General features: G+C 62.2%; 44 protein-coding genes and 1 pseudogene (1 of these 45 running past the window's edge). 25 read left to right on the plus strand and 20 right to left on the minus strand.

Annotation, left to right across the window (positions count from 1 at the left end; all coding sequences use genetic code 11):
* Window positions 1-86: 86 nt before the first annotated feature.
* From betA to betI, 3 genes are all read right to left on the minus strand, one after another.
* Window positions 87-1,784 carry a choline dehydrogenase gene (gene betA, locus ABE528_RS23995; RefSeq protein ID WP_152955577.1) on the minus strand — a complete coding sequence of 566 codons (1,698 nt, stop codon included), beginning with the start codon at window positions 1,782-1,784 and terminating at the stop codon, window positions 87-89.
* 78 nt (window positions 1,785-1,862) lie between these two features.
* On the minus strand, window positions 1,863-3,335 hold the full coding sequence (betB, locus tag ABE528_RS24000; RefSeq protein WP_346654229.1) for a betaine-aldehyde dehydrogenase: 1,473 nt from the start codon (window positions 3,333-3,335) through the stop codon (window positions 1,863-1,865).
* A gap of 37 nt (window positions 3,336-3,372) precedes the next feature.
* Window positions 3,373-4,029 carry a transcriptional regulator BetI gene (gene betI, locus ABE528_RS24005; protein ID WP_060509844.1) on the minus strand — a complete coding sequence of 219 codons (657 nt, stop codon included), beginning with the start codon at window positions 4,027-4,029 and terminating at the stop codon, window positions 3,373-3,375.
* Between the two features lie 535 nt (window positions 4,030-4,564).
* On the opposite strand from betI, the pseudogene ABE528_RS24010 reads away from it, so the two are divergent.
* The 4 genes and pseudogenes from ABE528_RS24010 to ABE528_RS24025 all read left to right on the plus strand — a co-directional run.
* A pseudogene (locus tag ABE528_RS24010) lies at window positions 4,565-6,081 on the plus strand (BCCT family transporter); the annotation flags it as partial.
* Window positions 6,082-6,319: 238 nt separating this feature from the next.
* Complete coding sequence (locus ABE528_RS24015) at window positions 6,320-6,511, plus strand: hypothetical protein (RefSeq protein WP_178120042.1); 192 nt, start codon at window positions 6,320-6,322, stop codon at window positions 6,509-6,511.
* Between the two features lie 123 nt (window positions 6,512-6,634).
* Window positions 6,635-9,103, plus strand: coding sequence for a DUF6543 domain-containing protein (locus tag ABE528_RS24020; RefSeq protein WP_346654230.1), 2,469 nt, complete (start codon window positions 6,635-6,637; stop codon window positions 9,101-9,103).
* A complete protein-coding gene (locus ABE528_RS24025) occupies window positions 9,104-11,287 on the plus strand; it encodes a hypothetical protein (protein WP_346654231.1) in 2,184 nt (727 codons plus the stop codon).
* A 70-nt stretch (window positions 11,288-11,357) separates the two neighbouring features.
* On the opposite strand, the gene ABE528_RS24030 is transcribed toward ABE528_RS24025, so the two are convergent.
* From ABE528_RS24030 to gpmI, 5 genes are all read right to left on the minus strand, one after another.
* Complete coding sequence (locus tag ABE528_RS24030; RefSeq protein ID WP_346654232.1) at window positions 11,358-12,761, minus strand: trypsin-like peptidase domain-containing protein; 1,404 nt, start codon at window positions 12,759-12,761, stop codon at window positions 11,358-11,360.
* Window positions 12,762-12,839: 78 nt separating this feature from the next.
* Window positions 12,840-13,607 carry a divergent polysaccharide deacetylase family protein gene (locus tag ABE528_RS24035; RefSeq protein WP_152955582.1) on the minus strand — a complete coding sequence of 256 codons (768 nt, stop codon included), beginning with the start codon at window positions 13,605-13,607 and terminating at the stop codon, window positions 12,840-12,842.
* A gap of 8 nt (window positions 13,608-13,615) precedes the next feature.
* Window positions 13,616-14,950 carry a S41 family peptidase gene (locus tag ABE528_RS24040; RefSeq protein WP_152955583.1) on the minus strand — a complete coding sequence of 445 codons (1,335 nt, stop codon included), beginning with the start codon at window positions 14,948-14,950 and terminating at the stop codon, window positions 13,616-13,618.
* Between the two features lie 79 nt (window positions 14,951-15,029).
* Window positions 15,030-16,325 (minus strand): murein hydrolase activator EnvC, encoded by a 1,296-nt coding sequence (locus ABE528_RS24045; RefSeq protein WP_152955584.1) that lies wholly within the window; start codon window positions 16,323-16,325, stop codon window positions 15,030-15,032.
* Between the two features lie 141 nt (window positions 16,326-16,466).
* A complete protein-coding gene (gene gpmI / locus ABE528_RS24050; RefSeq protein WP_152955585.1) occupies window positions 16,467-18,002 on the minus strand; it encodes a 2,3-bisphosphoglycerate-independent phosphoglycerate mutase in 1,536 nt (511 codons plus the stop codon).
* A gap of 205 nt (window positions 18,003-18,207) precedes the next feature.
* Between gpmI and ABE528_RS24055 the strand changes: the two genes are divergently transcribed.
* Genes ABE528_RS24055 through secB form a run of 3 tightly spaced genes read left to right on the plus strand, consistent with a single transcriptional unit; the run spans window position 18,208 to window position 19,403 of the window.
* Entirely contained in the window at window positions 18,208-18,621 is a 414-nt protein-coding gene (locus tag ABE528_RS24055; protein WP_152955586.1) for a rhodanese-like domain-containing protein, read from the plus strand.
* Between the two features lies 1 nt (window position 18,622).
* Window positions 18,623-18,877: a glutaredoxin 3 gene (gene grxC / locus ABE528_RS24060; RefSeq protein WP_003249204.1), complete on the plus strand. Its 255-nt coding sequence runs from the start codon at window positions 18,623-18,625 to the stop codon at window positions 18,875-18,877.
* 40 nt (window positions 18,878-18,917) lie between these two features.
* Window positions 18,918-19,403, plus strand: a complete 486-nt coding sequence (gene secB, locus ABE528_RS24065; protein ID WP_103446040.1) for a protein-export chaperone SecB — start codon at window positions 18,918-18,920, stop codon at window positions 19,401-19,403.
* A 62-nt stretch (window positions 19,404-19,465) separates the two neighbouring features.
* On the opposite strand, the gene trmL is transcribed toward secB, so the two are convergent.
* The gene (gene trmL, locus ABE528_RS24070) at window positions 19,466-19,927 is read right to left on the minus strand and encodes a tRNA (uridine(34)/cytosine(34)/5-carboxymethylaminomethyluridine(34)-2'-O)-methyltransferase TrmL (protein WP_054884254.1); all 462 of its coding nucleotides are present in this window, start codon (window positions 19,925-19,927) and stop codon (window positions 19,466-19,468) included.
* Here trmL and ABE528_RS24075 point away from each other — a divergent pair.
* On the plus strand, window positions 19,926-20,363 hold the full coding sequence (locus ABE528_RS24075; protein WP_346654233.1) for a hypothetical protein: 438 nt from the start codon (window positions 19,926-19,928) through the stop codon (window positions 20,361-20,363). The genes trmL and ABE528_RS24075 overlap by 2 nt on opposite strands.
* Before the next feature lie 358 nt (window positions 20,364-20,721).
* Here ABE528_RS24075 and ntrC read toward each other — a convergent pair whose 3' ends face one another.
* The 5 genes from ntrC to glnA form a co-directional block, all read right to left on the minus strand.
* The gene (gene ntrC / locus ABE528_RS24080) at window positions 20,722-22,158 is read right to left on the minus strand and encodes a nitrogen regulation protein NR(I) (RefSeq protein WP_060484298.1); all 1,437 of its coding nucleotides are present in this window, start codon (window positions 22,156-22,158) and stop codon (window positions 20,722-20,724) included.
* Window positions 22,155-23,240, minus strand: coding sequence for a nitrogen regulation protein NR(II) (glnL, locus tag ABE528_RS24085; RefSeq protein ID WP_152955587.1), 1,086 nt, complete (start codon window positions 23,238-23,240; stop codon window positions 22,155-22,157). The genes ntrC and glnL overlap by 4 nt, the downstream gene beginning before the upstream one ends.
* A gap of 265 nt (window positions 23,241-23,505) precedes the next feature.
* Window positions 23,506-24,042 carry a gamma subclass chorismate mutase AroQ gene (gene aroQ / locus ABE528_RS24090; protein WP_346654234.1) on the minus strand — a complete coding sequence of 179 codons (537 nt, stop codon included), beginning with the start codon at window positions 24,040-24,042 and terminating at the stop codon, window positions 23,506-23,508.
* 193 nt (window positions 24,043-24,235) lie between these two features.
* On the minus strand, window positions 24,236-24,679 hold the full coding sequence (locus ABE528_RS24095) for a cupin domain-containing protein (protein WP_346654235.1): 444 nt from the start codon (window positions 24,677-24,679) through the stop codon (window positions 24,236-24,238).
* A 148-nt stretch (window positions 24,680-24,827) separates the two neighbouring features.
* Window positions 24,828-26,234 carry a type I glutamate--ammonia ligase gene (glnA, locus tag ABE528_RS24100; RefSeq protein WP_103446036.1) on the minus strand — a complete coding sequence of 469 codons (1,407 nt, stop codon included), beginning with the start codon at window positions 26,232-26,234 and terminating at the stop codon, window positions 24,828-24,830.
* Window positions 26,235-26,706: 472 nt separating this feature from the next.
* Between glnA and thiI the strand changes: the two genes are divergently transcribed.
* From thiI to ABE528_RS24120, 4 genes are all read left to right on the plus strand, one after another.
* Window positions 26,707-28,161 (plus strand): tRNA uracil 4-sulfurtransferase ThiI, encoded by a 1,455-nt coding sequence (gene thiI, locus ABE528_RS24105; RefSeq protein WP_152955590.1) that lies wholly within the window; start codon window positions 26,707-26,709, stop codon window positions 28,159-28,161.
* A 127-nt stretch (window positions 28,162-28,288) separates the two neighbouring features.
* Window positions 28,289-30,112 (plus strand): translational GTPase TypA, encoded by a 1,824-nt coding sequence (typA, locus tag ABE528_RS24110; RefSeq protein WP_346654236.1) that lies wholly within the window; start codon window positions 28,289-28,291, stop codon window positions 30,110-30,112.
* Window positions 30,113-30,242: 130 nt separating this feature from the next.
* Window positions 30,243-31,667, plus strand: a complete 1,425-nt coding sequence (locus ABE528_RS24115) for a PhoPQ-activated protein PqaA family protein (protein ID WP_346654237.1) — start codon at window positions 30,243-30,245, stop codon at window positions 31,665-31,667.
* Between the two features lie 148 nt (window positions 31,668-31,815).
* Window positions 31,816-33,240 carry a PhoPQ-activated protein PqaA family protein gene (locus tag ABE528_RS24120; protein ID WP_346654238.1) on the plus strand — a complete coding sequence of 475 codons (1,425 nt, stop codon included), beginning with the start codon at window positions 31,816-31,818 and terminating at the stop codon, window positions 33,238-33,240.
* 9 nt (window positions 33,241-33,249) lie between these two features.
* On the opposite strand, the gene ABE528_RS24125 is transcribed toward ABE528_RS24120, so the two are convergent.
* Together ABE528_RS24125 and ABE528_RS24130 are read right to left on the minus strand one after the other, a co-directional pair.
* Complete coding sequence (locus ABE528_RS24125) at window positions 33,250-33,510, minus strand: DUF3077 domain-containing protein (RefSeq protein ID WP_346654239.1); 261 nt, start codon at window positions 33,508-33,510, stop codon at window positions 33,250-33,252.
* Window positions 33,511-33,550: 40 nt separating this feature from the next.
* Window positions 33,551-33,832, minus strand: a complete 282-nt coding sequence (locus tag ABE528_RS24130; protein WP_152955594.1) for a hypothetical protein — start codon at window positions 33,830-33,832, stop codon at window positions 33,551-33,553.
* Window positions 33,833-34,352: 520 nt separating this feature from the next.
* On the opposite strand from ABE528_RS24130, the gene ABE528_RS24135 reads away from it, so the two are divergent.
* Window positions 34,353-34,952 carry a hypothetical protein gene (locus tag ABE528_RS24135; RefSeq protein WP_346654240.1) on the plus strand — a complete coding sequence of 200 codons (600 nt, stop codon included), beginning with the start codon at window positions 34,353-34,355 and terminating at the stop codon, window positions 34,950-34,952.
* A 173-nt stretch (window positions 34,953-35,125) separates the two neighbouring features.
* Here the strand turns inward: ABE528_RS24135 and ABE528_RS24140 are convergent, their stop codons facing one another.
* On the minus strand, window positions 35,126-35,530 hold the full coding sequence (locus tag ABE528_RS24140; RefSeq protein ID WP_003249225.1) for a YkgJ family cysteine cluster protein: 405 nt from the start codon (window positions 35,528-35,530) through the stop codon (window positions 35,126-35,128).
* Window positions 35,531-35,715: 185 nt separating this feature from the next.
* Here ABE528_RS24140 and ABE528_RS24145 point away from each other — a divergent pair, with 185 nt between their 5' ends.
* The 3 genes from ABE528_RS24145 (at window position 35,716) to ABE528_RS24155 (ending at window position 39,925) form a co-directional block, all read left to right on the plus strand.
* Window positions 35,716-38,166, plus strand: coding sequence for a glycogen/starch/alpha-glucan phosphorylase (locus ABE528_RS24145; protein WP_152955596.1), 2,451 nt, complete (start codon window positions 35,716-35,718; stop codon window positions 38,164-38,166).
* A gap of 148 nt (window positions 38,167-38,314) precedes the next feature.
* On the plus strand, window positions 38,315-39,325 hold the full coding sequence (locus ABE528_RS24150) for a class 1 fructose-bisphosphatase (protein ID WP_085621711.1): 1,011 nt from the start codon (window positions 38,315-38,317) through the stop codon (window positions 39,323-39,325).
* Between the two features lie 3 nt (window positions 39,326-39,328).
* On the plus strand, window positions 39,329-39,925 hold the full coding sequence (locus ABE528_RS24155) for a DUF924 family protein (RefSeq protein WP_152955597.1): 597 nt from the start codon (window positions 39,329-39,331) through the stop codon (window positions 39,923-39,925).
* Window positions 39,926-39,958: 33 nt separating this feature from the next.
* Here the strand turns inward: ABE528_RS24155 and ABE528_RS24160 are convergent, their stop codons facing one another.
* The gene (locus ABE528_RS24160; protein WP_346654241.1) at window positions 39,959-41,851 is read right to left on the minus strand and encodes a methyl-accepting chemotaxis protein; all 1,893 of its coding nucleotides are present in this window, start codon (window positions 41,849-41,851) and stop codon (window positions 39,959-39,961) included.
* A 224-nt stretch (window positions 41,852-42,075) separates the two neighbouring features.
* Here ABE528_RS24160 and bamE point away from each other — a divergent pair, with 224 nt between their 5' ends.
* Window positions 42,076-42,330 carry an outer membrane protein assembly factor BamE gene (gene bamE, locus ABE528_RS24165; RefSeq protein WP_027921036.1) on the plus strand — a complete coding sequence of 85 codons (255 nt, stop codon included), beginning with the start codon at window positions 42,076-42,078 and terminating at the stop codon, window positions 42,328-42,330.
* The gene (locus tag ABE528_RS24170) at window positions 42,327-42,899 is read left to right on the plus strand and encodes a lipocalin family protein (protein ID WP_346654242.1); all 573 of its coding nucleotides are present in this window, start codon (window positions 42,327-42,329) and stop codon (window positions 42,897-42,899) included. The genes bamE and ABE528_RS24170 overlap by 4 nt, the downstream gene beginning before the upstream one ends.
* A gap of 34 nt (window positions 42,900-42,933) precedes the next feature.
* Here the strand turns inward: ABE528_RS24170 and ABE528_RS24175 are convergent, their stop codons facing one another.
* Window positions 42,934-44,298: a formimidoylglutamate deiminase gene (locus ABE528_RS24175; RefSeq protein ID WP_152955600.1), complete on the minus strand. Its 1,365-nt coding sequence runs from the start codon at window positions 44,296-44,298 to the stop codon at window positions 42,934-42,936.
* Window positions 44,299-44,443: 145 nt separating this feature from the next.
* On the opposite strand from ABE528_RS24175, the gene hutC reads away from it, so the two are divergent.
* The 7 genes from hutC to hutG all read left to right on the plus strand — a co-directional run bounded on the left by hutC (window position 44,444) and on the right by hutG (window position 52,748).
* The gene (gene hutC, locus ABE528_RS24180) at window positions 44,444-45,154 is read left to right on the plus strand and encodes a histidine utilization repressor (RefSeq protein WP_152955680.1); all 711 of its coding nucleotides are present in this window, start codon (window positions 44,444-44,446) and stop codon (window positions 45,152-45,154) included.
* Window positions 45,151-45,723, plus strand: a complete 573-nt coding sequence (locus ABE528_RS24185; protein ID WP_152955601.1) for a HutD family protein — start codon at window positions 45,151-45,153, stop codon at window positions 45,721-45,723. The genes hutC and ABE528_RS24185 overlap by 4 nt, the downstream gene beginning before the upstream one ends.
* A 168-nt stretch (window positions 45,724-45,891) precedes the next feature.
* Window positions 45,892-47,565: a urocanate hydratase gene (gene hutU / locus ABE528_RS24190; RefSeq protein ID WP_346654243.1), complete on the plus strand. Its 1,674-nt coding sequence runs from the start codon at window positions 45,892-45,894 to the stop codon at window positions 47,563-47,565.
* Window positions 47,566-47,635: 70 nt separating this feature from the next.
* On the plus strand, window positions 47,636-49,168 hold the full coding sequence (gene hutH, locus ABE528_RS24195; protein WP_346654244.1) for a histidine ammonia-lyase: 1,533 nt from the start codon (window positions 47,636-47,638) through the stop codon (window positions 49,166-49,168).
* A gap of 153 nt (window positions 49,169-49,321) precedes the next feature.
* Entirely contained in the window at window positions 49,322-50,713 is a 1,392-nt protein-coding gene (locus tag ABE528_RS24200) for an amino acid permease (protein WP_152955603.1), read from the plus strand.
* 15 nt (window positions 50,714-50,728) lie between these two features.
* Entirely contained in the window at window positions 50,729-51,934 is a 1,206-nt protein-coding gene (gene hutI / locus ABE528_RS24205; RefSeq protein ID WP_152955604.1) for an imidazolonepropionase, read from the plus strand.
* A 10-nt stretch (window positions 51,935-51,944) separates the two neighbouring features.
* Complete coding sequence (gene hutG / locus ABE528_RS24210; RefSeq protein WP_152955605.1) at window positions 51,945-52,748, plus strand: N-formylglutamate deformylase; 804 nt, start codon at window positions 51,945-51,947, stop codon at window positions 52,746-52,748.
* A gap of 59 nt (window positions 52,749-52,807) precedes the next feature.
* Here the strand turns inward: hutG and ABE528_RS24215 are convergent, their stop codons facing one another.
* Window positions 52,808-57,671 carry the 3' portion of a DUF6543 domain-containing protein gene (locus ABE528_RS24215; protein ID WP_346654245.1) on the minus strand. 629 nt of this gene lie beyond the right edge of the window, so only the last 4,864 of its 5,493 coding nucleotides appear in the window; the start codon falls outside the window, past its right edge; it ends in the stop codon at window positions 52,808-52,810.

Below are 57,671 nucleotides of genomic sequence, written 5' to 3' on the forward strand. Positions count from 1 at the left end.
CAAAAGGGCCCGGGGGTGGGTGTTTTTTGCTGTGTTGTGGGGGGGGGCTTTTTGGGGGGTTGGCCGGCTAAGAGGCCAGGGCAGGCTTACGCCTGCTTCACCTCACGCATCGGCTTGCCCTTCACCGGTGCACCGTTGGCCACATAGTACTTGGCGGTGCTGCGCGGCAGCGGCTTGCGGTTGCGGATCTTGTCCGAGATCTTCTCGGCGATCATGATCGTGGTGGCGTTGAGGTTGCCGGTGATGATGATCGGCATGATCGACGCATCGACCACACGCAGGCCCTGCATGCCGTGTACACGGCCTTCACCGTCGACCACTGCCATGTCGTCGGTGCCCATCTTGCACGAGCAGGACGGGTGGAAGGCGGTTTCGGCGTGCTCGCGGATGAACTTGTCCAGTTCCTCGTCGGTCTGCACGTGCTCGCCCGGGCTGATTTCGCGACCGCGGTAAGGGTCCAGCGCCGGCTGGGCCATGATTTCGCGGGTCAGGCGGATGCCGTCACGGAACTCTTGCCAGTCCTGCTCGGTGGCCATGTAGTTGAACAGGATGCTCGGGTGCTGGCGCGGGTCCTTCGACTTGGCCTGGATGCGGCCACGGCTTGGCGAACGCATCGAGCCCATGTGCGCCTGGAAACCGTGTTCCTTCACGCCGTTGGAGCCGTTGTAGTTAATGGCGACCGGCAGGAAGTGGTACTGGATGTTCGGCCACTCGAACTCAGGGCGGGTACGGATGAAGCCACCGGCCTCGAACTGGTTGCTGGCGCCGATACCGGTACCGTTGAACATCCACTCGGCACCGATGGCCGGCTGGTTCCACCACAGCAGCGATGGGTACAGCGACACGGGCTGGGTGCAGGCGTACTGCAGGTACAGCTCAAGGTGGTCCTGCAGGTTTTCGCCGACGCCCGGCAGGTCGTGCACGACCGGGATGTCGAGGCTTTCCAGCAGGGCGCGCGGGCCAACGCCGGAACGCTGCAGCAGCTGCGGCGAAGCAATGGCGCCGGAGCTGACGATCACTTCCTTGCGGGCACGGGCTTCGACGCGCTCTTCGCTGTCGCCGACCAGGTAGGTCACGCCAACAGCACGCTTGCCGTCGAACAGCACGCGGTCAGTCAGGGCATGGGTGACGATGGTCAGGTTCGGGCGCTTCTTGGCCTGGTCCAGGTAGCCACGGGCGGTGCTGGAGCGGCGGCCTTGCTTGGTCACGGTGCGGTCCATCGGACCGAAGCCTTCCTGCTGGTAGCCGTTGAGGTCTTCGGTGCGTGGGTAGCCAGCTTGCACGCCGGCTTCGACCATGGCATGGAACAGCGGGTTGTTACCGGCCTTAGGCGTAGTCACGCTGACCGGGCCTTCGCCGCCGTGGTAGTCGTTGGGGCCGATGTCGCGGGTTTCAGCCTTGCGGAAGTACGGCAGGCAGTCCAGGTAGCTCCAGTCATCCAGGCCTGGCAGCTTCGCCCAGCCGTCGAAGTCCATGGCGTTGCCGCGGATGTAGCACATGCCGTTGATCAGCGACGAGCCACCCAGGCCCTTGCCGCGGCCACACTCCATGCGGCGGCCGTCCATGTGTGGCTCCGGGTCGGTCTCGTAGGCCCAGTTGTAGCGGCGACCCTGCAGCGGGAAGGCCAGGGCGGCCGGCATCTGGGTGCGGAAGTCGAAGCGGTAGTCGGGGCCACCGGCTTCCAGCAGCAGTACGCTGACGCCGGCGTCTTCGGTCAGGCGGGTCGCCAGGGTGTTACCGGCGGAGCCGGCACCGACGATGATGTAATCGAATTCTTGGGACATGAAAGTACCCTCGTGTTGGCGGTGGTCAGGGAGCGGAAACGCCCGTGCGCAGTGGCACGGGCGTGGCGGGACTGGGCCTTAGAAGACCGAGTTGTAGCCGCCCAGCTCGACCTGGACCGACTTGATGCGAGTGTATTGAGCCAGCGAGCTGACGCCGTTCTCACGGCCGACACCCGACTGCTTGTAGCCGCCAACCGGCATTTCGGCTGGCGATTCGCCCCAGGCATTGATCCAGCAGATACCGGCTTCCAGCTGGTGGATGATGCGGTGGGCGCGGGAGATGTCATTGGTGCAGACACCGGCGGCCAGGCCGTAGTCGGTGTCGTTGGCACGGCGGATGACTTCTTCTTCGGTTGCGTAGGTGAGGATGCTCATCACCGGGCCGAAGATCTCTTCCTTGACGATGGTCATGTCGTCGCTGCAGTCGGTGAACACGGTCGGGGCCACGAAGGCACCGTTGGCGAAATCACCGGCAGTCAGGCGCTCGCCGCCGCACAGCACGCGGGCACCTTCTTCCTTGCCTTTGGCGATGTAGCCGAGCACGCTTTCCATGTGCTGGAAGCTGACCAGCGGGCCGAAGTTGGTGTTCTCGTCTTCCGGGTTGCCAACGCGAATGCGGGCAGCGCGCTCGGCGATCTTGGCTTCAAAGGCCGCCTTCATTTCAGCCGGGATGAACACGCGGGTGCCGTTGGTGCAGACCTGGCCGGAGCTGTAGAAGTTGGCCATCATGGCGATGTCGGCGGCCTTGTCCAGGTCGGCGTCGGCGCAGATGATCAGTGGCGACTTGCCGCCCAGCTCCATGGTGACTTCCTTGAGCGACGAGCTCGAGGCGCTGGCCATGACCTTCTTGCCGGTGGTGGTGCCGCCGGTGAAGGAGACTTTCTCGATGCGTGGGTGCTCGGTCAGCCAAGTGCCGACTTCGCGGCCGCTGCCGGTCAGGACGTTGAACACGCCGTTCGGCAGGCCGGCTTCGGTGTAGATCTCGGCCAGTTTCAGGGTGGTCAGCGAAGTGACTTCCGACGGCTTGAAGATCATCGCATTGCCAGCGGCCAGGGCTGGGGCGGATTTCCACAGGGCGATCTGGATCGGGTAGTTCCACGCGCCGATACCGACGGTCACGCCCAGCGGCTCGCGGCGGGTGTAGACGAAGGACGATTCGCGCAGCGGGATCTGCTCGCCTTCGATGGCCGGTACCAGGCCGGCGTAGTATTCCAGCACGTCGGCGCCGGTGACGATGTCGACGTAGCGGGTTTCCGAGTACGACTTGCCGGTGTCCAGGGTTTCCAGCATGGCCAGTTCATCGTTGCGCTCGCGCAGGATGTCGACGGCGCGACGCAGGATGCGCGAACGCTGCATGGCGGTCATCGCGGCCCAGACTTTCTGGCCGCGCTCGGCGCTTTCCACAGCCTTCTCGACATCGGCCTGGGTGGCACGTTGCACGTGGGCGAGGACTTCACCGGTAGCCGGGTTGATGGCTTCGAAGGTGGCATCGCTGCCAGCGTCGACGTAAGCACCATCAATGTAGAGTTTTTGCGTTCCGAAACGGGCCATAGTGTCCTCGCAAGTGCAGTGTGTGGTTGGCTGCGCGTCACGCTCCTGCCGGGTGGGCAAGGGCCGTGCGTGCTTGATCAGCGGCCTGGTCGTTGGTGTCCAGGGTGTGCTGTTTAGCCAGTTGTAGATCCATGTATTCGTATGCAATCCGTATCGCCTGGTCGGTGTCGAATGCATCTCCCGACAGGGCACCCCGCAGCCACAGGCCATCGATCAGGGCCGCCAGGCCGCGGGCGGCCTTGCGCGCATGGTAGAGCGGCAGGGCGCGGCGGAACTGGCAGCACAGGTTGGAATACAGGCGGTGATCATTGATCCGCTGCAACCTGTGCAAATCGGGCTGGTGCATGCTGGAAGCCCAGAAGGCCAACCAGGTTTTCATTGCCGGGCCGTTCACCTGGCTGGCATCGAAGTTGCCCTCGATGATCACTTTCAGGTGGGCGCGCGGGCTGTCGTCCGTCAGGGCCTGGCGACGTGCTCTAACGCCTTCGTTGAGCATGTTCATGATGTAACCCATCGTCGCTGCAATCAGGCCGTTCTTGTCCCGAAAGTAGTGACTGATGATGCCGTTCGACACACCGGCCAAACGGGCAATCAGCGCAATGCTGGCGTCACCCAGTCCGACCTGATCGACCGCCTGCAACGTGGCTTCGATCAACTGCTGGCGGCGGATGGGTTGCATACCGACCTTGGGCATCTTGCTATCTCCTCAGGCCTGCGAGCAGACGACAGGCGGCTGACTCGGCGAAGGCCAGTCTATTTTGTTTTGATTGAACGTTCAATCAATAAAGAATAAGCTCTGCGACAATTTGTGCCATTGACAGCTTTTCAGGCCGTCGAGAAGGCACCGATTGACACCCCAGGAAATCGCGTAACCCCCGGAATACAAGGCGTTGACGGGCATGAGCGATGCGAGATGCAGATTCTGCCGTACGGTCACTGGCCCTGCGACAGGCCCTTGGAGCGGGCGGGGTGATCTGTGACGAATGCGCGCACCTCCGTGGAGGCGTGGCATTTTTCAGCAGGCCACCTGTCTGTTTTTTTGCAACGTATCGATTCGGGATCACGGTTTCCAGGGTGCTTTTATAACACCTGATGCAGTGGCGGAATTCCACCAATTGCTCGGGAAAAGACTGATTAGCCTCCAAAGCCGTACTGCCCGGAGCATTCGTGCAATGAGTTCTGCCTCACTTACCAAGCCCCCCGCCGAGAGGGTCCGGGTCAACCGCGTGGTGTTCTTCACCTCCGCGCTGATGATCCTCGTTCTGACTGCCTTGTTGATCGCTGTACCCGAAGCCGCCGGCCAGGTGCTGGGCGTGGCCCAGAAATGGCTGACGCGCACCTTCGGCTGGTACTACATGCTGGTGATCGGCGGCTACCTGCTGTTCGTCATCTACCTGGCCTTTTCCGACTACGGCAAGCTCAAGCTTGGCGGCAAGGACGACCAGCCTGACTTCAGCTACGGCGCCTGGGCCGGCATGCTGTTCTCCTCCGGTATCGGCATTTCGCTGCTGTACTTCGGCGCGTCCGAGCCGCTGGACCACTACTTCAATCCACCGGAAGGCACCTCTGCCAGCCTCGACGCGGCGCGCCAGGGCCTGCAGCTGACCTTCCTGCACTGGGGCCTGCATGGCTGGGCGATCTACGCCCTGGTCGGCTTGGCCGTGGGTTACTTCGCCTACCGTCACAATCAGCCGTTGGCCCTGCGCTCGGCGTTGTACCCGCTGGTGGGTGAGCGCTGGGTCAAAGGCGCTGCGGGCAATGCCGTGGACATCTTCGGCATGTTCGTCACCCTGTTGGGCCTGGTGACCAACCTGGGCATTGGTTCGATGCAGGTGTCCTCCGGCCTGGAATACCTGTTCGGCATGGACCACAGCAAGACCAACCTGCTGGTGGTGATCCTGGTCATGGCTGGCGTGGCCACCGTGGCGGCGGTATCGGGTGTAGAGAACGGCATTCGTCGCCTGTCCAACCTGAATATCGTGCTGTTCAGCGGCCTGCTGATCTTCGTCCTGCTGGGCGGCGAAACCTTGCACCTGCTCAACGGCTTCGTGCAGAACATCGGTGACTACCTCAACGGCATCGTGCTGAAGACCTTCGACCTCTATGTATACGAAGGCGAAGCCGGCAAGTCCGAGCGCTGGCTGGGCCTGTGGACCGTGTTCTACTGGGCCTGGTGGATCTCCTGGGGCCCGTTCGTCGGCATGTTCATTGCCCGTATCTCCAAGGGCCGCACCGTGCGCCAGCTGGTCAGCGGCGTGCTGCTGATCCCGCTGGGCTTCACCCTGGCCTGGCTGTCGATCTTTGGCAATACCGCGCTGGACCTGGTGATCAACCAGGGCGCCGTGGAGCTGGGCAAGACAGCGCTGGAGCAGCCGTCGATGTCGATCTACCAGCTACTGGAATACTTCCCGGCGGCCAAGATCGTGATCGGTGTGGCGGTGTTCGTCGGCTTCGTGCTGTTCCTCACCCCGGCCGACTCGGGCGCGGTGATGATGGCCAACCTGTCGTGCAAAGGCGGCAAGGTCGACGAAGACGCCCCGCACTGGATGGTGGTGTTCTGGTCGGTGGTCATCACCCTGGTCACCATCGGCCTGCTGTTCGCCGGTAACTTCGAAGCCATGCAGACCATGGTGGTGCTGGCGGGCCTGCCGTTCTCGGTGGTGCTGGTGCTGTTCATGTTCGGCCTGTACAAAGCCATGAAGCAGGACGTGGCGGTCGAGCAGGAGCGCGCCGAACTGGCCGCCCGTGGCCGTCGCGGCTTCACCGAGCGCCTGAGCCAGCTGGACCTGCAGCCGACCCAGGCCGTGGTGCAGCGCTTCATGGACAAGCACGTCAGCCCGGCGCTCAAGGAAGCCGCCGCGCAGTTGCAGACCCTGGGCTTCGAGGTGGAAACCCGTGTTGGCCAGTCGCGCAACATGATGGGCCTGCGGGTGATGATGGACGAGGGCAACCCGTTCGTTTACGAAGTGAGCCTGGACGGCTACATGGCCGCGCCGAGCGAGGCGCCGGTAGAGGGTGAGCCGGAAGTGCGCCAGCGCTTCTACCGTGCCGAGGTGTATCTGCATGATGGCAGCCAGGAGTACGACCTGATGGGCTTTGCGCCGGAGCAGATCGTGCGTGATGTGCTGGATCAGTTCGAAAGCCACCGCCAGTTGCTGGGGCGTGTGTACAGCTGAGGCTGATGCATTGAAGAAAAGGCCTTGCCCGACAGAGCAAGGCCTTTTTTTTTAGCAATATGTAGTGCGGATATCGGGCCTGATTGCCGCAGCCTACCGTTTTTCAAGGCGGAGGTACCCAGCATGACCCGTTCCCAGGTTCCAGTCTTTGATTTCAGGCAAGCCGTTGCCAGGCAGTTCGACGATCGGCCGACCCTGCGCCAGGTCGCCAGTGCACAGCTGCTGCGCGTGTTGCTGGCAGAGTTGCCATGGTTGGCCTACGTTACCCCTGCCCTGACAACGGCTGACCCGCTGACACTGGACAGCCCGGAGCCCTCCGGCAACTATTGGACCACCGGCCCCTTGGTGGACCGGATTCTGCAAGCCTTGCTCGACCCGCAGCCGCTGAGTTTCGAGCCACTGGCAGATGGTCGCCATTTCAACCTCGGGTTGACCGGCGCCTATCTTTTCGCCGGCTCGACGAGTGAGTTCGATACCCGTCAATTGTCAGGCTTGTCATCCGCCCTCAATCAGCTGGTAGAAGAGCTTCCACAACGTTTCTGCGAGGCGCAACTCGAGTATTGGCGGGCCAAGGGCAGCGCCGGAGTCAGTCGCGACGACTGGTTGCAGTTGCTGCTCAGGATCTCTCTGCTGCGCAGCTTGCCCTTGCAAGGGCTGGCTTCTGAGGAGCAAGCGTGTATCCGTGGCGTGCTGCACGGCGGTGACGACCAGCCCCCGGTGTACTTCGTCCAGGCCCGTCTGACCAGTGCGGCCCTGCAGCATGATCCAATGCAATGCCAGATGCTGGTCTGTGGCGAGTGGGATGAGCGCGAGGTCATTCTGTGGTGCGCACCTTCCGGGGCGGTACGCAGCTTCGACTCGTTGAGCGCGTTTGGCCTCGCATTGCGTGACGAACTGGCGCAGGTCTATGCCTTCGAACAGATGAGTTGGCAACGCTATCCAGCCTACGGCAATGTATTTGCCCAGCAGGTTTCGCTTTTGCTCGACTCGCTGCTGCAACGGATTGAGCGAGCTCGCTATCGCGACATCAAGGATCTAGCGGCGCTTGAGCAGCGTTTTAGCGTGCTTAGCGACCCTTCGCCCTGGTTCGAGGTGTATCAGGATGACACCCCTGCAGTGAAGCCACCCCCGGGGTTGCGGGGCAGTGTGGCGCAGGACAGCTTCGCGTGCAGCGCCGCGTTGCTGCAGATTGCGCTTTATCAACTCGACTCGGGTGGCGTCGCTGCGCTGGAGGGCATTCAGTCGCTGAACGATTACGCTCGCCAGAAGCTTGTCGCCCAAATCCGCGCGGATCATGGGGCTGACAGCTCCCCGGACGAACTGATGTTCGACCTCTACCTTGCCCGTGGGGTGCCGGGAGGTGCGGCAACAGGCACTGGCGGCGGCGAACCATTGGTCTTCGCTGGCAGCAAGACGCTCACCGAATTCGCCATCGGTAATCTCGCTTCCCTCAAGGGGGCGAGCATCGAACGCATTTACCTGCGCAGCGGAGGCGAAGTGCCGCCATGGTTGGATGCCAAGGCTGCCAGGGCGCTTGTCAGCAAGGTAGATATCGGAAGCCTTTACCCTGCCTATGTCGCTGCGCAGCTGGACGATCCGGCCAGGCGCGCGGACCGGGTCAAGCGTCTGGGTGGTGAATGGCGTGCGGCTCTGCTCGCCACTGCGATCACTGCCAAGCTGGACGGAAAGATCCGAGAGCCAGGGCTGCAATGCGTGGTCGACTTCTGTGCCGGGCAAGTCGACGCGGACACGCCGCGCATGACGTTGATGCCATTGGCATTCAAGCGCAGCGCAACCTCCGCGCAAACCGACACGGTCCGCTGCATGTACATCCTGTATTGCGCAGAGCCCTCGTTGGCATTGCTTTACCGCCCCTTGTTTGCGCAAGACACGCTTCGTGAATATTCCAGTTTGTCGGCGTTGCTTGAGCATGTGCGCGAGTCGAAGATTCTGCAGGACAGCATTCTCGACTGGATGGAGCCGAGCGTCAGGGCAATCTACGACCATGGAGGTTTCAGCGAACCCCACATCAGTGCCATTGGCATCGATCCTTACGTTCAGCCTGTGCGTGCGCAACCTGCCAAGCTGGCCATCAGCTACTGGCGTAACGACATTGACGAGAAACTGTATGCGGCAAATCGGGACTTGCTGCTCATTCTCGCTGACGAACAGTCTGTATCCAATGCCGAGAGCCGCTGGCAGATCCTGTGCGAAGGCGCATGGCTATTGTTCGATGTCGTGACATTGGCGCTCCGAGGGCCGGTGGCCTCTGTGGCGTGGTTGGTGCAACTGCTGGCTTCCTTGCAGCACGACCTTGAAGCCCTCGAGCGTGGCGATGAGTTCGACCGCGCGGCTGCAACTGCCGACCTGATGCTGAACATGAGCATGGTGTTGTTGCATGCCAGGCAGCCCGCCCAGCAAAGCCCCCGTCCTGAATTGCCCAGCGCGGCAGCAGTCGAAGGGCCTGAGGCACAGCGCGGAGCTTTTGCCGAGATCGCTGTCGCTGCGCAGGAGGTGGCGCCGGCATCTGGCGAAGCGTTGCCTGGCCCCTGGCTTGATCATGCCTACCGAGGCCGGGGTGGCGTCAACTGATTGCCGGAACAACTGAAGAAAAAGCTCATGGCCATGCGTTCAGGTGTATCGCTCAATGGCCTGAAACCGTTGAGCGCCGGCGAAGCGGCGGGCTTGTACCGCATTGACGACAACTATTACGTAGCCTTGGGCGGGTATGTCTACCGTGTCGAGCGAAAGCCCTATGGCGTGCAGGTGGTCGATGCCAAGGGAGCCCCGGGGCCCTGGCTGAGTTTTGACGAAGGCTTCTGGCGAGTTGACGCGTCACTCTGCCTGAAGGCCGGTATGCAGCAGAACGTCGCCCGCGCTCGGCTGGCGACCCGGTTTCGCGAATTGCATAAAAAGGTCAACCAGCTGGACCAGCAGGTCAACCTTGCGCGAGAACAATTCGGCAGGCTGGCCCTGAGTTCGCTGGAGTCGAAGCAAAAGCTGCAAACCCTCAAGGACCTCAGAGCCAAGGCAGCCGAAAAACAATCTTCGTTGCCCGAGGGGGACGAAGCTGCGAGTTTGCAAGTTTTGCTACAGCGCTACGATGAACGCATAACCGAGTTGGAACGAAATGACTCCGAGCAGAGGGACCAGTCGATACAGCAACTGGAAGCTGCCGTCAGCGCTGAAAAGGCAATACTGCCGCTGCTGGCGACCCTCAGTGAGCCCAAATATACCAGCGAACGCCTGAAAGGCGATTGGGATGCGATGCTTACGCAGCACGAGACCACTGTACGGGAGGGGCTTATCCGCAATAACGACTTCATCGTCAATGAGCTTTGGAACCTTGTGGACTATCCCGAACTGGTCGAGATGCAAAAGGCCCTGGATGGGCAGCCAATTGCTGAAGTCGCTCAGTTGTATCAGAAGTTCCGCCTCAAACTGGAAACCGTTGTCGGACTGCAGGAGCGCATCCTGGCAGGGTATGAGCATCTCGATCAGCTACTGGCGGATACCGCAGACGATTTCGCGATTACCGGTTCGTCGGGCGAACCAGTACGCACCGTTGCGCAATTGATTGCCCAGCGCAGCGTCAACACGGTTCAGTTGCGTTTCCACCAGGTATTGAACCTGGCGGACCTTGCGTTGCATTTGGACAGCGTCACGGGGCAAAACCTCCTTTCAGGCTACCGCCAGGACCTGGCTAGCCTGAGCCTGCGTAACGCGGCTGAGGCTCACGGCGAACTGGATTTTGCCAACCTGCCGGCGCAGGACAGGATTGTCATCCTGCAGGAGGCCTGGGATGAATACAGTGCCGCGCTGCTCAACAGCGACCGCATTCGCCAGGAGGGTGGGGCACTGGTCGAGCCGGCCATGATCGATCGATACCGGGAGCATGTCGGCAAGCTCAAACTCGATGCGGGCAGCCGTTTGGTGCAGGCGGCTCGTGAGCAGGATGACGCCAGCGTGCCCAGCAAGCGTACGCCTTACCCGATGTCCAGCGTGCCGCAGCGGCTGGTGCGTAATGCTCAGGGCCAGCTATTGATCGGAACCGAAATCGAATTTCAGGGGCAGCACGTGCTTGAGGTGCGTGAGGCGTTCAGCGATGCGGTGTTGGCCACTTTCGAAAAAGTGGGGGATGAGTGGCGCCAGCGTGAAGATAAGCGACCGTCGTTATCTGACGAAACCCCACCCGGCGATCTGGCCATGTGGGTACAGTCACTGCTGGACGAGAACAATGCCGTGCGGGTGAAAGCCAAGGCATACGTTCAAAACGATATCAAGGGTGCCTTGCTTGCCCAGTTATTCGACCAGCAGCTGCACAAACTGGCTCAGGCAGCCAGCACCGTGCGTGATGTGGGTGGCAACGACACGCTGCTCAGGACCGTGGAGCGAGAGGCAGATGCGCTACGTGCAGAAAAAAAGCTGCAGCTCACTACCCTTTACACGGACACCAGCTATCCCTCCGCCCAAGCCCTGCGTTTTCTTTACGAAGAGGGCCTGATCACGGTCGAATACAGCGAGCGGCGCACCATGCAGGACGGTAGTGCGTTTGACGAGTACCGGGTGCTGCGCCTGCCGAGTAAACGTAATCTTTGGGCTGCGCACTTTCATTTCCCGTCGCCTGACGCCTTTCCCAAGGATTTCATTGCCGGCCACCTGAAGACTTGGAGCCAGCGTCGCATGAGCAGCCGCCTCGCTGCAATTGCGGGGCAACGGCTGCACCGTGGCAAGCTGACGCTGGAGCAAGCCGAGGGCATCATTCCGTTCAATTGAGCTGTTGAGTAACAAGTCGGGAGCAGCGGTACCTGGCACTCATGCCAGGTACCGCAGGCTCGGGCTGCTGTTACGGTACGGCGGCTTGCAGCAGGTCAGTGCGCACTTCGGAACTTTGCCCAATCACATCGATGGCGACGCTGCACAGCTTCAAAGGCAAGGCCGAACCCGGGATGTCGCGGCTCTGTGCGCGCAGCAGGCGATAGCCTGACTGATCATGACAGTCGGTCGTTGCCGGTGCACCACGCTTTACCCGGTAGAACACGACGTCAGGGTCTCGCAGCCAACTGATGCGCACGCCACCGTCGGGCAAATGTTCAGTCATCACCCGGGCCTGGGGGCGGCCGGGTGGCAGCAGATCCACTTTGACGCTCAGGCTGTTGGCCATCAGCGCACGAGAAGGCAGTTGCTCTGGCGACTGTATGCCGATCAGGCACAAGTAGTGAGTGCCGGGCTCTGGGCCGATCGGGTCATCGATCAGGGTCTCGCTGGAAGAAAGGGTGCCGCTGTAGCCAACCGGGTCTTCGCATGCAAGTGCGTCAGTGCTGGTTTTGTAGCGGTAGCGCGGTGTATCGATCAGGAACGGGAAGCCCCAGCGTGCAGGCTCAAGGGAGCCATCAGCCAAGCTTCGGGCTTTGGTCAGTGCCTTGAAGCTGTTGCCCTGCGGCTCGAGTTGAAAACCCGGCAGTAGCTGGCAATCTTCCTTATCGAGGTCCACACGACCTGCACTGAAGCAGCCAAGCAGGCGGTGTACCGGAATTGCACCGACTTCGTTGTCATGCAGGCTGTTGGCAACACTGACCAGGCGATTGCTCCCGGTGGCCACGACCGGGCTCCCGGAGGCGCCCTCATCCAGGCCTTGGCAATCGTTACGCCTGGCATTGCGCCACACCCAGCTTCCGACACTGGATGTGTCATGGCGCCACTCGGTACAGGTGGACAGGCGCAAGCCTTTGCCGATCGAGCTTGGCTCGCCGGCTATCTGGACTGCGCTTCCCTGTAACGGGGATATGCCTGGTTTGAGTGGCGTTATACCTAGAGCCAGCAGTTCCCCCAGCGTGGCGTCGAGCTCGAGAAGCGCGAGGTCGGCACCTTGCAAGCTGTTCCATAGCGTTCGCTTCAGGCGCACGGTGTGGCGCTGGTCTTGTGTATCGACAAAATAATTGAAGCTGATACTGCCGGTAATCGCCTGGTCCACGAGGACCTTGCCATTTATGCCACCGACACAGTGCCCAGCCGTCAGGATGTAGGCCGGCCCATTTGTGCCGAGGGTGGCGTCGCGGCTGTCCAGTAGCGTGCCGATGCAATGCCGGTTGTTCCAGGTCAGCCGGCCAACGCCGGTCCACTGCGAGTTCTGGCCTTGGCTGTTGTACAGGATAAGCGGTGCTGTGGGAGGGGGCGTGGTGTCGCTGGCATTGGCCAAGTGGGCGACCAGTGTGAGGCTCAGCGTGGCGAGGCGTAATGGCTTTTGCATGTCGTACCTCCTTATAGATGGAGGACGAAGGGTGAAGGGATTATGGGCGCGTCTGGCGGTACATAGGTGGGGGCTTCTTCAGCGGTTGGTGTAACGCCCGTTCTTGCCATGCCCCGGCATCGCCAGGTTGCTGCGCAGGGCAATCATCTGCCTGAGCGGGATCAGTTCGATGCCCTGGCTCTTGAGCCGTGGCAGCTCGCGCTCCAGCACTTCCAGGGTCTGTGCATAAGGGTGGCCGATCAGCACCGCCGAGCCCTGCTTGCGCGCCAGGGCAATGCCTTGCTGCAACTGCCCGGTGATTGCTTCGGTAGTACGCACGTCATCGAGAAACACATCCCGCGACACATGGGCCAGCCCCTGGGCTTGGGCCTCGGCGGCCGCGACCGTGGCCGCGCTGGTGCGGCTGTCGACGAAGAACAGGTGCCGACGCTGCAGCTCACCCATCAACCAGGCCATCGGCTCACGCTGGGCGGTCATGCGGCTACCCATGTGGTTGTTGATGCCAGCGGCATACGGCACCTTGGCCAAAGCCGCATCCAGGCGCCGGGCCAGCTCTTCGATCGGGATGCCTGGGTGCCAGGCAAAGGGCCCGGTGGCCGGGTCCATGGGCATGTGCAGGATCACCGTCTTGCCGGCCTTGTGGGCCTGGCGGGCGAAGTCGGTGGCGTGTGGGGTATCGGGCATGATCGCCAGGGTCACCGGCCCGGGCAGGGCGAGTGTTCGGCTGTCGCGATCGGCGCTCTGGCCCAGGTCGTCGATGATGATGCTCAGGTAGGCCTTGCCGGCCGGCGCCGCTTGCGCGACCCCGGCCATCAGGCAGAACAACAGACACAACAGATAACGCATGGGGTGGATCAGTCGCCCTTGGTGATGTTCAGGCCCTTGAGCAGGCTCAGCGCCTGGCTCAGCTGGTAGTCACTGTCCTGCGGGCGCTCCTTGCGCTTGCTGCTGTCGGTCGGGCGGTCGGCACCGCCGTTGCCGTTGCCCAGGTGGCCTTGGAGGTCGGCTTCCTTGAAGGTGTCGTTGTCGCTGGCATCGGCGGTCAGCTTGGCCGGGCGCACTTCGATGTCGGGGACGATGCCCTGGGCCTGGATCGAGCGGCCGTTGGGGGTGTAGTACAGCGCAGTCGTTAGCTTCAGTGCGCGGTCGTTGGCCAGTGGCAGCACGGTCTGTACCGAGCCCTTGCCGAAGCTGTCGGTGCCCATCAACACAGCGCGTTTTTGGTCCTGCAGGGCACCGGCGACGATTTCCGAGGCCGAAGCGCTGCCGCCGTTGATCAGCACTACCATCGGTACGCCTTCACTGGCGTCGGCCGGGTCGGCAGAGAAGCGCAATTCGGAGTTGGCGATGCGGCCCTTGGTGTAGACGATCAGGCCCTTGGTCAGGAAGTGGTCGGCCACTTCCACAGCCGATTGCAGCACGCCGCCGGGGTTGTTGCGCAGGTCGAGGATCACCCCGCGCAGTTTTTTGCCGTTGTCCTTGCGCAGCTTGGCCAGGGCCTTGCCGACTTCATCACCGGTCTTGACCTGGAACTGGGTGATGCGGATGTAGCCATAGCCGCTTTCCAGCAACTGGCTCTTCACGCTCTTGACCTGGATCACCGCGCGGGCAAGGGTCACGTCGAATGGACTGCCGCCGTCGCGCACCAGGGTCAGGGTGATCTTCTCGCCCACCTTGCCACGCATCTTGTCGACCGCTTCGGTCATGGTCTGGCCGCGGGTTGGTGCGCCGTTGATCTTGACGATCAGGTCGCCGGCCTGCACGCCGGCACGCGAGGCTGGGGTGTCGTCGATCGGCGACACCACCTTGATATTGCCGTCTTCCTGGCCCACTTCGATGCCGAGGCCGCCGAATTCGCCGCTGGTGCTCTCCTGCAGCTCCTGGAAGTCTTCAGGGCCGAGGTAGGCCGAGTGGGGGTCAAGGTTGCTGAGCATGCCCTTGATGGCATTTTCCAGCAGGGTCTTGTCGTCCACAGGTTCGACGTAGGCAGCCTTGATACGGTCCATGACCTCGGCAAAGGTGCGCAGCTCTTCCAGCGGCAGTGGCGCCTTGGCGGTCACTTCGGTGGCTGGCACTGCGGCAGTCTTGGCTGGCGATGCTTTCGCCGGCTCCGCGGCGCTGGCCAGGGGCGCACCAATCGCCAGGGCGATGGTCAGGGCCAGCTGGGTGAGGCGAGGCGAGTGCAGCATGTCGAACAAACTCCTGATCCTGTAAGCGCTCCCTGCGGAGCATCGGCGCAGCGCCTGGCGCTACGCCGTATGTAATGTGTCAGCCGCGGCACCACTGCGAAGGGTCGGTAGGCCGGCCCTGCTGGCGGATGGCGAAGTACAAGCCTGCGCTGTCCTGGCCACCGCTGTCGCCAACGGTGGAAATGGCTTCGCCGGCCTTGACGATGTCGCCGGCGCTCTTGAGCAGGCTCTGGTTGTGGCCGTACAGGCTCAGGTAACCATTACCATGGTCGAGAATGACCAGAAGTCCAGCGCCACGCAACCAGTCGGCAAACACCACCCGCCCGCCGTGCACTGCGCGTACCTGGGTGCCGGGGCTGGCGCTGATCATCACGCCGTCCCACTTGGCCCGGGCATCGCTGCCGCGGGCGTCACCGAAGCGTGCCAGCAATCGACCATTGACCGGCCAGGGAAGTTTTCCCCGTGCAGCAGAAAATGCTCCGCCGTAGCTGGCGCCGTCACTGGAAACCAGCGGGCCGAGGGTGGTGCGGGCCTTTTTCGGTGGCTCGGCATCTTCCTTGTCTGCACGGGCGGCCAGGGCTTCCTGCTGGCGGCGTTTCTCGGCTTCCTGCTGGGCAAGCAGGGCTTTCTTGCGCGCTTCTTCGGCTTCGCGGGCCTGGCGGGCCAGGGTTTCCTCGATGGTCTTGAGCACCTTGGCCAGGTCGGCCTGGTCCTGTTGCCGGGCCTGCAGCTTCTGGTCGCCGTCTTTCACGTCGCTGTTGAGCTTGGCCAGGACCTGTTGGCGCTTGCCGCGCTCGGCGTCCAACGCCTGGCGGCGGGTGTCGAGGTCAGCGCGCTGGGCCAGCAACTGTTCCTGCTGACGGGAAATGTCCTGCTCGACGTTGGCCAGCTGGCGCAAGGTTTCATTGAACGCCTTGAGCTGGTCGAGACGCGCCTTGCTCAGGTAGTCGTAATAGGTGAGGGTGCGGGCGAATTTCTCGGGGTTCTGCTGGTTGAGCAGCAGCTTGAGGTATTCCTCGCGGCCGTTGTTCTGGTAGGCCGAACGGGCCTGGATGGCGATCAGTCGCTGTTGTTCAACGCGGGCGCTCTGGAGTTTTTTTTTCTCGGTATCAAGGCGCTCCAGCTCGCCCTCGGTCTTTTTTAGTTCTTGTTGCAGGGCCTCCACCTGCTTCTCCAGGTTGCCGATGTCGGTCTCGGTGGCCTTGAGGTCTTTTTGCACACCGGCTTTTTCTTCCTGGAGCTTGCTCAGCGTCTTCTTGAGCTCGGCAATGTCCTGGCGGGTGGCGTCCAGTTGCTGCTGGGTCTGCGCGCGCTCATCGGCGAAGGCCGGGCTGAGCAGGCAAGACAGGGCTAATAGGATCAGGGCGCGTAGCATGGGGTTTGGCGTACCAGGGATGGAGACTGGCCTAGTATGCCCGTGCGGGCAGGCAAAAAAAACGCCTCGCTGCCGGGGCAGCGGGGCGTTTGTCCGGAATTCATGTGCAAAGGGGCTGCAAGGCGGCCCCGGTACACCGAATCAGGCGTCGACCAGGATCGAAGTACCGGTCATTTCTGCCGGCTTTTCCAGGCCCAGCAGTTTCAACATGGTCGGCGCCACGTCGGCCAGCACACCGCCTTCGCGGACCTGCAGCTTGCGCTTGCCGACATAGATGAACGGCACCGGCTCGCTGGTGTGCGCAGTGTGCGCCTGGCCGGTGCAGGCGTCTTCCATCTGCTCGACGTTGCCGTGGTCGGCGGTGATCAGCGCTTCGCCGTCGACCTTCTCCAACGCCTCGACGATACGCCCGACACAGGTATCCAGGGCTTCGACTGCTTTTACTGCCGCCTCGAACACGCCGGTGTGGCCAACCATGTCGCCGTTGGCGTAGTTGACCACGATCACGTCAAAACGCTGCTGCTCGATGGCCTCGACGATGCGGTCGGTCACTTCAGGCGCGTTCATCTCGGGCTGCAGGTCGTAGGTGGCGACCTTTGGCGACGGGATCAGGATGCGCTCTTCGCCTTCGAACGGCTCTTCGCGGCCACCGGAGAAGAAGAACGTGACGTGTGCATATTTCTCGGTTTCGGCGATGCGCAGCTGAGTCTTGCCGTTTTTCGCCAGGTACTCGCCCAGTACGTTGTTCAGGCTGGACGGGGCGTAGGCGGCCGGCGCGGCGATTTTTGCCGAGTACTGGGTCAGGCCGATGTAGGCCGCCATTTTCGGCAGGCGTGCACGCGGGAATTCGTTGAAGTCCGGCTCGACGAAGGCACGCGACAGCTCGCGGGCGCGGTCAGCGCGGAAGTTCATGAAGATCACGGCGTCGCCGTCTTCGACCTTGACCGCCTCGCCAATGCGCGTGGCCTTGACGAATTCGTCGTTCTCTTCACGGGCGTAGGCCGCTTCCAGGCCTGCCAGCGCGCTGTCGGCGGTGTATTCGGCAACGCTGTCGACGATCAGGTTGTAAGCAGCGCTGACGCGGTCCCAGCGGTTGTCGCGGTCCATCGCGAAGTAGCGGCCGATCAGGCTGGCGATGCGCCCCTTGCCGAGCTTGGCGAAGGTTGCATCGAGCAGCTCGATCGACGATTGGGCGCTGCGTGGCGGGGTGTCACGGCCATCGAGGAAGGCGTGCAGGTAGATTTTTTCGGCACCACGCTGAGCGGCCAGTTCGGCCATGGCGATCAAGTGGTCCTGGTGGCTGTGCACGCCGCCGTCGGACAGCAGGCCGAGGATGTGCACGGCCTTGCCGTTGCCCACTGCCTTGTCCACCGCGCCGGTGAGTACCGGGTTCTGGAAGAATTCACCGTCGCGGATGGCCTTGGTCACCCGGGTGAAGTCCTGGTAGACGACGCGCCCGGCGCCGAGGTTCATGTGGCCGACTTCGGAGTTGCCCATCTGCCCGTCCGGCAGGCCGACATCCATCCCTGATCCGGAAATCAGGCCATGCGGCTGGGTGGCGCGCAGGCGGTCGTAGACCGGTGTGTTGGCGGCATAGATGGCGTTGAATTCGGGGCTTTCGCTGTGGCCGAATCCATCCAGGATTATCAGGACCAGGGGTTTGGGCGTACTCGTCATCAATCAAACTCACGGTTGTTCAAAGATGATAAAGACACGCATTTTAGGGCAAATGCGCCATCAACGGCGAATAATCGTCCTGTCGCCCGACCGGCGCAGGCCACCGGTAACATGAAGCTACCTTTACCGCCAACCCTTCGGGCTTTGGTGGCACTGGGGGGCTGTGTATACTGGCCGGCATTTTCAATCGCCTGGAACACCGCTGATGGTTGCTCACCTGATTCAATTCGCGACAGATCACTACATCCTGGTGGCGATCTTCGTGGTTCTGCTGGTTGCACTGCTCGTCAATGAACTGCGCCGTGGCGGCCAGAGCCTGAGCAACGGCCAGCTGACCGCGCTGGTCAATGCCGACAAGGCGCTGGTCATCGACATTCGCCCGTCCAAGGAATATTCCGCCGGCCACATCGTCGGTGCGCTGAACATCCCGCAGGACAAGATCGCCAACCGCATGACCGAGCTCGAGAAGCACAAAGAGAAGACGCTGATCGTCGTCGATGCGATGGGCCAGCAGTCTGGCGCGGTCTGCGGCGAGCTGCTCAAGGCTGGTTACACTGCCGCCAAACTGAGCGGTGGCGTTTCCAGCTGGAAAGCCGATAACCTGCCCCTGGTGAAGTGATATGAAGCCCGTCATCGTCTATTCCAGCGACTACTGCCCTTACTGCATGCGCGCCAAGTACCTGCTCGAGAGCAAAGGCGTGGCCTTCGAGGAAATCAAGGTTGACGGCAAGCCGCAGGTCCGCGCCGAGATGAGCCAGAAGGCCGGCCGTACTTCGGTGCCGCAGATCTGGATCGGCAGCACCCACGTCGGTGGATGCGATGACCTCTATGCCCTGGAGCGCGCCGGCAAGCTCGACGCGCTGCTGGCAGCCTGATTTGCACTGCATTCAAAAACATTAGGATTAAGGATCTGCCATGACTGACCAACAGACCAACGGCGCTGCTGCAGAAGACAACAGCCCTCAGTTCTCCATGCAGCGCATCTACGTGCGTGACCTGTCGTTCGAAGCCCCGAAAAGCCCGCAGATCTTCCGTCAGACCTGGGAGCCGAGCGTTGCCCTGGACCTGAACACCAAGCAGAAGGCCCTGGAAGGTGACTTCCACGAAGTGGTGCTGACCCTGTCGGTGACCGTCAAGAACGGTGACGAAGTGGCCTTCATCGCTGAAGTTCAGCAGGCTGGCATCTTCCTGATCAAGAACCTCGACGCTTCGTCGATGAGCCACACGCTCGGCGCGTTCTGCCCGAACATCCTGTTCCCGTATGCCCGTGAGACCCTGGACAGCCTGGTGACCCGCGGTTCGTTCCCGGCCCTGATGCTGTCGCCGGTCAACTTCGACGCCCTGTACGCGCAAGAGCTGCAGCGCATGCAGGAAGCTGGCGAAACGCCGACCGTGCAGTAATTCTGCCGGTATCAAAAAAGCGCCTCTCGGGGCGCTTTTTTGTTGCCTGTGCCGGCTACGGATCAGCTCCCGGCAAACCCATTCTGCCGCCAGGCTTCATAGACGGTAACCGCCACGGTATTGGACAGGTTAAGGCTCCTGCACCCCGGCCGCATCGGCAGGCGCAGGCGTTGCTCGGCCGGCAGGCTGTCCAGCACCTCGGCCGGCAGGCCTCGGCTCTCAGGCCCGAACAGGAATGCATCACCGGGCTGATAAGCCACTTCATGGAACGGATGCGAGCCCTTGGTGGTAAAGGCGAACAGCCGCGGATTGCCCAGGCTTTCCAGGCATCCGGCCAGGCTTTCGTGGCGCTTGAGCGTGGCATACTCGTGGTAATCCAGCCCGGCCCGGCGCAGGCGCTTGTCGTCCAGTTCGAAGCTGATCGGCTCGATCAGGTGCAGGGCGCAACCGCTGTTGGCGCAGAGGCGGATGATGTTGCCGGTATTCGGCGGAATTTCTGGTTGAAAAAGGATGACGTGAAACATGCACGGCTCCAAACGTGAAGATGACGAGCATTCTACCCCTGAACCCGACCTGCGTTCGAAGGCCTGGCCGCGCATGCTGCTTTCCCTGGCGCTGTTCGGCATATTGGTGGGCCTGATGATTGGCCGTTTGACTGCCCCTGACGAGCATGTGCTGGAGCAGGTCGAAGTGGTACCGGATGGCCTGGACCTGTGGTTCAACGAAGAACCCAAGCTGCATGGCGAAAACGTCGAGGGTACCGTGGCGCTGCTGTTCGAGGCCGAGGGCAAGGCGCAGCGTGGTCAGTTGGACCTGCAGGGCAAACCGGTTGGCTGGCGATTGCAGAAGAGCGACAAGGGGCTGTTGCTGACGGTGATTGCCGCGCGTCCCCTGCACGGCGAATGGGCCGGTGCAGAGGACGCTGGACGTTGGCGGGTGCAGGTGAAACTGCACGAATAAAAGAGGGGATATCTCGGCCTGCCTGTACCAAGGTCCCCAAAAGGGCTTACAGCGAATTAAAGGGGGGATGGCCCGGCCTGCCTGTACCGAGGTCCCCGAAAGCGGCGTTACTGCGAATAAAAGAGGGGTCACCCGGCCTGCCTGTACCAGGGCCCCCGAAACTGGATATGTATTAGCTATTGCAGGGGGCGTGCCAGTTTTGAAAAACCCGGAAATAGGGAGTTTCAGGGCGATTTGGCCGAGTTTTGAGGGGGTTTGTGCCTTCGTGAGGTGCATCGGGCACAGCATCGGTGCACCGGAGGGTAGAAATGGCTGGGGCCGCAAAAGCGGCCCCAGGGGTTTAACGGGTTAACGAGGATCAGTGGTCCTCGCCCTCATCCTCATCCCCGCCGTCCACGTTCATACCCAGTTCCTTGATCTTGCGGGTCAGGGTATTGCGCCCCCAACCCAGCAGTACCGCGGCATCACGCCGGCGCCCGGCAGTGTGCTTCAGTGCAGTCTCGATCATGATCCGTTCGAAGCTGGGCACCGCGCTGTCGAGCAAGTTCGACTGCCCGCGCGCCAAGGCCTGGTCTGCCCACTGGCGCAGCGCCTGCTCCCAGTTGGTCACCGGCGCTGCGTCCTGCGGCAGGTTCAGCAGCTCCGGCGGCAGGTCGCCGATCAGCACTTCGCGGCTGGAGGCCATTACCGTGATCCAGCGGCAGGTGTTCTCCAGCTGGCGCACGTTGCCCGGCCACGGCAGGTTGCGGATGAACTCTTCGGTTTCCGGCTTGAGCAACTTCGGCTCGACGGCCAGCTCCTGGGCGGCACGGCCGAGGAAGTGCCGTGCCAGCGCCGGGATGTCCTCGCGGCGGTCGGCCAGGCGTGGGATATGGATGCGGATCACGTTCAGGCGGTGGAACAAGTCCTCACGGAACTTGCCGGCCGTTACCAGCGACTCCAGGTTCTGGTGGGTCGCCGCAATGATGCGTACATCGACCTTCACCGGCACGTGGCCGCCAACCCGATAGAACTCGCCATCGGCCAAAACCCGCAGCAGGCGGGTCTGGGTATCGGCGGGCATGTCGCCGATCTCGTCGAGGAACAAGGTGCCGCCGTCGGCCTGTTCGAAGCGGCCGCGGCGCAGGTTGGCCGCGCCGGTGAAGGCGCCTTTCTCGTGGCCGAACAGCTCCGACTCCATCAGGTCCTTGGGGATGGCCGCCATGTTCAGGGCGATGAATGGCGATGCGGCACGCGGGCTGTGACGGTGCAGGGCGTGCGCCACCAGCTCTTTACCGGTTCCGGATTCGCCGTTGATCAGTACGGTGATGTTGGAGTGGCTCAGGCGGCCGATGGCACGGAACACCTCCTGCATCGCGGGTGCTTCGCCGATGATTTCCGGGGTGCGGGCCAAGGCCTGCGGCACATCGAGGCCTTGTTGTTCCTGGGCGTGCTGATTGGCACGCTTGACCAGCGACACCGCTTCGTCCACGTCGAACGGCTTGGGCAGGTATTCGAAGGCACCGCCCTGGTAGGACGCCACTGCGCTGTCCAGGTCGGAGTGGGCGGTCATGATGATGACCGGCAGGCGCGGATGCTGTTCGCGGATCTGCGCCAGCAGGTCGAGGCCGCTGGCGCCGGGCATGCGAATGTCGGAAATGATCACATCAGGCTGCTGGCGGGCCAGGCGGCCCATGACGCCATCGGCGCTGTCGAAGCTCTGGGTGGTCATGCCTTCCTGTTGCAGGGCTTTTTCCAGGACCCAGCGGATGGAGCGATCATCATCGACGATCCATACGGTTTCACTTCGGCTCATGAGGCGGTGGCTCCTTGTTCCAAGGGCAGGAAGATCGAGAAGGCGGTGTGCCCTGCGTGGCTTTCACACTCGATCAGGCCCTGGTGCTGGCTGATGATGTTCTGGGTAATGGCCAGGCCGAGCCCGGTACCGTCCGGGCGCCCACTGACCATGGGATAGAAAAGGGTGTCCTGCAGTTCCGCAGGGATGCCCGGGCCGTTGTCGATGATCTCGATACGCGCCGCCAGGCGATGGCGCACGTGGCCAATGGTGAACTGACGCACGGCGCGGCTGCGCAGAGTGATGCGGCCCAGGCGCAGCTCGTTCTGCGAGCTGATCGCCTGCATCGCATTGCGCACGATGTTCAGTACGGCCTGGATCATCTGCTCGCGGTCGATCAACACGTCCGGCAAGCTCGGGTCGTAGTCGCGCACCATAGTGATGCAACCCTGGCTTTCGGCCTCGACCAGGCTGCAGACCCGCTCCAGGACTTCGTGGATGTTGGTCATGGCCAGCGACGGCAACTTGTTCGAGCCGAGCATGCGGTCGACCAGGTTGCGTAGGCGGTCGGCCTCTTCGATGATCACGTTGGTGTAGTCGCGCAGGCCCTCTTCGGGCAGTTCGCGGGCCAGCAGCTGTGCTGCGCCTCGGATACCGCCGAGCGGGTTCTTGATCTCGTGGGCCAGGCCGCGCACCAGCATCTTGGTGGTTTCCTGCTTGCTCAGCTGAGCCTCTTCCTTGGTGATGCGCAGCAGGCGATCACGCGGGTGGACTTCCAGCAGCAGCAAGGTATTGCCCTGGTGCAGGATCGGTGTCACCGCGTAGTCGACGGTGATGGCCTGCCCGGTCAGCGAGGTCAGTTGCGCTTCGCGCTTGGTGAACGGGTGCGCCTGTTCCACGGCCTGGCGCAGCGAATTGAGCGCCTCGGTCGATTCGGTGAACAGTTCACTGATGAACTGCCCGTGGCTGCGCTGGCCACTGACCGCCAGGAGCATTTCCGCAGCCGGGTTCATGTACTCCAGGCGCAGCTCGCTGTTGAGCAGGAGCGTGGCGGTGGTCAGGTTGTCCAGAAGCAGACGGTGCTGTGCATCGCTGATGGTCATAAGGCGTCGTTGACCTCTTTTGGCGCTTGTCAGGCAGGGCACGGCCATGGCCGGGCAGGCGGTGGATCCGCGGATGCCAGTCTCTGCACAGGAAAATGCAAGAAACAAACCAAGGCTCCGAAAAGAAGCGGAATTGCCTGATAAAGACCTGGAATTGCGCTTATTCGGAACAGATTGCCCTGATTTATCGTTCCACGTGACCTGTTTTGGGTTACAGATTGAAGCCCTTGGCGTGCTTATGCACCAATATAGAGCATTGCTGAGGTCAGCGTTCTACGCACAATTGTGCTGTTGCGCGGACCAGAGCCATGTGTCGGAGCGGCTCGCTGGTGTGCCCGGCCAGGGCGTCTGTCAGTTGGCGAGGGCAGTCGTTCAGTGGCTTGCGGTCCAAGTTGCCCAGTTCGAACAGCAATGTCGCCTGCAGCATGTCCAGGCGCGGGCGCAGTTCATCGGCGAGGTTCCGAGCTTGCTGTGGGGGCCGCTTCCCCAGTGCAGTCCAGCGGTCGATCAGGCCGTACTGGACCATCTTGTTGGCTTCGATCTGGTCGGCGAAAAAGGCCGCTGCCCGTTCGGGAGACAAGTCGTAGTCATGCGCTGCAGCTTGAACCTGCTGCAGAACCTCTTGTTCTCGCATCGGGGCCTCGACGGGTACGCCATTGTCCCATTTGTGCACGGCTACTGCGTAGGCCAGGTCCAGGCGCTGCCCGATTGCCGCGAGCAAAGGCTTGAGTTCAGGTTGTGAGGGGGAGCTGCAGCCGAGAAGCGTAATGACGAAGCACAGCACGAAGGGCAGGGGGCGCATGGCAATCTCCTTATTGTCAGAGACTTGATTGTGCGCAGTCAGGAGAGTCTTGCTTGTAGGAAGCATCTGAAAGCGATTGGCGTAAAACAGCTGTAGTACAGCTCGTATTCCAGCGGGTGCACGAAGGCGCGGACCTTGATTTCTTCTTCGCTCTTCAGCTCGATGAAGGCATCCTCGACGGCACAGTTTCATGTCACTGGACTACGCTTCCCGTTGGGCACTCACTGGCGGGGGTGGCGGGAGCAATGCCTGCTGCGCCCGCGTAGAACACCAGCAGTTCGGCGGGTTGCTCAGAGGTATGACCGCGGTGGACGCGATTGACGATTTCCGCCAGCGGTTCACCCGCACGTACTCGGGTGCGCTTGCCGTCGAGGGTTTCTACTTCGATTTCGCCTTTGACCAGGTAACCCATGTTCGGCGCCAGGTGGCAGTGCCACTCGAGTGAGGTGGCGGCTGGGATCTGAATCCTCAGCAGCGACAGTTCAGGTTGGCCGTCGGGATAGCGCATGTAGGGCGTGCCGTCCCAACCATTGGAGGCACGGAGCAAGACGTTGGATGTGAGCGTTGCCGGTTCGGCATCGAGGTTGGCGCAGCCGCTGATCAGCAGCGCAGAGGTCAGTATTGCGAGGATGCGCATGAAAAAAGCACCAGTGGATGAATGAATCGTCCACCCTGCGCAATGGTGATGAGTGAGTCTGTCAGCTGGATCTGTATTGCTTGTACGAAAAAGGGCCTCCCGAAGGAGGCCCTTTTGATCAGGTCATCGGCGCAAGGCGCCAATCAGATCAGCAGCTGTAGTACAGCTCGTATTCCAGCGGGTGCACGAAGGTGCGGACCTTGATTTCTTCTTCGCTCTTCAGCTCGATGAAGGCATCGATGAAGTCGTCGGAGAACACGCCGCCCTTGGTCAGGAACGCACGGCCTTTATCCAGCTCTTCCAGAGCTTCTTTCAGGCTGCCGCAAACTTGCGGGATGTCCTTGGCTTCTTCTGGCGGCAGGTCGTACAGGTTCTTGTCGGCAGCATCGCCTGGGTGGATCTTGTTCTGGATGCCGTCCAGGCCAGCCATCAGCAGGGCTGCGAAGGCCAGGTATGGGTTGGCCGATGGGTCCGGGAAGCGTGCTTCGATACGGCGGGCTTTCGGGCTGCCGACGTAAGGAATACGGATCGAGGCGGAACGGTTGCGAGCCGAGTAGGCCAGCATTACCGGCGCTTCGAAGCCTGGGACCAGACGCTTGTACGAGTTGGTCGACGGGTTGGTGAAGCCGTTCAGGGCCTTACCGTGCTTGATGATACCGCCGATGAAGTACAGGGCGGTGTCGGACAGGCCGGCATAGCCTTCACCGGAGAAGGTGTTCTTGCCGTCTTTCCAGATCGACATATGCACGTGCATGCCCGAGCCGTTGTCGCCGTACAGTGGCTTCGGCATGAAGGTGGCGGTACGGCCGTAAGCGTCGGCAACGTTGTGCACGACGTATTTCAGGGCTTGTACTTCGTCAGCCTTCTTCACCAGGGTGTTGAACTTGACGCCGATTTCGTTCTGGCCGGCAGTCGCCACTTCGTGGTGGTGAACTTCAACGGTCTGGCCCATTTCTTCCAGAGCGTTGCACATGGCGGTACGGATTTCGTGGTCGTGGTCGAACGGCGGAACCGGGAAGTAGCCGCCTTTCACGCCTGGACGGTGGCCTTTGTTGCCGCCTTCCACGTCTGCGTCGGACATCCACGAGCCTTGCTCGGAGAAGATCTTGAACATCGAGCCGGAGATGTCCGACTTGAACTTCACTTCGTCGAAGATGAAGAACTCTGGCTCTGGGCCAGCGAAGACGGTGTCACCGATGCCGGTGCTCTTCAGGTACTCTTCGGCGCGCTTGGCGATCGCACGTGGGTCGCGATCATAGCCCTGCATGCTCGATGGGTCGACGATGTCGCAGGTGATGATCAGGGTCGGTTCTTCGGTGAACGGGTCCAGAACGGCGGTCTCGTCGACCGGCATCAGGATCATGTCGGAAGCTTCGATGCCTTTCCAGCCAGCGATGGAGGAGCCGTCGAACATCTTGCCGACTTCGAAGAAGTCTTCGTCCAGGCCATCACGCGCCGGCATGGTCACGTGATGCTGTACGCCCTTGGTGTCCGTGAAACGCAGATCAATCCACTTGACGTCATGATCTTTGATGAGTTGAACCGACTTCGACATGTTGTCCTCCGGAGGGTCTAGAGCGCGGTGGGCCGCTGCTCTGGAAAAAGGGTGTTGCCGGGCGCGGATAGTCGGCCAAGCGTACCTGCCTCACAAGGGAGCAAATTGCATGCCAGTGCCCGAAAATGGCGAGGGCGGGATAAAAAGGGGCGTTTGCGGGCATTTGCCGGGCTGACGGCGGGTAAAAGTGCACCCTTAGGAGGCAGAAATCCAGTGTAGAGCACCAAATGAGTGCATGGCATGAAAGGTGTGCTTGTTTTGAGGGCCTCATCGCGGATAAATCCGCTCCTACAATGACCGCTCACCTGATTAGGAGCGGATTTATCCGCGATGAGGCCGGCACAGGCACTGCAAATTCTGTCTCCCACATTTATCTCAAAGCTTCTGATCAAAAGTTGGTCAAATCCTGAGCAATTTCCGCTATAATTCGCGCCCCTCATTTTCGGCAGGCCCTGCGCGCGCTGTTAACCCAATGAAACTTATCGTCAAAGTCTTCCCAGAAATCACCATCAAGAGCCGGCCGGTGCGCAAGCGCTTCATCCGCCAGCTCGGCAAGAACATCCGCAACGTGCTCAAGGATCTTGATCCAGAGCTCGCGGTCGATGGTGTCTGGGACAATCTCGAGGTGGTTACCCGCGTCGAAGACGAGAAGGTCCAGCGCGAGATGATCGAGCGCCTCACCTGCACCCCGGGCATCACCCACTTCCTGCAGGTCGATGAGTACCCGCTGGGTGACTTCGACGACATCGTCGCCAAGTGCAAGCACCACTTCGGCCACCTGCTGGCCGGCAAGCGCTTCTCGGTGCGCTGCAAACGCGGCGGCCACCACGACTTCACCTCGATGGACGTCGACCGCTACGTCGGCAGCCAGCTGCGCCAGCAGTGCGGCGCCGCCGGCATCGACCTGAAGACGCCGGAAGTCGTGGTGCGCATGGAAATCCGCGACCAGCGCCTGTATGTGATCCACAACCAGCACAACGGCATCGGCGGCTACCCGTTGGGCGCCCTGGAGCAGACCCTGGTGCTGATGTCCGGTGGTTTCGATTCCACCGTGGCGGCCTACCAGATGATGCGCCGCGGCCTGATGACCCACTTCTGCTTCTTCAACCTCGGCGGCCGTGCCCACGAGCTGGGCGTGATGGAAGTCGCCCACTACCTGTGGAAAAAGTACGGCAGCAGCCAGCGCGTGCTGTTCATCAGCGTGCCGTTCGAAGAAGTGGTCGGCGAGATCCTCAACAAGGTCGACAACAGCTACATGGGCGTGACCCTCAAGCGCATGATGTTGCGCGGTGCCGCGCACATGGCCGAGCGCCTGCAGATCGACGCGCTGGTCACCGGCGAGGCGATTTCCCAGGTCTCCAGCCAGACCCTGCCGAACCTGTCGATCATCGACTCGGCCACCGACAAGCTGGTGCTGCGCCCGTTGCTGGCCAGCCACAAGCAGGACATCATCGACCAGGCGACCGAAATCGGCACCGCCGACTTCGCCAAGCACATGCCGGAATACTGCGGCGTGATCTCGGTGAACCCGACCACCCATGCCAAGCGTCACCGCATGGAGCACGAAGAAAAGCAGTTCGACATGGCCGTACTGGAACGTGCCCTGGAGCGTGCCAAGTTCATCTCCATCGACCATGTGATCGATGAGCTGGGCAAGGACATCGAAGTCGAGGAAGTGGCCGAGGCACTGCCGGGCCAGATCGTCATCGACATTCGTCACCCCGATGCCCAGGAAGACGAACCTCTGGTGCTCGAAGGTATCGAAGTCCAGGCCATGCCGTTCTATGCGATCAACAGCAAGTTCAAGCACCTGGACCCTACGCGCCAGTACTTGCTGTATTGCGACAAAGGTGTGATGAGCCGTTTGCACGCACACCACCTGCTCAGTGAGGGACATGCCAATGTGCGTGTTTATCGTCCGACATAAGACGCCAGGGCTGTATGGCGGCAGCATCCGCCATCGCCCTCCCGACCATCGGGCCCGCTGAGCCTCAAACCGTACATATTCGCCGCCTACACTGGCGGCAACCGAATCCTCTGATCGAGATACAGTTGTGATCGAAAATCTGCGTAACATCGCCATCATCGCCCACGTTGACCATGGTAAAACCACCCTGGTCGACAAACTCCTGCGTCAGTCCGGCACCCTGGAGCGTAACGAGCTCAACGACGAGCGCGTCATGGACTCCAACGACCAGGAAAAAGAGCGCGGTATTACCATTCTGGCGAAAAACACCGCCATCAACTGGAACGGCTACCACATCAACATCGTCGACACCCCCGGCCACGCCGACTTCGGTGGCGAGGTTGAGCGTGTAATGTCGATGGTCGACTCCGTGCTGCTGCTGGTCGACGCCCAGGACGGCCCGATGCCGCAAACCCGCTTCGTGACCAAGAAGGCCTTCGAAGCCGGCCTGAAGCCGATCGTCGTGATCAACAAGGTTGACCGCCCGGGCGCGCGTCCTGACTGGGTTCTGGACCAGATCTTCGACCTGTTCGACAACCTCGGTGCCACCGACGAGCAGCTGGACTTCAAAGTCGTCTACGCCTCGGCCCTGAACGGCATCGCCGGTCTGGACCACACCGCCATGGGCGACGACATGACTGCCCTGTACCAGGCTGTCATCGACCACGTTCCAGCGCCAGCTGTTGACCGTGACGGCCCGTTCCAGATGCAGATCTCCGCACTGGACTACAACAGCTTCCTGGGCGTGATCGGTGTTGGCCGTATTGCCCGTGGTCGCATCAAGCCGAACACCCCGGTTGTCGCCATCGACGCTGACGGCAAGAAGCGTAACGGCCGTATCCTCAAGCTGATGGGCCACCACGGCCTGCACCGCGTCGACGTCGAAGAAGCCCAGGCTGGCGACATCGTCTGCATCAGCGGTTTCGACGAGCTGTTCATCTCCGACACCCTGTGCGACCCGACTGCTGTCGAGGCGATGAAGCCGCTGACCGTTGACGAGCCTACCGTTTCGATGACCTTCCAGGTCAACGACTCGCCGTTCTGCGGCAAGGAAGGCAAGTTCGTCACCAGCCGTAACATCAAGGACCGTCTGGACAAGGAGCTGCTGTACAACGTTGCCCTGCGCGTTGAAGAAACCGACTCCCCAGACAAGTTCAAGGTGTCGGGCCGTGGCGAGCTGCACCTCTCGGTACTGATCGAAACCATGCGTCGCGAAGGCTTCGAACTGGCCCTGGGCCGTCCGGAAGTGATCATCCGTGAAGTCGACGGCGTGAAGCAGGAACCGTTCGAAAACGTTACCATCGACATCCCTGAAGAATCCCAGGGCAAGGTCATGGAAGAGATGGGCCTGCGTAAAGGCGACCTGACCAACATGGTTCCGGATGGCAAGGGCCGTGTACGCCTGGAATACAACATCCCGGCTCGTGGTCTGATCGGTTTCCGTAACCAGTTCCTGACCCTGACCAACGGTGCAGGCATCCTGACTTCGATCTTCGATCGCTACGACACCGTGAAGTCCGGCCACATGTCCGGCCGTCAGAACGGCGTACTGGTTTCGGTCGAAACCGGCAAGGCGCTGACCTACTCGCTGGAAACCCTGCAGGCGCGCGGCAAGCTGTTCGTCGAGCACGGTCAAGAGATCTACAACGGTCAGATCATCGGCCAGAACAGCCGCGACAACGACCTGGGCGTCAACCCTACCAAGGGCAAGAAGCTCGACAACATGCGTGCTTCGGGTAAAGACGAAGTCATCGCCCTGGTTCCGCCAGTTCGCTTCACCCTGGAACAGGCTCTGGAATACATCCAGGAAGACGAGCTGTGCGAAGTAACGCCGAAGTCCATCCGTCTTCGCAAGAAGATCCTGGACGAAAGCGAGCGTACCCGCGCTGCCAAAAAAGCCAAGAACAGCTAAGTTAGTTCAGGCTGAATGAAAACGCCCCCGGTCGAAAGGCCGGGGGCGTTTTTGTTTGTGCGGCATCCGCTGGCGGCCTGTCGAGGTGTTGTCTAGGCTGATGAGCTTTATTTTCAAGGAAGAAGGCTTCATGAATGTTCGCTTGGTATTCGCGAGTGCCTGTCTGATCGCCAGCTTCCATGCCAGCGGCCAGCAGGACTGCGCCGGCCTGCGCCCGCAGGAAGTGGTCAGGTGCTACATCGGCAATGTTCGACAGGCGCCACTGGATGCCCAACTGTTCGAACAGACGTCATCGCCTGACTACAGGTTCCTGGCGTTTCACATGACCTCACAGCAATGGGCGCCGGCCCCGGTCACTGAGCCACGCGAATGGAAGCACGATGTCGAGTTGTACGTGCCGCGCCATGCTGTGCCCGGCAAGGCGTTGCTCGTCGTGAACAACGGCGTGCGCTTTGGTGCTGCGCAGCCCCCGAGCTATACCCGCGAAGTTTTGCGTGAGGTTGCCCTCAAGGCACGCATCGCGGTGGTGATGGTCAGTGATGTGCCGAATCAGGCGCTGACCTTTAGCGACGTCCAGAAACCCCTGCGTGAAGATGAAGCCGTTGCCCATACCTGGGCGCATTCGCTGAATGATCAGGCTGCCGCGCCGGAGCTGCCCTTGCAGGTGCCGATGGCCGCAGCGGCGAGCCGGGCGATGGATCTTGCGCAGGAACAGTTGAAAAAAATCGGGCACAAGGTTGACCGGTTCATCATCACGGGTGGCTCCAAGCGTGGTTGGGGGGCGTGGTTGACGGCGCTGGCCGATGACCGCGTGATGGCCATCGTTCCTAACGTGATCGAGGTGGAGGATACCGCCGCCATGCTGGCCGGCTTGCGTAAGCGCTACGGTGGCCACTGGCCCCTGGCGTTGTTGCCTTACCAGCAGGCGGGAGTCTTGAAGCAGCTGGACAGCCCCGGATTTGCGCGCCTGGCTGCCATGATCGATCCGATGCAGTACCTCAATGAGCCTGGCCAGCGCCTGGCGATCCCCAAGTACCTGATATCCGCCAGTGGCGATGATTTCTTCGCCCCCGACCCGGTTACCGATTACCAGCAGCGCCTGCCGGGGCAGACCAGCCTGAGGGTATTGCCGAATTCGGACCATGCCGGGGTGCGTGAGGCGGTGGTCAGTACGCTGGTGCCTGTGGTGAGGCGCCTGCATGAGGGCGAGCCGCTGCCGAGGGTGCAGCTGATCGCCGATGAGCGCGCGGGAACGATGCAGGTCAGATTTTCCGAGCGGCCATTGACCGTCAAGGTGTGGACGGCCAGCAACAGTCGGGATCGGGATTTCCGCTATGCCTGCGGGGTGCGCTACGTCTCCCAGACGATCAAGCCGAAGCGGCGGCTTACCGTGCAGCGAACTGTACCCAGCGTGGGTTGGCAGGCGCAGTTCATCGAGGCCACCTTCGCTGACGGTTTCATCGCTACCAGCCCGGTCAGTGTCTGGCCGCAGACCTTCCCGGATCATCCGCCAGCAGACCTTGGCGGGGCGTGCCGGAGTGTTCCTGCAGGCTAGGGCCAGCCACGGCAACGGCGGGCCCAGCCGCAGGGTGTAGCTGGAGTCTGAAGGTGTTGTAGGCTGCCTCTTTCAGGGCAGTTCATGCCTTGCGCGGGTGCCATGCCCTGCCTAGCGTGACGTGCTTCATTGAAAAGGAAGTACGCCCATGAAGTATCGATTCGCGCTGGTCATTCCCTGTCTAGTGGCCAGTTTTCATGCCAGTGCCCAGCAGGATTGCAGCGGCCTGCGCCCTCAGGAAATCGTCCACTGCCATATCGGTAATGTGCGACAGGCGCCTGTGGAATCCGTTTTGCTCGAGCACTCTTCCGAGCCTGGCTACGCATTCCGTCGTCTGCAGATGGCTTCGCAGGTGTGGGAGCCCGCCCCGGTGGTGGAGCCGCGTCGGTGGGAACATGATGTCGAGCTGCACATTCCGCGCGATGCAGCGCCCGGCAAAGCCTTGCTGGTGGTGAACAACGGTGTGCGTCACGGGCCGGCACAAACCCCGGACTATTCACGCGAAGCGTTGCGCGAGGTCGCGCTCAAGGCGCGTATCGCTGTCGTCATGATCAGTGATGTACCCAATCAGTACGTGACCTTCAGCGATGGTGACAAGCCAATGCGCGAAGATGATGCCGTGGCTCATACCTGGGCGCACTCGCTGCGTGGGGCTGCGGCGGAACTGCCACTGCATGTGCCGATGGCTGCGGCGGCAAGCCGGGCGATGGACCTGGCCGAGCAGGAGCTGGCAAAGCAAGGGCTCGTGGTGGACAGATTCATCATCACGGGTGCCTCCAAGCGTGGTTGGAGCGCTTGGCTGACGGCATTGGCTGACGAGCGGGTAATGGCCATCGTGCCCAGTGTGATCGACGTGGCAGACACCTCGGACATGCTGGCGGGCTTGCGTAAGCGCTATGGCGGTCATTGGCCCTTGGCGTTGGGTTCGTACCAGCAGGCCGGCGTGTTGCAGCAGCTGGGCACCCCGGCATTCGAGCGGCTGATGGCGATGATGGACCCGATGCAGTACCTGAACGAGGAGGGGCAGCGCCTGGCGATACCCAAGTACCTGGTGTCCGCCAGTGGTGACGACTTCTTCGCGCCTGACCCCGTTACCGATTATCAGCAGCGCCTGCCCGGTGAGACCAGCTTGAGGGTATTGCCGAACTCCGACCATGGTGGCGTGCGACAGGTGGTGGTCAGCACCTTGGTGCCGGCGGTGACGCGCCTGCGTGATGGCAAGCCGCTGCCGAGCGTGCGAGTGTCGGGGGGCGGGCAGCCCGGGCGGATGGCTGTCGAATTCTCCGAGCCTCCCTTGGCAGTGAAGGTATGGACGGCAAGCAACAGCAAGGATCGCGACTTCCGCTATGCCTGCGGGGTGCGCTACCAGTCCGAGACGCTAGTGCCCAGGCAACACTTCACTCTGCAACGAACTGCGCCAGCCACTGGGTGGCAGGCGCAGTTCGTCGAAGCGACGTTCGCTGATGGCTTCATCGCCACCAGCCCAGTCAGCGTGCTGCCGCAGACCTATCCGGAACATCCGCCGACGGATCACGGTGGTGCTTGCCGCAGCTTCCCGGCGGGCAGCGCGTGAGCCGCTGGCTCAGTGCGGCATGCCCAGTTCGGCGTCGTCCAGCAGGGCCTTGGCCAATGCACTGAGGTAATGCGCGGCCCAGATCAGTTGCGGGTCGTTGTCCATCACGGCGGTGAGGGTCAGGTCGCGCACGCAGCCCAGCAGTTCGGAGGCTTGGTCGCGGGCGTCCTGGCAGGGGATGCCTGCGCAGACCTGGAACAGCGGTTGTCTGTGCGCTTCGCCCTGGTAGAAGCAGGTTTTGCCGGGGGTGGTCTGGTTGTTTTCGGTCATTGGTTTCTCTCCCTGAGTCTTGTGGTGGAAGCGGCGAACATCAATGCGTGCTGCCGGCACGCTCCAAGGCGAGCGACAAGGCATCCGCCTGCCCCCAGGCCAACTGCATGGCCCGCAAGCCATTCACCAGCGTCTCCCGCGTGCGGTCATCCTCTATGCCATCGAGGGCGCGGTGGCTGTGGTTGTAGGCGATCATCAGGTAGTGGGTGATGTTGACCACGACGTGGTCGAGGGGGACGAGGTTTTCGCAGATGGCGTGGGTGAGGGTCGTGCCGTCTGGGAGGTCGAAGTGGTGGGGTGGGTCGGGGACGATCTTTTTCATATTGGCACCATGTCGTTCATGTGCCACCCGTCCGTTTCCACACATTGGGGTGACAGCTGTACACGGGGTGGAAAACCAGGCACATGGCAAACCCGGTAGGCCCGAAAGCCTCCCGCGTACAGCTGTCATGACGACAGCAGCCAGTTGAATTGCCGAGGTTTCCACACCTCGATCGCTGAACCGTTCAGCGACCTGGAAAGCCTAGAGAGACGGGTTTCCAGTGACAATCAGACGCGAGTCGACAGGGTTTGTAGGGTATTTCGCGAGGACTGAAGCCGCCAGCCAATACTTGTAGGAATTATCTGCATCAAGAGTGGGAAAGTTTCTTGGTGCATAGATGAACAGTTTTCAGTTGCCTTGGCTGGGAGGTGTATAGCTTCGCTTTTGGGCAGTCTAGAAGACCGATATTTCCAGTGTCGGTTACAGCATGTTTCTTACTACTCAATTACTTACCAAGCTGTCTTTGGCAATGGCCGATGGCCTCAGTACGCTGCCTGCTGGCACTTGATTGAGGCAGAAAATGAAGGGCAAGGGGTGGAAGGATCACTTGGCTCGTGGCCAGATTGAGGTCGCAGGCAGCACATGGAGTCTGCTTCATTTGCGCCCAATATCTCATCACTTGAAGATTCCGGGCCTTGCCGACGAGGGCATGGGGGAAGTAGCGCTGGCGGTCGAGTACTCAAGTCATTGCGTCAGCTATGGCCCCAAGCAAGGTACCGAACTGGACTTCGATCATATGGGGCACGATCACTTGCTGATCGATCATCGGGGCATTCGCCGTGCCTTCTGCCCTAACCGTCACAAGCTGTCAGTTCAGTTGCCTTCGATCATTGCTTCGTTGCCTGAGCGGCAGTGCCTATTTACTGGGCATAGCAACTGGTTGACCATCGAGGGTAATCAGTTCGGGTATCCAGAGGGCAGCCGATATGAGGTGTATTTCAACTTGCGTCGAGACTCGCCCCGTAGCCTCAAACTCCATGTGGAAAGCGCTTATGTGCGTGACCCCGGCCATCCTTCGAATCGGCCTACGGCGCTGAAACGGCACGAAAAGATCAAAGGCTGGTTGCTGATATTGAAGAAACTGAGAAATGAGCCGATTCGACGGCCTGTCAGGCGATAGCAGCCTGTAAAAATACGAAACCCCCAATGAAGGGGGTCGTATCGCGGATGCCCTTAGGGACTGATCCCATCAACCGGCACGGCCGGAACCAGGTGGCGGCGTCTAGACACTTCCTGACGGAAGCTCCGTGTACATCGAGACAGGTGAAAGTCTATTGAGTCCTGGCGGGACCGTCAACGCCCAACCACCTTCGGCTTGTAAGCACAATACCCCGGCCGCGGCCCGACCTTGGGATGGTTACGGCAAGTATCCGGCCGCTTGTCATAAATGGTGCACAGCCGGCTCTTGCGATCCAGGTACATGCAGTCATCGTTGCTCATCCGGGTCAGGGTGAAGATCCCCGACTTCTGGTTGAAGCGCTCGATGATGCCTTCCTTCTGCAGGCGCTTGGCCACGTTCTTCGGCGGTTCGTCTTTCTCGAACTCGTCCACCACGCCAATGCGGATCAGATCCTTGATCTTCACCTCCACCGGCAGGGTGCAGCAGGTCGAATGGCAGCCATGGCACATGTTGCTGGTGTAGCGCTGCCAGGTCTCCAGGCGGTCGACTTCGGCGGCGGCGATCAGGGTCGTTTTCATCGTTATGGGGGTGAATCACGGTCTTGGGGCGCGCGATCATACCGGAATTGCTCAATTTATGAACAACCTTTTGACCGAATGCGCAAACGTTCATGAAAACCACGAACACAGGCTGTCGCTCTTGGTCGAAGCGTCTAGGCTCAACAATCTGCCTCCGCTTTCGTCAACTTGCCCGAGGATGCCCCATGTCCCAGGAACCTGAAGCTCGTGACGCCGAAGTCGCGGATTTTCGCGCTGCTGTACTGGATAAGCTGACCTACGCGGTCGGCAAGGACCCGGAGCATGCCTTTGACCATGACTGGTTCGAAGCCATCGCCCTGGCCGCGCGCGATCACATGGTCGACCACTGGATGGACCACACTCGCCGGGCCTACCGACGTAGCCAGAAGCGGGTCTACTACCTTTCCCTGGAATTTCTCATCGGCCGCCTGCTCTACGACAGCCTGAGCAACCTCGGCTTGCTGGATATTGCCCGCGATGCGCTCGAAGGCCTGAACGTCGATCTGGAGCGCATTCGCCTGCTTGAGCCGGATGCCGCCTTGGGCAATGGTGGCCTTGGCCGCCTGGCTGCCTGCTTCATGGAGAGCATGTCGACCTTGGGCATTGCCGCCCATGGCTACGGCATCCGCTACGAACACGGCCTGTTCCGCCAGGCGGTGGTCGATGGCTGGCAGCAAGAGCAGACCGAAAACTGGCTGGACTTCGGTAACCCCTGGGAGTTCGAGCGCGCCGAGGTGATTTACCCGATCAGCTTCGGGGGCAGTGTCGAAACGGTGCTCGATACCCGCGGCCAGCAACGCCAGGTGTGGTGGCCGGGCGAGACGGTGCGAGCGGTAGCCTACGACACGCCTGTGGTTGGCTGGCGCGGTGCCAGCGTCAACACCTTACGCCTGTGGCGGGCGCGGGCGCTGGAAGAGCTGCACCTGGAGCGCTTCAATGCCGGTGACCACCTCGGCGCGGTCGCCGAAGTAGCGCGGGCCGAAAGCATTTCGCGGGTGCTGTACCCGGCCGATAGCACCGAAGCCGGCCAGGAACTGCGCCTGCGTCAGGAGTACTTCTTCGTCTCGGCCTCGCTGCAGGACCTGCTGCGTCGCCACCTCAACATGCACGACAACCTGCTCAACCTGCCGGACGCGGCAGCCATCCAGCTCAATGACACTCACCCATCGATCGCCGTGGCCGAGCTGATGCGCCTGCTGGTCGACCAGCACGAAATTCCCTGGGACACCGCTTGGGAACTGACGGTCGGCACCCTGGCCTACACCAACCACACCCTGCTGCCCGAAGCCCTGGAAACCTGGCCGGTGGCGCTGATGGAGCGCATGTTGCCGCGGCACATGCAGATCATCTACCTGATCAATGCCTACCATATCGACAGCCTGCGCGCCAAAGGCCTGCACGACTTCGACGTGCTGCGCGCGGTCTCGCTGATCGAAGAGGACAACGGCCGGCGGGTGCGCATGGGCAACCTGGCATTTCTGGGCTCGCACAGCGTCAATGGCGTGTCGGCGCTGCACAGCAAGCTGATGAAGAGCACGGTGTTTGCCGAGCTGCACAAGCTCTACCCTCAGCGGATCAACAACAAGACCAACGGCATCACCTTCCGCCGCTGGCTGTACCAGTCCAACCCGCAGTTGACCGAGATGCTGGTCGAGGCGCTCGGGCCGGAGCTCAAGGACGACCCCGAGGGGCGCCTGGCCGGGCTGGTGCCGTTCGCTGACAAAGCCAGCTTCCGCAAGCAGTTCGCCGCCCAGCGCCTGCACAGCAAGCGTGCCCTGGCCAGCATCATCCAGGACCGGATCGGCGTCACGGTAAACCCAGAGGCGCTGTTCGACGTGCAGGTCAAGCGTATCCACGAGTACAAGCGCCAATTGCTCAACCTGCTGCACACCGTGGCGTTGTACCAGGCCATGCGCAACGACCCCGGTACCAACTGGGTGCCGCGGGTGAAGATCTTCGCCGGCAAGGCCGCGGCCAGTTATCACCAGGCCAAGCTGATCATCAAGCTGGCCAATGACATCGCCCGTGTGGTCAACAACGACCCGACCGTGCGTGGCCTGCTCAAGGTGGTGTTCCTGCCCAACTACAACGTCAGTCTGGCCGAAAGCATCATCCCGGCGGCGGACCTCTCGGAGCAGATTTCCACCGCCGGTTACGAAGCGTCCGGCACCAGCAACATGAAGTTCGGCCTCAACGGCGCACTGACCATTGGCACGCTCGACGGCGCCAATGTCGAGATGTGCGAGCAGGTGGGGGCGGACAACATGTTCATCTTCGGCCTGACCGCCCAGCAGGTGGAGGCACGGCACAAGGCGGGCGACTTCGGTGCGAGTGCGGCGATTGCCGCGTCCAACCGCTTGAACGATGTGCTGCAGGCGATCCGCAGTGGAGTGTTCTCGCCGGATGACCCAGCGCGCTATGCCGGGCTGATCGACGGGCTGGTGGGCTATGACCGCTTCCTCGTGTGCGCCGACTTCGATGCTTACTGGGATGCCCAGCGGCGGGTCGAGGAGCTGTGGCACACACCACAGGAATGGTGGCGCATGGCAGTGCTGAACACGGCGCGGATGGGCTGGTTCTCCTCGGATCGGACCATTCGTGAATATGCCACCGAGATCTGGAAGGCACTGGACTGAGTCCAGGGGCCGCACAGCGGCCCCAGCCGACCATTGGCCGGGCACTTGCTGAACTCAACGCCGGAAGTCGAGTCTCTTTGCTCGCTAGGCTGCAACTCTCCCTGTAAACTGCGGGGGTTTTTCACCCCCTATCCTTTCGGAGCCATACATGTCCCGCGTTACCCTGAGTCGCTATCTGATTGAGCAGACCCGCAGCAACAATACCCCTGCCGATCTGCGCTTCCTGATCGAAGTGGTGGCGCGTGCGTGCAAGGAAATCAGCCATCACGTGTCCAAAGGCGCCCTCGGCGGCGTGCTGGGCAGCATGGGCACTGAAAACGTGCAGGGCGAAGTCCAGAAGAAACTGGACGTGATCTCCAACGACATTCTGCTCGAAGCCAACGAGTGGGGCGGCCACCTGGCCGGCATGGCGTCCGAGGAAATGGACAACGCCTACCAGATCCCGGGCAAGTACCCGAAAGGCGCCTACCTGCTGGTCTTCGACCCACTGGACGGCTCGTCCAACATCGACGTCAACGTGTCGGTCGGCACCATCTTCTCGGTACTGCGTTGCCCTAACGAGTACCTGAGCCAGAACGAAACCCTGAACGAAAACGCCTTCCTGCAGCCAGGCACCGAGCAGGTCGCCGCCGGTTACGCCATCTATGGCCCGCAGACCATGCTGATCCTGACCCTGGGCAACGGCGTCAAGGGCTTCACCCTGGACCGCGAGCTGGGCAGCTTCGTCCTGACCCACGAGAACATTCGCGTGCCGGAAAGCACCGCCGAGTTCGCCATCAACATGTCCAACCAGCGTCACTGGGAAGCCCCGGTGCAGCGTTACGTGGGCGAACTGCTGGCTGGCGAGACCGGCCCGCTGAAGAAGAACTACAACATGCGCTGGATCGCCTCGATGGTGGCCGACGTGCACCGTATCCTGACCCGCGGCGGTCTGTTCATGTACCCACGTGATGCCCGCGAGCCGAGCAAGCCGGGCAAACTGCGCCTGATGTACGAAGCCAACCCGATGTCGTTCATCATCGAGCAGGCTGGCGGCGCCTCCACCAACGGTTACGATCGCATCCTCGACATCAAGCCGGAAAGCCTGCACCAGCGCGTGTCGGTGATCCTCGGCTCGAAGGAAGAGGTCGAGCGCGTCACCGCGTACCACAAGGAGTAAGTCATGCTCGCACCTTGGCAGCCGTTGCTGGAGTGGTGGTTCGGTTGGGGCACCAGTCCCCAGGCCGTGGCTGACGAGAAGAGCACGCTGTGGTTCGGCAAGCATCACGATGCCGAAGCCCAGGCGCTGTTTGGCGACCTGGTCGAGCACGCCCTGGCGGGGGGGCTCGACGAGTGGCAGCAGAGCCCGCAGGGCTGGCTCGGCTTGCTGATCCTGCTGGACCAGCTGCCGCGCATGCTCTACCGCGACACGCCGCGTGCCTTCGAGGGGGACCGGCGGGCCCAGGTGGTGGCCATGCAGGGGCTGCAGAAGAACTGGGATTACCAGTTGCTGCCGATCCAGCGGGTGTTCGTGCTGCTGGTGCTGGAGCATGCCGAAGTGCTGGACTGGCAGAACCTGTGCGTCGAGCGTTACCAGGTGCTGCTCGAAGAGCAGCCGGAGGATAACCGGCGCTTGTTCGAAGGCTTCCTCGATTACGCCGAACAGCACCAGCGGGTGATTGCCCGCTTCGGCCGCTTCCCGCACCGTAACCTGGTGTTGGGGCGGCCGAGTACCAGCGAAGAGATGGACTTCCTGCTGGAGCCTGGGTCCAGGTTCTAGTGCCAGTGGGGCCGCACCGCGGCCCCAGCGGTTTCAGATCCTGAAACTGCCCACCAGATGCTTCAACCGCTCGACCTGATGCTCAAGGTCAGTGCAGGCACGCAAGGTGCTCTGCAGGTTCTGCACCCCTTCCTGATTCAGCGTATTGATCTCGGTGATGTCGACATTGATCGACTCGACCACGGCCGTCTGCTCTTCGGTGGCGGTGGCCACCGACTGGTTCATGCCATCGATCTCGCCAATGCGCTGGGTCACGCTGCCCAGGCGCTCGCCGGCCTGGTTGGCAATGCCCACGCTGTGGTCGCTGTGCTCGCGGCTCTGGCTCATGGTGCTGACCGCCATTTGCGCACCGGCCTGCAGCTCCTCGATCAGGCGCTGTACCTGCTGTGCCGACTCCTGGGTGCGGTGCGCCAGGTTGCGTACTTCATCGGCAACCACGGCAAAGCCACGCCCGGCCTCGCCGGCGCGGGCCGCTTCGATGGCGGCGTTGAGCGCCAGCAGGTTGGTCTGTTGGGAAATACCGCTGATCACATCGAGGATCTGGCCGATATTGGCGGTGTGGGCATTGAGCGTTTCGATGTTGCCGCACGAGTCACTGATCCGTGTTGACAGCTGGTTCATCACCTCGATGGTGCGCCCGACCACCTGCTGGCCGTCCTCGGCCAGGCCTCGCGCTTCGCTGGAATGTTGCGAGGCCAGCGCGGCGTTCTGGGCGATTTCCTGGGCGGCAGCACCCAGCTGATTGATGGCGGCCGCCACGCTGCTGGTACGGCTGGACTGCTGGTCGGCGTTATTGATCGAGGCATTCGAAGCGTTCACCACCTGGGCGGCCACGGCGTTGACCTGGCCGGTGGCCGAGGCCACTTCGCGGATCGACTCGTGAATGCGCTCGACGAAGCGGTTGAACGATTGGCCAAGGCTGCCGAATTCATCCTGGGCATGGATGGTCAGGCGCCGGGTCAGGTCGCCTTCGCCTTCGGCAATGTCATGCATGGCGCGGCCCATCAGGTGCAGTGGCTCCATCAGCATGCGGATCAGCAGGCCGAGCAGGGCGATGATCGCCAACACTGCGATCAAGGTGGCGACGATGGCGGAGGTGCGCAGTTCACCCAGCATGGCGAACGCTGCATCCTGGTCGAGTACCAGCGCCACGTACCAGTCCGCCGACGGCACACCGTCGATGTGGGTGAAGCTGATGAACTGTTTGCGGCCATCGACTTCGACGTCCTTCAGGCCACTGCCGATGCGGGGCGTGTCCTGCGGGTAGACGTCGGCCAGGGTTTTCAGGGCCAGGTCGGCTTTGGGGTGGATCAGGATCTTGCCTTCGCCGTTGACGATGAAGGCATGGCCCTGGCCGTCGAAGTCCAGGGCGTTGATCAGGTTGCTGATGGTCTGCAGGTCGGTGTCGACGCCGCTGACGCCGATCAGCCGGCCCGCTTGCTGCACCGGGGTGGCGAGGGTGATCACCAGCTTGCCGGCCGAGGCCGAGATGTACGGCTCGGTGACGATGGTCTGGCCGCTGGCGCTGGCTGCCTTGTACCAGCCCCGCACCCGCGGGTCGTAGTCGGCGGCGCGGTTGCCCACCGGAACCGACTGCATGCTGCCGTCCTGGCCGCCGAAGTAGGTGAGCTGGAAATTCTTGCCATACACCGGCAAGGCCAGGCTGCGGTCCAGGCTGGCTTTGCCCGGGCCATCGACCGCAACTTGCTGGGCCAGCGAGTCGAGCAGCTGGATACGGCTGTCGAGCCAGTTGCGGATGTTGCCGGCGGTGAGGTTGCCCAGGTCCTGCAGGTTGGTCTGCGTGTCGCTGCGCAGGGACTGGCGTTGTCGGTAGTCGTTGAACAGCACGAAACAGGTAAAGGCAACGGCCACCACGAGGGCGGCGGCCAGCAGAATCTTGTGGCTGAACTTGAGGTTCTTGGTCATTTTTCTGGTCTGCACAAGGCAAGGCATAGGAGAGGGCTGTGGCAATGCGCCACAGCGTGCTCGCTGTGTCGTCGCGGCGGGCTAAAACATTAATCGTTTGCGCAGGCCCAGCCGACCAACGGCGTACGACGAAAGCGCTGTTGTCAGGGAACCAGGGAGGGTTTTTCCCGTCGAAGATCACTGCAGGCCACTCGCCTGTGTCTATTTCCCAGGAGTGTCCCTTCATGTCGTTGCGTTCCCTCGCCCTGTTGTCCTTGTGCGTCGTCCTGACCGCGTGCAGCAAGATCAATCAGGAAAACTATTCCAAGCTCAAGGCCGGCATGAACAAGGCCGAGGTCGAGCAGCTGCTCGGCACGCCCACCGAGTGCTCTGGCGCGCTGGGCATGAGCAGTTGTACCTGGGGGGACGAGAAGAGCTTCATCAGCGTGCAATACGCAGCCGACAAGGTGCTGATCTACTCCGGGCAGGGCCTCAAATGAGGCGTTTGCATGTACTGCTGGGGCTGTGCCTGGTGATGCTGCTGGGTGGCTGCGCCACCTCCGCCAACGACCCGCTGGCGCCGAAGACCGCCGGTGATGTCGACCTCAAGCGCTATCAGGGCAAGTGGTACGAACTGGCGCGCCTGCCAATGAAGTACCAGGCCGAGTGCGCGCAGTCCGAAGCGCATTACAACCTCAAGCCCAATGGCTCGTACGGCGTACTCAACCGCTGCCGCACGATGGGTGATGAATGGCTGCGCGCCGAAGGGCACGCCAATATCCAGGAACCGGGGCATACCGACCGGCTGTGGGTCGAGTTCGACAACTGGTTCACCCGCCTGGTACCGGGCGTGGCCAAGGGCGAGTACTGGATCCTGTACGTGGATGATCACTACCGTACCGCGATCGTCGGCAGCCCGGACCGCAAGTACCTGTGGATCCTGTCGCGCACGCCGACCCTGCCGGTGTGGGAGCGCGAGAGCCTGATGTCCAAGGCCCGTCAGCAGGGCTATGACACCAGCCGGCTGATCTGGCGGACGCCGGACAAGCAGATCGTGCAGATGCATTGAAAAGACGGGGGCCGCTATTGCGGCCCCTCTGCATTCAGCCCAGCAGCGTTCGCAGTACGCTGGCAAATGCCTGACGGCTTTGTTCTTCATGGGCATGTTGCCCCTGGCGCACCACCCACTGGCCGTTGACCATCACATCCCGCACCTGGCGGTCACCGCCCGCGAACAGCCAGCGGTTAAGAATCCCGTCACCCTCGGCCATGGCGATATACGGGTCTTGCCCATCCAGTACCAGCCAGTCGGCCCGCTTGCCCACCGCCAGCTCGCCAACCGGCTGCCCCAGCGCCTGCGCCCCGCCGATCAGCGAAGCGTCATACAGCGTGCGCCCGACCATCGGCTGGTCGCCACGGTACAGCCGGTTGCGCCGCTGATCCCGCAGGCGCTGGCCGTACTCCAGCCAACGCAGCTCCTCGACCACGCTCAGCGACACATGGCTGTCCGAACCAATGCCCATGCGCCCACCCTGGGCCAGGAAGTCCACCGCCGGGAAGATACCGTCGCCCAGGTTGGCTTCGGTGGTCAGGCACAGCCCGGCCACTGCGCCACTGCGCGCCATGGCCGTGACTTCGTCGGCTTCGGCGTGGGTGGCGTGCACCAGGCACCAGCGGCGGTCCACCTCGACATGCTCATACAGCCATTGCAGCGGTCGCAGCCCGCTCCAGGCCAGGCAGTCGTCGACTTCCTTCTGCTGTTCGGCGATGTGGATATGAATCGGGCATTGCGGGTTACCGGCCGCCAGCACTTCGGCGATCTGCCCGGGCGTGACTGCGCGCAGCGAATGGAAGCACAAGCCCAGCTGCTGCGCGGGTTGTGCTGCCAATACTGGCGCCAGCTGCGCCTGCAACTGCAGGTACTGTTCGGTGGAATTGATGAAGCGCCGCTGCCCTTCGTTTGGTGCCTGGCCGCCGAAACCGGCATGGCTGTACAGCACCGGCAGCAAGGTCAGGCCGATGCCGCTGCTGGCCGCGGCCGCGCTGATGCGTCGGGACAGCTCGGCCGGGTCGGCGTAGGCCTTGCCCGCCTGGTCATGGTGCACGTAGTGGAACTCGGCCACCGAGGTGTAGCCGGCTTTGAGCATCTCGATGTACAGCTGGCGGGCAATGACCTGTAGCTGCTCCGGGGTGATCTTGCCGACCAGCCGGTACATCAGCTCGCGCCAGGTCCAGAAGCTGTCGTTGGGGTTGCCCGCGACTTCCGCCAGCCCCGCCATGGCCCGTTGGAACGCATGCGAGTGCAGGTTGGGCATGCCTGGCAGCAACGGCCCGGCCAGGCGCTCGGCGCCTTCGGCCGAAGCGTCGGCTTCGATCCGGCTGAGCAAGCCGTCACTGGATACTTCGAAGCGGACGTTACTGGCCCAACCCGTCGGTAGCAGGGCGCGTTCGGCAAAATAGGCGGACATCGGCAAAAATCCTGTTATTGTTTAACTTGTATATACATATACAGGCGTTTGCCTGCCGGGTAAACTGCGGCAAGCTACCGCTCATTCCATTGCCTAAGGACTCAACGCCGTGCCGACACCTCCTGTCTCCGCGCTGGTTGCCCAGATGGGCGAGGGCCCGGCGCCGCTGTATGCGCGGGTCAAGCAGATGATCATCCAGCAGATCGAAAACGGCAGCTGGCCGCCGCATCACCGGGTACCTTCGGAGAGCGAACTGGTCAGCGAGCTGGGCTTCAGCCGCATGACCATCAACCGCGCCCTGCGCGAGCTCACCGCTGAAGGCCTGCTGGTGCGGATGCAGGGCGTGGGCACCTTCGTCGCCGAGCCCAAGACCCGCTCGGCGCTGTTCGAGGTCAACAACATCGCCGACGAGATCGCCGGCCGTGGCCACCAGCATAGCTGCCAGGTGATCAAGCTGGCCGAAGAGGCCGCCGGTTCCGAGCGCGCCCTGGCCCTGGACATGCGCGAAGGGCAGCGGGTGTTCCACTCGTTGATCGTGCATTACGAGAACGGCGTGCCGGTGCAGATCGAGGACCGCTACGTCAACGCGGCCATTGCCCCCGACTACCTCAAGCAGGACTTCACCCGGCAGACGCCTTATGCCTACCTGTCCCAGGTCGCGCCGCTGACCGAGGGTGAGCACGTGGTCGAGGCGATTCTCGCCGAGCCCGAAGAGTGCCGCCTGCTGCAGATCGAGCGCGGTGAACCCTGCCTGCTGATCCGCCGTCGCACCTGGTCGGGTCGCCAGCCCGTCACGGCGGCGCGGTTGATTCACCCCGGTTCCCGTCACCGCCTTGAAGGACGTTTCAGTAAATGACCCAGTCGCAGTTGCTGCGTGCGCAGGATTACCCGCGCATGCCTTGGAAGAACGGTGGCGGTTTCACCGAAGAGATCACCCGCGACAACGGCGAGGGGCTCGATGGCTTCGGCTGGCGCCTGTCGATCGCCGATATCGAGGAGTCGGGCGGGTTTTCCGTGTTCGCCGGCTACCAGCGGATCATCACCGTGCTGCAGGGTGACGGCATGCGCCTGCTGGTCGACGACCAGGCCAGTCGGCCATTGCTGCCGTTCGATGCGTTCGCCTTCAGTGGTGAGAGCCAGGTCAGCTGCAAATTGCTCGGTGGGGCGATCCGCGACTTCAACCTGATCTATGCGCCGCAGCGCTATCGGGCGCGCTTGCAGTGGTTCGACGGCACCAGCCGGTTGTACAGCTCGGCGTCGACGGTGTTGCTGTTTGCCGCGAGCAATCAGGTTGAAGTAGCGATGGCGGGGCATGAAGTGCAGCGTTTGGGGCTGTATGACTGCCTGCGGCTGGAGGGCAATGACGAGTTGCTGGGGCTGGAGGTACAGGGTCGGTTCTGTCTGATCGAGCTGATGCCGCGCTGAATCCGCTGTAATCAGCAAGGGGCCGCATAGCGGCCCCTTTTGCTTTGCGCAGAAATCCGAGGAGCGGTCCGATTATTTTGGTTGTCCATGCTTGTACATACAAGTAAAGATGTGTTTGTATATTGACCACGACACATCTGCCCGCGGACAACCGCCGAGGACCTTCCCGTGACCGACAACAACAAATACCGTGACGTTGAAATCCGTGCCCCACGTGGCAACAAGCTGACCGCCAAGAGCTGGCTGACCGAAGCGCCACTGCGCATGCTGATGAACAACCTCGACCCGCAGGTCGCGGAAAACCCGAAAGAGCTGGTGGTGTACGGTGGCATCGGCCGCGCCGCACGCAACTGGGAGTGCTACGACAAGATCGTCGAGACCCTGACCCGCCTGGAAGACGACGAAACCCTGCTGGTGCAGTCGGGCAAGCCGGTCGGCGTGTTCAAGACCCACAGCAACGCCCCGCGTGTTCTGATCGCCAACTCCAACCTGGTGCCGCACTGGGCCAACTGGGAGCACTTCAACGAACTGGACGCCAAAGGCCTGGCCATGTACGGCCAGATGACCGCCGGCAGCTGGATCTACATCGGCAGCCAGGGCATCGTCCAGGGCACCTACGAAACCTTCGTCGAAGCCGGCCGCCAGCACTACGGCGGTAGCCTGAAAGGCAAGTGGGTACTGACTGCCGGCCTCGGCGGCATGGGCGGCGCCCAGCCACTGGCCGCGACCCTGGCCGGTGCTTGCTCGCTGAACATCGAATGCCAGCAGAGCCGCATCGACTTCCGCCTGGAAACCCGCTACGTCGACGAACAGGCCACTGACCTGGACGACGCCCTGGCCCGCATCGCCAAGTACACCGCCGAAGGCAAGGCGATCTCCATCGCCCTGCACGGCAACGCCGCCGAAATCCTGCCAGAGCTGGTCAAGCGTGGCGTGCGCCCGGACATGGTCACCGACCAGACCAGCGCCCACGACCCATTGAACGGCTACCTGCCTGCCGGCTGGACCTGGGAGCAGTACCGCGACCGCGCGCAGACCGAGCCGGCTGCGGTGGTCAAGGCCGCCAAACAATCGATGGCCGTGCACGTGCAGGCCATGCTCGATTTCCAGAAGCAGGGCATCCCGACCTTCGACTACGGCAACAACATCCGCCAGATGGCCAAGGAAGAGGGCGTGAGCAACGCCTTTGATTTCCCAGGCTTCGTCCCGGCCTACATCCGTCCGCTGTTCTGCCGCGGCATCGGCCCGTTCCGCTGGGCGGCGCTGTCCGGCGACGCTGAAGACATCTACAAGACCGACGCCAAGGTCAAGGAGCTGATCCCGGACGACGCCCACCTGCACCGCTGGCTGGACATGGCCCGCGAGCGCATCAGCTTCCAGGGCCTGCCGGCACGTATCTGCTGGGTTGGCCTGGGCCTGCGCGCCAAGCTGGGCCTGGCTTTCAACGAAATGGTCCGCAGCGGCGAGCTGTCGGCACCGGTGGTGATCGGCCGTGACCACCTGGACTCCGGGTCGGTGTCCAGCCCTAACCGCGAAACCGAAGCGATGCGCGACGGCTCCGACGCCGTCTCCGACTGGCCGCTGCTCAACGCCCTGCTCAACACCGCAGGCGGCGCCACCTGGGTTTCGCTGCACCACGGCGGTGGCGTGGGCATGGGCTTCTCCCAGCACTCGGGCATGGTCATTGTCTGCGACGGTACCGATGAAGCCGCCGCACGTATCGCTCGCGTGCTGACCAACGACCCGGGGACTGGCGTGATGCGCCACGCCGATGCCGGTTACGACATCGCCATCGACTGCGCCAAGGAGCAGGGCCTCGACCTGCCAATGATCACGGGCTGATCGCTGCGCTTTGAGTGATACTGAACACTAAGAGGGGCCTGCGGGCCCCTGACAGAATTGGAGTAGCGAAGTGACCGTACTGACCCTCAAGCCCGGCACCCTGACCCTGGCCCAGCTGCGCGCCATCCACGCCGCACCCGTGCGCCTGCAGCTGGATGCCAGTGCCACGCCAGCCATCGACGCCAGCGTTGCCTGCGTCGAGCAGATCATTGCCGAAGACCGTACCGCCTACGGCATCAACACCGGTTTCGGCCTGCTGGCCTCTACCCGCATCGCCAGCCACGACCTTGAGAACCTGCAGCGCTCGCTGGTGCTGTCCCACGCCGCCGGTATCGGCGCGCCGCTGGATGACGCCCTGGTGCGGCTGATCATGGTCCTCAAGATCAACAGCCTCAGCCGTGGTTTCTCCGGTATCCGCCGCAAGGTCATCGATGCGCTGATCGCCCTGGTCAACGCCGAAGTCTATCCGCACATCCCGCTCAAGGGCTCGGTGGGTGCTTCCGGCGACCTGGCACCGCTGGCGCACATGTCGCTGGTACTGCTCGGTGAAGGCAAGGCCCGTTATCAGGGCCAGTGGCTGCCGGCTACCGAAGCCCTGGCTGTTGCTGGCCTCGAGCCGCTGACCCTGGCTGCCAAGGAGGGCCTGGCCCTGCTCAACGGCACCCAGGCTTCCACCGCCTACGCCCTGCGCGGCCTGTTCCACGCCGAAGACCTGTATGCCGCCGCCATCGCCTGCGGTGGCCTGAGCGTCGAAGCCGCGCTGGGTTCGCGTTCGCCGTTCGATGCACGCATCCACGAAGTGCGTGGCCAGCGCGGCCAGATCGACACCGCTGCCTGCTTCCGCGACCTGCTGGGCGACTCCAGCGAAGTGTCGCTGTCGCACAAGAACTGCGACAAGGTCCAGGACCCGTACTCGCTGCGCTGCCAGCCACAGGTCATGGGCGCCTGCCTGACCCAGATCCGCCAGGCCGCCGAGGTGCTGGGCATCGAAGCCAACGCCGTGTCGGACAACCCGTTGGTGTTCGCCGCCGAAGGCGACGTGATTTCCGGTGGCAACTTCCACGCCGAGCCGGTGGCCATGGCCGCCGACAACATCGCCCTGGCGATTGCCGAAATCGGTTCGCTGAGCGAGCGCCGCATCTCGCTGATGATGGACAAGCACATGTCCCAGCTGCCGCCGTTCCTGGTGGAAAATGGCGGGGTCAACTCCGGCTTCATGATCGCCCAGGTCACCGCTGCAGCCTTGGCCAGCGAGAACAAGGCCTTGTCGCACCCGCACAGTGTCGATAGCCTGCCGACCTCGGCCAACCAGGAAGACCACGTGTCGATGGCCCCGGCTGCTGGCAAGCGCCTGTGGGAAATGGCCGAGAACACCCGTGGTGTGCTGGCCATCGAATGGCTGGGTGCGTGTCAGGGGCTGGACCTGCGCAAAGGCCTGAAGACTTCGGCCAAGCTGGAGCAGGCGCGCCAGGCGCTGCGTCGTGAAGTGCCGCACTATGACCGTGACCGCTTCTTTGCTCCGGACATCGAGGCAGCTGTCGAGTTGCTGGCCAAGGGCAGCCTGACCGGGCTGCTGCCTGCTGGTGTCCTGCCTAGCCTGTGATACCCCCAGGGCCGCTGCGCGGCCAATCACCAGCAAGCCGGTTCCCACATTGACGGTGCAAACCCGCCCGTTGTGGGCGCCGGCTTGCCGGCGAAAGGGCTGCAAAACAGCCCCATCGACCTCACGACCACAAAAACAATTTAAGGACGTGACATGCAACAAGCTCAAGGTCTCAAGCGCGGGCTAACGGCCCGCCACATCCGTTTCATGGCCCTTGGCTCTGCCATCGGCACCGGCCTGTTCTACGGTTCCGCCTCGGCCATCCAGATGGCCGGCCCGGCGGTGCTGCTGGCCTACCTGATCGGCGGCGCCGCGGTATTCATGGTCATGCGCGCCCTCGGCGAAATGGCCGTGCACAACCCGGTGGCCGGCTCCTTCGGCCATTACGCCACCACCTACCTCGGCCCCATGGCCGGCTTCATCCTCGGCTGGACCTACGCCTTCGAGATGGTCATCGTGGCCATCGCCGACATCACCGCCTTCGGTATCTACATGGGCTTCTGGTTCCCGGAAGTGGCCCGCTGGATCTGGGTGCTGGGCATCGTCTTCGTGATCGGCGGCCTCAACCTGTGCAACGTCAAGGTGTTCGGCGAAATGGAATTCTGGCTGTCGCTGCTCAAGGTCGGCGCCATCGTGGCGATGATCCTGGCCGGCCTCGGCATCATGGCCTTTGGCTTCAGCCAGGTGACTGGCGAACATGCCGTGGGCATCAGCAACCTGTTCGAGCATGGCGGCTTCATGCCCAATGGCATCGGTGGCCTGATCGCCTCCTTCGCCGTGGTGATGTTCGCCTTCGGTGGCATCGAGATCATCGGCGTCACTGCCGGTGAAGCCAAGGACCCGCAGCGCGTCATCCCCAAGGCGATCAACGCCGTGCCCCTGCGCATCCTGCTGTTCTACGTGCTGACCCTGTTGGTGCTGATGTGCCTGTACCCGTGGCCGCAGATCGGCAGCGAAGGCAGCCCGTTCGTGCAGATCTTCAGCCATCTCGGTATTGGCTCTGCCGCTGCCGTGCTGAACATCGTGGTGATCTCGGCTGCGATTTCGGCAATCAACAGCGACATCTTCGGCGCCGGCCGCATGATGTACGGCCTGGCTCAGCAAGGCCATGCACCGCGCAGCTTCGGCAAGCTGTCGAAACACGGCGTGCCATGGATGACCGTGGTAGTGATGGGCGCGGCGCTGCTGGTTGGTGTGCTGCTCAACTACCTGATCCCGGAAAACGTGTTCCTGCTCATCGCCTCCATCGCCACCTTCGCCACCGTGTGGGTGTGGCTGATGATCCTGGTTACCCAGGTGGCCATGCGCCGCAGCATGAGCGCTGCAGAGGCGGCCCAGCTGAAGTTCCCGGTACCGTTCTGGCCTTACGGCCCGGCCATGGCCATTGCCTTCATGGTGTTCATTTTCGGTGTACTCGGTTACTTCCCGGATACTCAGGCGGCCTTGCTGGTCGGCGTGGTCTGGGTGGTGTTCCTGGTGGCGTCCTACCTGCTGTGGTGCAAGCCGCGTGCAGGCAAGCACGTGCCGGTCGAGCTGCACCGCTAGTCAAGGAGATTGCACATGAGAACCCTCTGGCAGCACTGCCACGCGGCAACCCTGGCCGAGGGCCGTTACTCGATCATCGAGGACGCGGCCATCGTCACCAGCGCCGGGCTGATCGAATGGATCGGCCCCCGCGCCGAGCTGCAGCCGTTCGAGCTTGACCGCACGGTGGACCTGGGCGGCGCCTGGGTCACGCCGGGGCTGATCGACTGCCACACCCATGCGGTGTTCGGCGGCAACCGCAGCGGCGAGTTCGAGCAGCGCCTGCAAGGCGTCAGCTATGCCGAGATCGCCGCCCAGGGTGGCGGTATCGCCAGCACCGTGCGGGCCACCCGCGCGGCCAGCGAGGATGAGCTGTTCGCCAGTGCTCGCCAGCGGGTTCAGGCGTTGATGCGCGATGGCGTGACCACGATCGAGGTCAAGTCCGGCTACGGCCTGGACCTGGCCAACGAGCGCAAGATGCTGCGCGTGGCCCGGCGCCTGGCCGATGAGCTGCCGCTGGCGGTGCGCGCCACCTGCCTGGCCGCCCATGCCTTGCCGCCGGAGTATGCCGGCAGGGCGGATGACTACATCGCGCATATCTGTGACGAGATGCTGCCCGCTTTGGCCGCTGAAGGCCTGGTGGATGCGGTGGACGCGTTCTGCGAACACCTGGCGTTCTCCCCGGCACAGGTCGAAAAGGTGTTCATCAAGGCGCACGCACTGGGCTTGCCGGTCAAGCTCCATGCCGAACAGTTGTCGTCGCTGCACGGCTCCAGCCTGGCGGCGCGCTACCAGGCGTTGTCGGCCGATCACCTGGAATTCATGACCGAGGAAGACGCCATCGCCATGGCCAAGGCTGGCACGGTTGCCGTGCTGCTGCCGGGCGCCTTCTATTTCCTGCGTGAAACCCAGCTGCCGCCGATGGACGCTCTGCGTCGTCACGGGGTGAAGATTGCCCTGGCCAGCGACCTCAACCCGGGCACCTCGCCAGGTTTGTCGCTGCGCCTGATGCTGAACATGGGTTGCACGCTGTTCCGCATGACCCCGGAAGAGGCCTTGGCCGGCGTCACCTTGCACGCCGCCACGGCGCTGGGCCTGGGTGACAGCCACGGGTCGCTTGAGGTCGGCAAGGTTGCCGACTTCGTCGCCTGGCAGATCGCCCGTCCTGCCGACCTGGCCTACTGGCTGGGCGGTGACCTGCCCAAGCGCGTGGTGCGCAAGGGCCACGAAATTTCCAATTGAGCGAGGCACGATGGACAAGGTACTGAGTTTTCACCAGGGCCACCTGCCGCTGCTGATCAGCATGCCCCATGCCGGCCTCAAGCTGACCCCGGCGGTGGACAATGGCTTGGTCGAGCAGGCCCGCAGCCTGCCCGACACCGACTGGCACATCCCGCGCCTGTACGACTTCGCCCGTGAGCTGGGCGCCAGCGTGGTGGCGGCGGAGTATTCGCGCTTCGTCATCGACCTGAACCGCCCGGACGACGACAAACCGTTGTACGTCGGTGCCACCACCGGTCTGTACCCGGCCACCCTGTTCGACGGCGAGCCGCTGTTCAAGGAAGGCCAGGCGCCGACCGCCGAGGCGCGCAAGACCTATCTGGAGTCGATCTGGCGCCCTTATCACAACACGATCCAGAGCGAGCTGGCGCGCCTGCGTGAGGCCCATGGCTATGCACTGCTGTGGGATGCCCACTCGATCCGTTCGCTGATCCCGCACCTGTTCGATGGCAAGCTGCCGGACTTCAACCTGGGTACCTTCAATGGCGCCAGTTGCGACCCGCAACTGGGCGAGCGATTGCAAGGCGTGTGCGCCGAAGCGGGCAACTACAGCCATGTGCTCAATGGTCGCTTCAAGGGCGGGCATATCACCCGTCACTATGGTGACCCGGCCAACCATATCCATGCGGTGCAACTGGAGCTGGCACAGAGCACTTACATGGAAGAAGTTGAACCGTTCAATTACCGTGAAGACCTGGCTCAGCCGACTCAGCAAGTACTGAGGCAGCTTCTGCAAGCGTTGCTGGCGTGGGGTAAGGAGCGGTATGGGCGGTAAAGCTCGCCGGTGAGCATGGCGACGCGATGCAGGGCATGCGCGTCGCCAGTCACTTCGGATCAGTTGCTGTTGATTTGCGCGATGGTGAGTTCGCGCAGTATCTCGAGCTCTTCCTGATCCTTTTCCATTTGCAGTGCCAGCTGCAGAGCCAACTCGTCCTGCAGCGGGTGGTCCTGGCTGGCCAGCTCAAGCACTCGCAGGCGGAAGCGTGCCTCTACTTCGGCGAAGCGGTCGGCATGAATGGCGCGCAGGCGCGCAACCCAATCTCTATTTCTCAGCATGTAGTCGACCAGGGCATCGCCCAGTTCGCTTTCGCGGACCTTCTCCAGCACGCTGGACAGCTCACCGCGGGCCAGATTCGCGGCCCCTCGGAAACGCATGCTGTCGGCAATCGGCAGCTCCAGTTCCCTGGCCAGTTCGCGACGGTAGGCCAGTCTCACCGAGACTACGTCTCCTGAGCCCTTCCGGTGTTCGGCCAGTGTCTCCAACTGATCAATCCGGAACAGCTGCAACAGGCGTTGACGCAGCGCTTGCAGGGTATCTCCAGCGTCGATAAGCAGGTGCTGGTTCATCAGGTACAGTTCGATGTTGTTGAACGTCTGCAACGCACCATCATGGCAGGTCTGCGAGCCGCTCACAGGGTGAGGCAGGGCTTCCACGGCGATTTGCTCCATGGTTGCCCGGTCTACCTCGTTGCTCACTGCTGCTACCAGTACCAGGCGTACCCGCTCGCAGAACGTGGTGCGCGTGGTTGGATCGACGTAGGGAGCTGCGTTGTGCAATCGGCCTGCCAGGCGCAACAGGTCACTGCCTTCGAGCTGTGCCCAGCAGTCCTTGAGTGCCTCGTTCTGTGCTTCGTTGCCGAGCATCCAGTCCTCCAGCCTGGGCGTGTCGTCGCCAAGCAGGGGGAAGTGCGGATGATCGAGTGAGCCTTCGCTCGATGAGTCGACAAGCTGCAGGTTGCCAGGGATATCCAGAGCGAATGAGTAGCTGTGCTGGCTGTCCGAGAATGCCCGCACGCGCAGGATGGTATCGAGCGGCAATGGGTTATCGAACAGCGCGATCGACGATATCGGCATCGGGTTGTTCAGGTTCGACAGAATGTGCTCAGGCAACTGGCTGATATTGTTCGCACTCAAGTCCAGCAGTTCGAGCGGCAGCAGGCTGTCGCACCAGCTTGGCCACGCCCGCAGGTCCATGTTGGTCAGCGCCAGTGACTGCAGGTTGCGGGACAGTTGTGCGGGTACTTGATCGATGGTGCCTACGCGGTTGCCGGAAAGGTCTAAGGAGGTCAGGTTTTCCAGCCCGGCGAAGATCTCCAGCGTGGCCTGGTCGACTTCCAGGCCCATGTTGCGAAATTCCAGGTGGGTCAGGTGGGGAACACGCGCCAGTGCCGAGGCCAGCGAAGGTGTTGCTGCCTGATGGGCATCGATGGTCAGCCGGGTGACATTCGGAAAACGGCTCAGCAGTTCATCGAGCTGCGATGCGCTGCCACGCAAACGGGTCAGGGTCATTGCCCGGACACGCTCACCAAAGAACGCTGGCAGCCGGCGGGGGAAATGCTCAATGGCCACATCCTCTAGCTGCAGACGCAGGTAGAGTTGCCCCTGTTCCTGCTGCTGCCAGAACCCATTGATGGCGGTCTCGATGCGCTGCCTGTCTGCCAGCGCTTCCTGGGTCAGCGGGTTGCTCGAACTGGAGGCGTGCGCCCAGCCGTCGATGGCATCACGCATCTGCTGGCGCTCACTGCGGATGCGGGTGAGTTGTTCAGAGAGCGCGGCGGTCTGGTCTGTGGTGATGCCGGACATATCGACGCGCTCATTCAGGCGCAAGCGCTGCAAATGGCTTTCGTTGATGCTGTTGCCCTGCAATGAGATCTGCGGCGCAGTGCTGATGGTTTCTGCTTCGTTCAGCAGGAACGAGGGCAATGACCTGAGGTTGTTGTCGCGCAGGGACAGTTGGGCGATCCGTCCCAGGGCGTCACTGCCAATGCCTATTGGCCATTGCGACAATTGCATCTGGTTCAGGCCCAGGTAATCCAGGGTCAGCTCATGGAAACTCGGGCTGTTGTTCTGCGCCAACCGATTACCGCTCAAGTCCAGATAGCGCAACTGGTCAAGCCCTGACAACAGGCTCAGATCGCTCTCCGATAGCGAAATGTTCTGATTGGTTATTGCCAGCCGCTGCAAGCCGGGCAAGCTTTCGCTAATGGTCGGAATGCTGAACAGGAAAGAGGAGGGGGTCGACCTGGGGTCATATGGGCGGCTGATTTGCAGTGAATCGATATTTGGCATCTGCCGGAGCAGGCGTTGCAACAGGCGTTCGTTTTGCGCCCAACCGGCTAGCGCGCCTGAGGGCAAGTCGTGCAGGGTAAGACGGCGAACACGGGCGGTGAAGAAGTCGGGCAGGATCAGCGGGATGTCCGCCAGTGGTACTTGCTGGATGCGCAGCTCGGCGCTGTGCTCCAGCCCCTGTTCCAGGGCGGTGTCGTACCAATGCTGGAGGATGGATTCGCGCAGGATGTGGTAGTCGTGTGCCGCTTGGTCTGACGCTGGGGAGATGGCTTCGCTCCAGTCGTTAAGCTTTGCTTGCAGGATGTCGCGTTGCTCGCGCAACAGTTGCAAGTGCGCAAGCGCCTGTGGCCGTGTGCGGTTGACAGTGACCATCCTGAGCACTTGGTCCGCTGTCCTTTGCGTATGCTCAGCCAAACCGGTGGCGGCGATGGCGTCCAGCAATGCTTGCCGCGGAACGTCGCCGTCGGCGGTCGAATGGCCGCCGCTCAGAGGGTAGCCCAAGCGACCGTCGGCCAGGCGCATCGGTGAACGAAAGCCGGGCCGCACGGTGTGCATGCCGAGTACTTGCCTGAGGGCATTGCGTGGCAACAAGGGGGCGTTCTGCACCCACTGGCGCAGGCCTGCTGCAGCGTCGATATCCAGGCTCGCCATGGCCTCAGGCAGTGCTTCGCACAAGGCCCCATAAAGGCTTGGATGCGCCCTCGTCGCAGCGGTTGCCTGTTCGCTGTGGTGGACGATATAGCCGGCTTCGGTACTGCTGATGGCCTTGACATGACTGGCGTTCAGTGGCCCGACACTGTCACGTTGGCGCGGCCATTGGCTGCGCTGATGCAGTTCAAGCCGGGTATCAGCTGACCAGTCAGCGTATTGTTCAAGCGTGTGTGCGATCAGGCGGTCAGTGTCCCAACTACGCACGCAGTCCAGGTACAAGCCTTCGTATGCGCGGGCCAAGCGCAGTTGTTGTTGATAATGCCGGACTTCTTCAGCAATACGCAGCGGCACCCTGCCGTTGGTCATGCTCAGATGCTCGGTTGCAGTAGCATTGCGCAGCAGTTCCTCGACGATGGCTTGGGGGAGGCCCGGATAAACCTGCTGGATGACTCCGGGTGCATCGCCGGCTGCCAGCTGGCGGTAGCGCTTTGCAAACTCGGCGTTGCGCGCCGCTGAGCCTGCCTGTGGGAGCGACTGGCTGACTTGCCGATCCAGGGCGAAGCGTTGCAGGGTGTCCTCCAGCAACGCCGGCAGCCGTTGGTTTTCGCTGAGAACACGGCGCAGCACGCTTTCTTCCATGCCGCTGACACGCAGTATCCAGCTTGCGATCGGTTCGTCGAATTCGCGAGCCAGATGGCCTAACCGACGAAACAGTGTCATCCCGGCCCATTCCAGTGGCTGATCCAGTTCATGCAACCACGCACCTGCGCCATTGTGCTGCAGCTTCGGTTGATAGCCGAGAGGACGACTAGGGTGCACCAGCCGATGATCGGTGTTCGCGGTGCTTACGCAGTAGGTCCGTTCCTCGAGGGGAAGCCAGGTTTTACCCTTGTAATGGTACAAACCGAACTCATCAGGCTTGAGGCTGGCGGGTAAAACGATGTCATGGGCAAAGGGGCGTAGATCGCGGTGCCAGAGACGGATGTCGCCAGGGGCAAGCTCCACAGGCTTGAGCTCTTCAATGAAGGAAGGGGTTTCTACTGTGAGTTTTTCGACCGCAGGCTTTGCTCCTGCACCGCCAATGGCCCCGAGGGCGCCGACCAAGGCCAGGTTTTCCACCACATCCAGCAGGTAGCCGAAAGCTTGCTCGCGCTCGCCGTCTGCCCAGTCGGCAAGCCCTTCAAAAACCTCGTGGCCGAGTTGCAGCACGGTCAGGCCGAGCATCAACGGTGCCAGTCCGGGGATGAAGAAGGCGCCGATGTTCAGTGCATTGAGGGTCAGCGACTCGAAGTAGGCCAGCCGTTTGGCTGCAGTTTTTTCGTCCTCCGCTGCGGTGGATACGGCGTGGAAGGCGGCATCGTCTTTCAGGCGCAGCTGACGCTGGCTGGTCAGTTCGTCCAGCAATGGCTGAGCGATTGGCTGTAAATGCATGGAAACCCGGGCGTTCGGGTCTTTGATGCGTTCCTTGTAGCCTTTCGCCGGATTCCACGTATAGGGTTCGAGTGTGTCTTGGAGTTTACTCAGGAATACCGACTTGTCTCGTTCGGGCACCAGTTGCAAGGAGTCGGCGTTGCGAAGCGCAGGTAACTGTTCAAGTAGAAATGCTTCCGCTTGCTGGCGGGAGGCGTGCGCGGTCAGTGGTGCAGGCGTGCCGGGAAGGTAGAGCACCACCCACCCACCATAAGGAAAGGTCGGTGGTGGAAACTTCCCGGAAGCCGTGTGCCCGGCAGCGGCAATGCCAAAGGCCACAGCGCCGGTAAGGGTGGCGTGCAGCAGGGTGATACGTGAGCACAGTATTGGCTGGCCCTGGTAGCTGGCCAGGCCCTCGGTGGCGAGTTTGCTCAGCGCGTCATGCGTGGCCCCGTCTATGGCGCCTTGCAGGTAAGCCAGGTGCACATGAAGGCGCAGGCTGGATTGCTCGGCGCGGCGCACTACTTCGTGTGCAGTTTCGCCGGCGATGGCTGCAGCGACCAATGCC

The organism is Pseudomonas sp. TWI628, assembly GCF_039673865.1.
In the GTDB taxonomy this organism is placed as follows: Bacteria; Pseudomonadota; Gammaproteobacteria; order Pseudomonadales; family Pseudomonadaceae; genus Aquipseudomonas.

What these genes read in the sequence shown, in the direction of transcription:
- ABE528_RS24135 (WP_346654240.1), top strand. Translation starts at nt 34,353, where the DNA reads ATGAAGGGCAAGGGGTGGAAGGATCACTTGGCTCGTGGCCAGATTGAG.
- bamE (WP_027921036.1), top strand. Translation starts at nt 42,076, where the DNA reads ATGTCGTTGCGTTCCCTCGCCCTGTTGTCCTTGTGCGTCGTCCTGACC.
- ABE528_RS24120 (WP_346654238.1), top strand. Translation starts at nt 31,816, where the DNA reads ATGAAGTATCGATTCGCGCTGGTCATTCCCTGTCTAGTGGCCAGTTTT.
- ABE528_RS24185 (WP_152955601.1), top strand. Translation starts at nt 45,151, where the DNA reads ATGACCCAGTCGCAGTTGCTGCGTGCGCAGGATTACCCGCGCATGCCT.
- ABE528_RS24125 (WP_346654239.1), bottom strand. Translation starts at nt 33,510, where the DNA reads ATGACCGAAAACAACCAGACCACCCCCGGCAAAACCTGCTTCTACCAG.
- betI (WP_060509844.1), bottom strand. Translation starts at nt 4,029, where the DNA reads ATGCCCAAGGTCGGTATGCAACCCATCCGCCGCCAGCAGTTGATCGAA.
- glnL (WP_152955587.1), bottom strand. Translation starts at nt 23,240, where the DNA reads ATGACCATCAGCGATGCACAGCACCGTCTGCTTCTGGACAACCTGACC.
- ABE528_RS24020 (WP_346654230.1), top strand. Translation starts at nt 6,635, where the DNA reads ATGACCCGTTCCCAGGTTCCAGTCTTTGATTTCAGGCAAGCCGTTGCC.
- ABE528_RS24175 (WP_152955600.1), bottom strand. Translation starts at nt 44,298, where the DNA reads ATGTCCGCCTATTTTGCCGAACGCGCCCTGCTACCGACGGGTTGGGCC.
- ABE528_RS24075 (WP_346654233.1), top strand. Translation starts at nt 19,926, where the DNA reads ATGCACGGCTCCAAACGTGAAGATGACGAGCATTCTACCCCTGAACCC.
- ABE528_RS24035 (WP_152955582.1), bottom strand. Translation starts at nt 13,607, where the DNA reads ATGCGTTATCTGTTGTGTCTGTTGTTCTGCCTGATGGCCGGGGTCGCG.
- aroQ (WP_346654234.1), bottom strand. Translation starts at nt 24,042, where the DNA reads ATGCGCCCCCTGCCCTTCGTGCTGTGCTTCGTCATTACGCTTCTCGGC.
- hutI (WP_152955604.1), top strand. Translation starts at nt 50,729, where the DNA reads ATGAGAACCCTCTGGCAGCACTGCCACGCGGCAACCCTGGCCGAGGGC.
- ABE528_RS24200 (WP_152955603.1), top strand. Translation starts at nt 49,322, where the DNA reads ATGCAACAAGCTCAAGGTCTCAAGCGCGGGCTAACGGCCCGCCACATC.
- glnA (WP_103446036.1), bottom strand. Translation starts at nt 26,234, where the DNA reads ATGTCGAAGTCGGTTCAACTCATCAAAGATCATGACGTCAAGTGGATT.
- grxC (WP_003249204.1), top strand. Translation starts at nt 18,623, where the DNA reads ATGAAGCCCGTCATCGTCTATTCCAGCGACTACTGCCCTTACTGCATG.
- ntrC (WP_060484298.1), bottom strand. Translation starts at nt 22,158, where the DNA reads ATGAGCCGAAGTGAAACCGTATGGATCGTCGATGATGATCGCTCCATC.
- ABE528_RS24045 (WP_152955584.1), bottom strand. Translation starts at nt 16,325, where the DNA reads ATGCTACGCGCCCTGATCCTATTAGCCCTGTCTTGCCTGCTCAGCCCG.
- ABE528_RS24140 (WP_003249225.1), bottom strand. Translation starts at nt 35,530, where the DNA reads ATGAAAACGACCCTGATCGCCGCCGCCGAAGTCGACCGCCTGGAGACC.
- thiI (WP_152955590.1), top strand. Translation starts at nt 26,707, where the DNA reads ATGAAACTTATCGTCAAAGTCTTCCCAGAAATCACCATCAAGAGCCGG.
- betB (WP_346654229.1), bottom strand. Translation starts at nt 3,335, where the DNA reads ATGGCCCGTTTCGGAACGCAAAAACTCTACATTGATGGTGCTTACGTC.
- ABE528_RS24030 (WP_346654232.1), bottom strand. Translation starts at nt 12,761, where the DNA reads ATGCAAAAGCCATTACGCCTCGCCACGCTGAGCCTCACACTGGTCGCC.
- ABE528_RS24095 (WP_346654235.1), bottom strand. Translation starts at nt 24,679, where the DNA reads ATGCGCATCCTCGCAATACTGACCTCTGCGCTGCTGATCAGCGGCTGC.
- ABE528_RS24040 (WP_152955583.1), bottom strand. Translation starts at nt 14,950, where the DNA reads ATGCTGCACTCGCCTCGCCTCACCCAGCTGGCCCTGACCATCGCCCTG.
- ABE528_RS24130 (WP_152955594.1), bottom strand. Translation starts at nt 33,832, where the DNA reads ATGAAAAAGATCGTCCCCGACCCACCCCACCACTTCGACCTCCCAGAC.
- ABE528_RS24055 (WP_152955586.1), top strand. Translation starts at nt 18,208, where the DNA reads ATGGTTGCTCACCTGATTCAATTCGCGACAGATCACTACATCCTGGTG.
- ABE528_RS24015 (WP_178120042.1), top strand. Translation starts at nt 6,320, where the DNA reads ATGGCCGCGCCGAGCGAGGCGCCGGTAGAGGGTGAGCCGGAAGTGCGC.
- ABE528_RS24115 (WP_346654237.1), top strand. Translation starts at nt 30,243, where the DNA reads ATGAATGTTCGCTTGGTATTCGCGAGTGCCTGTCTGATCGCCAGCTTC.
- secB (WP_103446040.1), top strand. Translation starts at nt 18,918, where the DNA reads ATGACTGACCAACAGACCAACGGCGCTGCTGCAGAAGACAACAGCCCT.
- ABE528_RS24155 (WP_152955597.1), top strand. Translation starts at nt 39,329, where the DNA reads ATGCTCGCACCTTGGCAGCCGTTGCTGGAGTGGTGGTTCGGTTGGGGC.
- ABE528_RS24145 (WP_152955596.1), top strand. Translation starts at nt 35,716, where the DNA reads ATGTCCCAGGAACCTGAAGCTCGTGACGCCGAAGTCGCGGATTTTCGC.
- betA (WP_152955577.1), bottom strand. Translation starts at nt 1,784, where the DNA reads ATGTCCCAAGAATTCGATTACATCATCGTCGGTGCCGGCTCCGCCGGT.
- hutC (WP_152955680.1), top strand. Translation starts at nt 44,444, where the DNA reads ATGGGCGAGGGCCCGGCGCCGCTGTATGCGCGGGTCAAGCAGATGATC.
- ABE528_RS24160 (WP_346654241.1), bottom strand. Translation starts at nt 41,851, where the DNA reads ATGACCAAGAACCTCAAGTTCAGCCACAAGATTCTGCTGGCCGCCGCC.
- trmL (WP_054884254.1), bottom strand. Translation starts at nt 19,927, where the DNA reads ATGTTTCACGTCATCCTTTTTCAACCAGAAATTCCGCCGAATACCGGC.
- ABE528_RS24150 (WP_085621711.1), top strand. Translation starts at nt 38,315, where the DNA reads ATGTCCCGCGTTACCCTGAGTCGCTATCTGATTGAGCAGACCCGCAGC.
- ABE528_RS24170 (WP_346654242.1), top strand. Translation starts at nt 42,327, where the DNA reads ATGAGGCGTTTGCATGTACTGCTGGGGCTGTGCCTGGTGATGCTGCTG.
- hutG (WP_152955605.1), top strand. Translation starts at nt 51,945, where the DNA reads ATGGACAAGGTACTGAGTTTTCACCAGGGCCACCTGCCGCTGCTGATC.
- gpmI (WP_152955585.1), bottom strand. Translation starts at nt 18,002, where the DNA reads ATGACGAGTACGCCCAAACCCCTGGTCCTGATAATCCTGGATGGATTC.